Genomic DNA, 57,671 nt, shown 5'->3' with positions numbered 1-57,671 from the left:
TCTGAGATAACTCTGAAGAGTTATCTTCTCTGGCAAGTCAGTTTTTAGTTATTTTTAGAATATAGAAGGGTATTTTGATGCGTTATTGTCGTGCATAATTTGATACACGGTTTCAATAATATCATCAACAGATGGCTTACTAAAATAATCTCCATCTGATCCGTAAGGCGGACGGTGAGCTTTAGCTGTAAGTGTTCTTGGTTGACCATCTAAGTGGTAATAACCATTTTGTTCTTCCAGTACTTGCTGCAAAATAAACGCAGCGCCTCCACCCGGAACGTCTTCATCAACCACCAATAGTTTATTTGTTTTCTTTAAAGATTCTGCACAAATCTGTTTAGTATCAAAAGGCAGTAATGTTTGAGGATCTATTATTTCAACTGAAATCCCTAATTGGGCTAATTCTTCTGCTGCTTCTTCAACAACCCTTAAAGTAGCTCCGTAAGATACAATTGTAACATCATTTCCAGTTCTTACGATCTCTGCCTCTCCCAAAGGAACAGTGTATTCGCCAACATTTTCGGGTAGTTTTTCTTTTAATCTGTAACCATTAAGGCATTCAATAACCAGAGCAGGTTCATCAGATCTGAATAAGGTATTGTAAATGCCTGCTGCTTGTGTCATATTACGTGGCACACAAATATGTAAGCCTCTTAATGAACCCAAAATCATTGCCATTGGAGAGCCGGAATGCCATACACCTTCTAATCTGTGTCCACGGGTTCTGATAATAACCGGTGCTTTCTGACCGGCTTTAGTTCTATATGATAAACTGGCCAGATCATCACTTAAAATATTAAGTGCATATAATAAATAATCAAGATACTGAATTTCTGCAATGGGCTTTAACCCACGCAAAGCCAAGCCAATACCCTGACCAATAATTGTCATCTCTCTAATGCCTGTATCGGTAATTCTTAAATTGCCATACTTAGCCTGTAAGCCTGCAAAACCTTGATTTACGTCGCCAATTGCGCCCAAATCTTCGCCAAAGGCAACTAAACGCTCATCACGTGCAAAATTAGCATCAAAGCAAGCATTCAATAGCTCACGGCCGTCAACCATTTTACTTTCCTCAGTATACTTTGCCCTTACCTTGTTAACCAATAATGGGCTTTCTATTCCATCAGTAAATAGTTTGGAATTGTACCTGTCTTCATTTAACGAGGCCTGGCTATTGTACCAATTTATCAGCTCATCTCTTTCTGGAGAAGGATTATTTATACTAAAGCGCAACGCTTTTCTGGCAGAAGACACAACTTCTTTACGTAATGCATCAGGTGTACCAGCTAACAATGCTGCAATTTTTGTGATTATAGGATTGCCATTTGCAATTCTATTGATCATATCAATTACCTGTTCCTTCTCAACTTTAATAGTGGCAAGGAATTCATTCCAGGCTTCCCTCTGCGTTTCGCGCACCAGCTTTTTTGCAGTTGCTTCCAGTTCCGATATTTCTTCCTCTGAAATAATAGCCGATTCAAGCATCCATTTACGCATCTGCGGAATACAATCATATTCTCGCTCCCACTCTAAACGGTCTTTACCTTTATAACGTTCATGAGAACCTGAAGTAGAGTGCCCTTGTGGCTGGGTAACCTCTGTAACGTGTATCAAAACAGGAACATGTTCAGTTCTGCATACATCTATGGCACGCTGATAAGTTTCGCACAACGCAGGATAATCCCATCCCCTTACCTTAAATATTTCGTAACCATTAGTATCTTCATCACGTTGAAATCCTTTCAGAACTTCTGATATATCTTCTTTAGTAGTTTGAAACTCAGCAGGAACTGAAATCCCGTAGGCATCATCCCAGATAGAAATCGCCATTGGAATTTGCAATACCCCGGCAGCATTAATTGCTTCAAAAAACACCCCTTCAGAAGTAGATGCGTTGCCTATAGTACCAAAAGCAACTTCATTTCCATTCACAGAAAAGTTTTTAAGGTAGCTTAACTCTGGATTTTGTCTGTATAATTTAGAAGCATAAGCCAAGCCTACTAAACGAGCCATTTGTCCGCCAGTAGGAGCAATATCAGATGAAGAGTTTTTTATCTCTGTCAGGTCTTTCCAGCTACCATCATCATTAAGTGAACGTGTAGCAAAGTGACAATTCATTTGTCGGCCTGCAGATGCCGGATCAGCCTCAACACTTGGATTTGCGTATAATTGTGCAAAAAACTCCTTTAGCGTACAAATTCCGGTTGCAAAGGCAAAAGTCTGATCTCTATAGTAGCCAGAACGCCAATCGCCATTTTTAAACGCTTTGGCCATAGCTATCTGAGGAATCTCTTTACCATCACCAAAAATACCAAACTTCGCCTTGCCCGTTAATACTTCTTTACGTCCTAATAAACTAGCCTGTCTGCTTTCGTAGGCTATTTTATAGTCGTTAATAACAATCGTTTTGAAATCATCAAAACTTAACTCTGAAGCATCAATTGGGTTCGTTGTAAGTTTACTATTTGGCGTCATAAGCAAATCAGTTATGGGGCAAAGATACATAAATTCTAAAGTATGACTTAACAGTGTGAGTTAATTTATATATTGGAATACTTTTTGAATTATCGTTTAAAACATTAAATTTGTTTTAAAACCCACATAAGATGAAAAAGTTATTATTACTATTTACATTAATTTTAGGAATAAGTGTTGCATCAAATGCTCAATCTAAACCTGCTGAGTTTAAATTTGACAAAGAGACTTATGACTTTGGAAAAATCCCCTTGAACAAACCTGCATCTGTAGATTTTAAATTCACTAATATTGGAGATCAACCATTAATTCTTAGCAAAGTAGAAACAACTTGTGGCTGTACAGTACCTGAATACACTAAAACTCCAATTAAAAAAGGAGAAACAGGAACTATTAAAGTTACTTACAATCCTACTGCAGCACTTCCATTTAGCAAAAGCATTACCATTACTTCTAATGCTAAAACCACTACCAAAGTTCTTTACATTAAAGGCGAAACTGTAGCTGGAAGCACAAAATAGAATCATACAAAGATATTTCTAAGAAAAGACCTCGTTAATCAACGAGGTTTTTTACTTTTGTACCATGCCAAGGATTTCAGAGAAAGGGGTACAAATGCCCGCTTCGCCAATTAGAAAACTAACCCCATTTGCTGATCAAGCAAAAAGAGACGGAAAAAAGGTGTACCATTTAAATATTGGACAACCTGATATAGCAACTCCTGAGGTGATGTTAAATGCGATCAAAAACATAACTTTTAATGTTTGGGCCTACACACCATCTGAAGGTACATTGAGCTATAGAACAAAACTGGCTGAATACTACAATAAACTTGGGTATAACATTACGCCTGAAGATATTCTGGTAACAGTAGGCGGGTCTGAGGCTATTACCATTGCCATGCAAACCTGTATTAACGAAGGCGACGAAATTATTGTTCCTGAGCCTTTTTATGCCAACTATAATGGTTTTGCATGTATGAGCAATATAGTTGTAAAACCAATATTATCTCATATTGAAAACGGATTTGCGTTACCTCCAATTGCTGATTTTGAAAAATTAATAACCTCCAAAACAAGGGGAATTATTATTTGCAATCCTAATAACCCTACAGGTTATTTATACTCTAGAGAGGAACTTGAGGCACTTAAAGAACTTTGTTTAAAATATGACCTATTCTTGTTTTCTGATGAGGCTTACAGAGAGTTTTGCTATGATGGCAGAGAATTTATCTCTCCCTTATACCTGGATGGTCTGGATGAAAATGTAGTTGTAATTGATACGGTTTCTAAGCGCTACAGTGCTTGCGGTGCAAGGCTTGGCTGTATTATCACCAAAAATAAAGAAGTAATTCAATCGGCATTAAAATTTGCCCAGGCCAGGTTAAGTCCGGGTATGGTTGAACAAATTGCCGGGACTGCGGCTGTTGATACTCCTGATAGTTATTTTAAAGAAGTAAACAAAGAGTATACCTTACGGAGAAATACACTGGTAAATAGATTAAATGCAATTGAAGGTGTTTTTTGTCCTAATCCGGGTGGTGCTTTTTATGTGGTTGCTAAATTACCAATAGATGATGCTGATAAATTTTGCCAATGGATACTGGAAAGCTTCACGCATAATAATGCAACCATTATGATGGCCCCTGCTACCGGTTTTTATTCAACAGAGGGTTCTGGAAAAAATGAAGTAAGAATGGCTTATGTTCTAAATACTACAGACCTTAACATGGCGATGGATTGTCTTGATATTGCATTAAAACAATATCCCGGCAGAACTATAGCGTAAATTTTGTATCTTTGTTTATGATTTATGGTTGAAAGGAGTAGTTAACCTTATACCATTATCGCATATAATGGGCTCGTTCTGGATTTGACAGGGTGGCGCTGAGTATGTAAGCATGCAGTGCGTTGTACGGAGAGCACTTAAAAGATAACGTTCAAACTATAATTGGCGAAAATAACTACGCCTTAGCTGCCTAATTTAGAATTAGATAAGCTTTTGTTCCTCTAGCTGCTGCATCGTTAGGTTAGAATCCGGAGCATCGAAATAACGAAGCTGGCATTTGTAAGGTACGCTACATTTGCGAGATAAAGTACCTAAGGTGAAAGGTTAGGTCGGTTTCCAGCCCGCCATATCCCTACAATTAATTGGAAAATAAGCATGAAGAAAGCATAATTTATCACACAACTGGACAAGGGTTCGACTCCCTTCGGGTCCACAAAAAACCTCTATTTCATTGATTTACAATCAGTTACGTATTTGAAATAGAGGTTCTTTTATTATTAGCTTATTTTCTAAAGCACTGATAATCAATTAAATAAGAGTTCAACTCCCCTCTCACATATGATCGTTTTCCCCGCCTAAAACACAATCAACTGATTATCAACTCAATAACCCTCATCCAGTGAATCCTTATCTTCATAAAGCTCCTTTAGAATTATATCTGTGATCATTTTTGCAATTAAATTCAATACAGCTTCGTTTTTCATTTTTTCGGAATCGCTGGAAACCTTGTCTATTTGAAGGTTAATATCATTTATTTGAAGATCAATATCAACAGTTGACTCAATTCTTCTTGCTTTTCTCTTTTTCATAATTCTAGATTTATTTAGAAGTTATGAAAAAAAGGAAAAGCATCACCTCAGAAAAACATTCACATATGATCTCAATGTATATATTATCAAAATTGGGGAAAACCACTGGAATTCCAACCTAGTCCAAAAATCAGTGTTTAAACAATATCTAAATAGGTTTTAAAACACGACTCCCCCGAATGACGCACCTCATTTGTAGTATGTTTTGGTTGCAATTACTATAGGTGTATATTATCTTTTATCTCAAAAACATAATACCTACTTAACACTAATTTAAACTCAGATATTCATTTGGGGTCATACTTGTTTTTGTTTCGCTGATAGGTTTACTACTGCAATACTAGTCAATTGATTCCAGGGCAAGGCGACCGCCAGACAGGCCATTAGATTTCGTATTTTTGTTCTTTCCATTTAAACGAATACCCAACCTTAATTAATACTACCTTTAAAAAGTATCAAAACTTGTTTATGTTCACATCAGATCATATTTTATTTATAAAATTGCCTTTGCAGAATAACATTTCTGTCAATCAAAATTGAAGTCCAAATAAAGTACTACAAGCAACTTACTAACAAAGTTAAAATCTAGATTTATTCAACCTGCTGCCTTATTATTACCTAATAGATTTTAAAACAAGTTACCGGTAAAATAAAATAATCCTGAGAGACAACATCAACCTTCCGTTCCAATAGTGCAGCTAAATGTCATACTGTTAATGATGTTATAAGCGGCAAATAATTGTAAATTTACATTTTAGTTAAAAATTTAAGCCTTTAGATTGCTTTTATCAAATTGATTTTTTCGATACCTAGATATCCCAAATGGAATACCTTCCTCCCCCCTAGCCTACCTCACCGGGTGATAGCGGCTAGCCTTCCTCTCGGTTTTTATTCCATTGGATTTGATAAATTAAGATAGGCATTAACTGAGGTGTAGTTAGCAATATTGTTTCTTTAACGTAACTTTAACCTTGCCATGTTAAGCCATTACCTGTCCCGTGGTAACCAATAGGACAGGTAACATTAACCAGAACAACAATGAACGAAGAGCACAAAAAACAACAGTTATCGTAGAAGCTTTTCCCGCTGAAAACGGGGATAGCCTGCTTGTAAGTTTTCAGGACTGTCATCTTCTAATCGACACTGGCTATGAAGAAACTTTCAACAAACATCTGACACCACGATTCGCCGAACTAAAGCGGGCAGGGCAAAAGCTTTCCAGGCTGATCATCACCCATGTGGATCAGGACCACATCCATGGTGCAATACCAATGATCAAAGCAAATGGGAATACGGATCAAAATCAAATTATCGGAATAGACCAGGTCTGGCACAACAGTTATAGGCATTTACACAAAGGGGAAGATCCAACAGACATCAGTTCCGAAGGGAAGCAACTGCTGTCCCGTCTTAACACCTCGGGTAGCTCGGTCGGAGGAACTGTCAGTTTCAAGCAAGGATCTTCCCTAGCAGCAGAACTACTTTCCGGGAAATACAAGTGGAATTGCGATTTCGACCAGGGTCCAGTAGTTGCACCTTACGAACCTGTTTCCATTTCTGAGGATGTTACCATCACACTGCTGTCACCGACAGCAGAAAAACTGGAGAAACTGGAAAAATTTTGGAAGAAAGAATTAAAAAGAATAGGCTTCAAGCTTTACAAATCCATTAATTACCTTCGAAGTTAAAGATACTTCCACTATAAGCAATTTGCAATGTGTACGAATGTAAATAGGGTCTGCTGATAAATCGAATTGGCTTTGATAATCAAAGCGTTAATTTCCGGCAGAGATTTTGGTCAATCAAATCTATTGTTATAGAGAAAACTGAGGGCACTGATCTTAACTTTACGTCCTATGGTAAGCAATTCCTGATTCGCAATAAGGTATTTAACAGCCAGTCAGAGGTATATCCGTTAAACGGATCCTATTGGGAAACACCCCTCCTCTTAAGACTGATGCATTCATTAGAAGAGTTACTGAATCATAAGGAATATCTGTATCAAGAGGAATGGCTCTCGCTACATATATTGGGAATAGCAACTATTAGCAACAATAATCGATTGCAATACCTTAGCAGAGTCGTCATTTAAAAGATTTTTAGATGATTGTTGGCAGGAAATGAAAGGAAAAATAACAGCCATTTGTAGGCTTAAGTTTGACAATGCATGACATAAATTATCTTTTTTGTCATAAGATACTTTCAATATTTCTTTAAAAAATTGACTATAAATGATTAAAAATTGCAACGACATCCCCCTATTTATCCAAATAAGTTTATTAGAAATTGGAATGGCCATATCAAAATCTGTAACGTTTCCAGAGATACAGTCCAAACCATGTAGATAGCCCTCAACTACACATTCGAATAAATTCCGTGCATTATAAGTATCTGAAAATTGATGGTTTTCATTGCAAATAATGATTACTTCATCGTCATTTGAGATTGCATCTTCTATTGCAAGCCTAATTTCTAACCAATAATTAAGATAACCATTTCTACGCTTTACTCCTATTTTTTTTATGAGGAACTCATCGCGACCGTCAAATTGAGAAGAGATTTTAGCGTGGCACTCTGCTTCTTCAGAAAAAAAAACGTACGTGGGGAGACTAAAGCCCACTTGGTGTGGCCCTAGGTTATCTACTTGCGAGACTTTCTCTTTGTAGTGTCGGTTGATCTTATTAAAGAAAATGACTTTATCAGAACTTCTTTTAAACAACAGCTTAACTCTTCCCTCAACATTATTTGCTGACGTAATGTCTGAATATCCAAAATCTTTCTGAATAGAAATAAACGGGTGAATAAAAAAGATTTTTTTGAAGATATCAGAAAGTTTGAAATCAGAGGAATCAAATTCAGTAAATTTCACATCAATAATTTGCTTAAAGGCTGACTTGAAAATTATCATAAATTGAGTACCTGTAAATTTTTCAGCCCAATATAAATTATCGGTAGCTTTTAAAATGGAAGAAAACCAACTTACTCCTCCAAGCACAATATCTGCATCAATTTCTGCCGCCTGTCGAATACTATGTGAAAGAGTTTGAAATGAATAACTGTTTGTAAACTGATGATCATCTTCACAAACCAAAATATAGTCGCCTTTTTTGGGAATAGCATCACTGATAATTTCTACAAGTGTTTTCCATAGTCCTACGGCACCTACTTTGTCTCTGATCGCTTTTACCAGAAGAAGATTAAACTCCTCTTTTCCTGAAAACTCGTGATATATGTGTTGCTTGCGTTCCTTGCGTTTTTCAAGGTTAATTACATAAGTACTAATCATTTCAAAGCTCTATTCTGTACTAACACTCCATTGTGGGGGGGGAGGGCATGTATCCTGTGTGCAAGTACCACAACCACTCGCCATAGTGGGCGAGCCTGGAGACCCGAGATAGAATCCGAAATCATCTCCTCCAAAAAAGTTTTTCATTTCATCAATTGATAGATTTTCTATATCCTGTTTTTTCAATTGACCAAAGTATTTGCTTAATTTAAGTTTTTTCATTGGTTCTTTTTAGCGTTAAGTTATATTGCAATATATTATTTTTTTTAAAAAAACATAATTAACGATTAAGTCATGGAAAAGTCATTAATAATTATTGCCACCACATACTATACCAACAAACTTAAATATTAGTCAGATCCGTATTGAAACGGGATTGGACCGCGGTACCATCCGGAAGTACCGCTCACTCTCAGAGAAGGGTTTTCATGACTGGATATCCCGACCAAGAAATCTGCCCAAGAAATTAGGCATCTACTATAGTTTTGTAAAAGAGCACCTTGAGCTGCAGCCCTACCTTTCGTCAGTGCAAATCGAAGATCGGTTAATGGAGCGTTTTACCGATCTTCCAGAGGTTCATAGTAAGACCATTTATAATTTTGTAAAAACATCCGGCTAGAGCATGGATTGGTCAAATACAAGGATAAAGATGCCAGGGATTATGAAAAGCTACCGGAAACACCTTATGGTGAGCAAGCGCAGGTAGACTTTGGTCAGGCATTCTTGCAAACGGATACAACTTATCAAATGAAAGTATATTTCTTTGCCATGGTTCTGAGCGGCTCCCGACAGAAGTTTGTTTACTTCCAAAACCATGCATTTACCACCGCTACTGCCATTTATGCTCACGAACTGGCTTTTGAGTACTTTCAGGGTATCCCCAAAAAGATCGTTTATGATCAGGATCGTGTTTTTATCCAGGAAGAAAACCTTGGGGATGTATTGCTTACTGATGGTTTCCGTAGTTTCTGTGACAGAAATCCTTTTGAGCCAATCTTTTGCAGAAAGGCCGATCCTGAGTCTAAAGGGAAAATAGAAAATGTGGTTAAATATGTAAAACACAATTTCCTGCGGGGAAGATTATATAAATCTATCCCAGTACTACAAAAAGAGGCGATGGAATGGTTAAAACGTCGTGGTAACGGAAAAGTGCATGGTAGCACCGGAAAAATCCCTCACCAGGAATGGATCATAGAACAAAAACATCTTCACCAAAACAGCACAGTTCCAGCGCTTCCCAAAGCTATGCTACCAGAGTACTTTGTTCGAAAAGACAACTGTATCACCTATCGTGGCAACTATTATAGTCTCCCTCCCGGAACCTATAATGGACAAGGCACTAAGGTGTTTTTGGAAGTAAAAGGTAGTCGTATGTACATCTACAACATTACAAATCAGATTTTGGCACAACATCTCATCTCACAGCAAAAGGGTTGTTTAATACGTATGGAAGGTCATACAAGAGCGAATACAACAGTGTTAATTATAGAATCTCTTTAGGGGTACCATGTTACAAAGAACTAGCTGTGCGATCAAGCCACAGTCACTGGCATCGTCATTCAGGATGTCCAGATCACGAAACAAGCGATTGTACAGGCAGTTCTTTGTAATGTATTTCAGCCCATCTATACCTTTCCCTTAATTTCAGAATCTGCTTTTCTGCAGAACCAAGCTCTGAACCAACGTTCTTCTGGATGGCCTTTAAAGCCTCTGGTCATGATGGTATTACCCAGGTTTTCTGACACCAGAAACAGCCTGTTCTGGTCATATACAATTTCAGCTGGGGTATCCCCGAAGAGCTTCAAAAGCTTCCTTATGTACCTGAATTACTGTTTCGGTGGTAAAGGAGCGTCAGTAAGTAAAACGTACTTATACCTTGAACCCGCAAGTATGAATGCTTTAAGAATAATACAAGGCTATTGAAACTTTATTATGGCGATTTTGACCTTGAGGGAATTTACCGATTACGGACAGTGTCTTTAAGTATAGAACATATCTTATATCAATTAATGACAATCTAAAACAGATTATTTTGAAAAATATTCAGCTCATCCAAATACATTAAAAATACTAGATTTAGACTTGTCACTACGGTTCAGAAAACTCTGGGAGAGAAAATTTGAGGAAGAGCAGATAAACTTATATTAGATTGCCTTGATAACCATATCTGTAAAACCAAATAAATATAGTTTTACAGAATAACAAGATACTTTTAATGCCATGATCCTAAAAAATAATGAACAGCATAAGCATCATCAATTTTCTCCTGTATGCTATCATCAATATCATCATTGATTGCTCGACGAGACTCATTAACAGTAAGAGGGTAAATAAAATTCGACGACAGAAGCTTAATCTCTTCTTTTCGCTCATAATTATTATAAATATCTGTTAATGCAAAAGGTCCGGCAGTAGATAGGATATTCTTTATATACGATTCTTCATTTTTCCAGGTATAAGATGGGAGTATACTACAGATCGTTTTAAAAAAATCATTTTCGGGTTTGGTTGCCATAAATGCATTACAAATGATTTTATTTTTGCGAAATTGTTCACAATGTTCCCTAGGTTCCAAACCAAACACGCTATCACAATCCGATATCAAAGGCTCAATATTTTTCAAACATTCAAAATCCATATCAATAAACACTCCCCCGATCTTATATAAGATAAAATACCTTACTGCATCTACACGTTGAATATTTTTTTCATATGAATCATACTGAAGTAGAAAATCAGGAAAAAATCTTTTAATGAATTCCCGATTCATTTCATCAGTCCATAAAATATAGTGCCAATCAGGGTGATTTTCTTTCCAAGTTTCAGTTAATAAATTTAAATGTGTTGGGGGGAGTTATCCTTATATGTCTGATGAATGATTCTCGGAATAATACACTTATCCAAATCCAAAATCGTATTGATTTGACCAAGCACACAAGAAGATGTTAATACTTTTCGGGGATGATGGAATCCTTTGAACCGAAAATCAAAAGGGATGATTGGGTTCCATATCACAGACCTACTACAAACTGGATTAGGAACTGGATCATACCCAAGGAATGTTGCGACACTGGCAAAACGCAATTCACTGTTCAACCCACGGTAATCTGGCTTTATTATCTCTTCACCAATAGCTTTCATTGCTTTTTCCGATACCAAAATACCACAAAAAGGAACTATCCCAGTAGCATACAATCTTGCTCTATCAGGTAATTTTTGCTTAGTACTAAACCAGTACCAAGAATCTCTTTCAGGATATTTAACTGAAGGAGCAACCACATCCATATTCCAAGTATTTGAAAAATACTCCTCTACACTAATATCACACCAGCAATCCCATTCAATTAATAAAAATCTTTTTGATTCGACACTTTTGGTTTTATCATTGTACCAATTAAAAATAGAGAGATCAGAACTTAACCAGGCTTCGTTGCTGTCTTCAAATTGGTTAATAATAACTAGAATTTCAACACCGGGATTATATTGTTCAAATGTCCTTTTATTTTCCTCAAAACATTTAATCTTTTCAGGATTACTTTCTTTGTGCCATACTATTAGGATGGTTAATTCTTTTATCATTTAAATTGCAATTGGATTTTTCAAATTTTCATCAGTTTATATCGTCAATATTGACCAACATGATGATACCTCTTTTTTAACTTTCACTAATTTTGAATTCAGACTACTACATAATTCTCATAAAATGTTTTTTTTCAAATATTTGCTTGCCTATAAAATTAAAAATCACGTATCCTTTCTTAAAATACAAGCTATTATTTTTTTCATTACTACAGCCACACATTAACTCCCTTTTATTAAAGAATAAAACAATTGATAGAAAGTATCCTGTATTTTATCAAATGTTATTAAACCTCTCTCTTCATAAGCTTTTAAACTTGTAAATAAATCAGTGCAACATGGAGTCTGATTCTGAAACTGGGGAAGGCCTAAAAGAAATTCAATAGCTTCTTTCTGGATTTTAATAGTTTGCGCTCTCATTTCAGAATGGAATAATGCTGTAGTCTGTGTAGATGAAATTCTATAGTCAAGTAGCGGTTCCCCTATTATATAGAACCTAGCTCCGAGTTTCGCCGCTTCAAACCAAAGCCTAAAATCTTCAGCATACTTAAAATCTATGTATCTTAAATTATTTGTCATGAAAAATTCCTTCCGTAACATCACCGTTGGGTGTGCTATGAAATTTTGAACTATCATTTTCATTATAGGTGCAAGAATTCTTCCCTCGTAACCTTTTTTTATTTTTGGTTCGAAATCATCCCCAATAAATCTATAACCTGTACCACAAATATCTATCTGAGGAATTGAAACCATGGTGTTAAATTGAATCAATAACCTATCTTTATACATAATATCATCACCGTCCATTCTTGCTATAAATTTGGCTTTTGATATAGAAAGTCCCTTATTCAAATTATTAATCAACCCTTTTGTTTCATTGTAAACCGTGATTCTACGGTCCTTAAAACTATGTATTAAATTTAAAGTATCATCGGTTGACTTATCATTGAATATTAACAATTCAAAATTTTCTAAACTTTGACATAGTATGCTTTCTAAAGATTTAACGATGAATTTTTCACAATTCTTTACAGGCATTATAATTGACACTTTAGGCAATTTATCTTTACTCATTGAAATAATTTTTAATTTAAAAACTGCTAATTATTTATAAGGAATTGCAATTATCATATAATTTTAATATCATTATCTTCAAAATAGTACTATAAAATAAACTTGAGCAATTATGCTTTCCTATATTTAGATTATTTAAACTTTCCAACAATTCAACGGCTGAAATTCTTCCATTTTCAAATAATAGCTTATCTAGCTTATAAGCCTCTTCTGAATACTTTAGGTATTCAAGACTTTGCTGATAGTCTTTATAATTTGCAATAGCATCATTATAGGCGGAATAAATTAATTTTTCTAAATCTCTTGACCGAATAGAATTTCTCAGCTCTAATTCATGTAGGTTTATCTTGGCCTGTTTCACATTGACATCTAGAGACTTTTGGTTAAATACCGGTACACTTAAAGAAAAGAGAACACTTCTGCTCAAATTAGTATTTAGAATTTGGTCAAAATAACCTGCACTATTTGTATACATATTTTTGTAATTGCTCGAATAATTTGAGCCTACATTAAAATTAACATTTAAAGAAGGCATCCTCATTGCGCTGGCCGCTTTTAATTTATATTCTAGGGATTTAACTTCTAAAACACTGGATCTTTGTAGAGGATGATTAATCTGAACATCTTTCACAATCCTCTCAGGTAAGATATCCAACAAATAATTAAAATGATCATTAGTATTATTCATAGAATCAATAATATCAAACTCACTTTTTCCATTAAGATTAAGTAACTGTTTTAACTCCAATTTAGTCTGGCTAAGATTAAGTCGACTTCGATATAGTCCACTACTATCTTTAGCCAATTGGGATTTTAATTTTAAAGAATTAATTCTGCTAGCTCTACCATAAACAATCAAAGAGTCGGCCTTTAATATTTGCTTATGAATCAACAAAATAGCTTCATTTGATAATTTCACCTGCTTTTTAGCTTCCAGTAAGCTAAGATAAGCCACAATTAAGTTCAACTTCAAATTAATTTTTGAATTTTCAACTTCATAAGACACTGACTGATAGTGGTATTTGACTGATTTTATCGAATTTCTCACGTTAAACCAGTTAAACAACATTAAGTTACTTTGTAATCCATAACTTTGATAAGTTATTCCCTTATTAGTAAATTCATTTGTAGTGGGGTCAACTGATCTTCCTATTGACAGCCCTAGATTAGATGATATAGAGAGGGATGGAATCTTTTTGGCATGTTGAAGTTCACTTTGTAATTTAGTAGAACTTTCTTGGATCCTAGATTGTTCTAACTCCAAATTATGAGACAAAGCATAGTTTATACAACTATCAAGCGTCCAATTAGTTTGACAAGTAGCTTGTAGAGAAATTAGAAAGCACGCCAGAAAAACAAACTTATATAGTATTTTCAATTTTGAAAAATTTAAAACGTAAATATTTTAAGAGCAGCAGCAAGAATCTCATCTTCTCCCATAATTTCTCTATTGATGATTCTTTTCACTGTAACATCAGGACATATCCCTATCGATTGTGTCTCTCCATTATCAGGATACAAAACTCTTACACCTGAAAACATAAAATTAAAATACTGCTCTCCTAGCATTTGAATAGTAGCAACATCACCATCTGCCCCTGCAGTCGGCCTTCCTATAAAAGTTATTTTTTCCCTTCTAGCCTTTAACATCATTGCTAACATTTCTCCACGACTTTGAGTCTCTTCGGAAACCAGAACAATTACATTACCTTTAAAATAAAGAGAGTCTGAAAAAGATTTATTCAGGACTTCTCTTAATAACCCCGGATAACTTGTAGTTGGCATAAATTTTAACAATTCAACGCTATCTTTCAAAAAGTAAGATACAAATTCAATAAAATCCCACGATGGATACTTTCTGCAATCGATGATCACCTTATTTACATCTTGTAAAAAAGCTATTGTATTTTTTTTATCCTTTACACTCCAGCTATGAACATCTAAATACAAGGTATTTTTATCTATGGATTTAAATCCAACTGCTTTGTCCTTTTTCCCTTCACCCAGTTCCTTATTAAAAAAATCGAGATAATTTGGTTTTGATTTTTTATTAATTTCAAGTCTTGTATTATTTACTTTTGAATTGTGAAGGTATTCGATAAACAATGTATCACCATATTGTGGGCTAACCCCTAAAAGGTTTCCCTTTTCTATGTAATAATCTTTCATTTCAATCCTTGAATGACCAACATACTCTCTAAGCTGATCCAAATAGCTTTCTACCTTTCTTTTATTGATCGAGACAATCATATCTCCAACTTTAATCCCTGTCTCGATAGAGAATGTTTCATCAATCTTTTTTACAAATACAGAGTCCTTACTTTGTATTCCAAAAGAGATTGGAAGAATGATAAGATTTTTGCCATAAACATAACTTGCAAAAGAATACGAATCAGTTGGTAAGGCAGCATGACCATCCTCAATCAAAGCATTTAACGATAATAGTGCGTTCCCATATTTCAAAGAATTTGTGGCTCCAATAAACCTAGGAATCAATGATTTTAAAGAACCCTCCCAATTGGCTTTAATCAAATATTTATAGGGATAATAATATTCAATTATATTCCAATATCTAAAAAGAGACAACAGTCTAAATTTCATTTCGGGTAAAAAGTTCTTATTGTATGCATTTTCTTTAAACTGAGGTACAGGATTATCTGAACTGTCAGTACTAACAACAAACTTATTATTAAAAGGAACGAAATGATCTTTGAAACCAATTAGAATGTCCTTACTTCTTTCAGAAAGAAATTTTGATTTGATTATCCAATTACAATCGAGATTAATGCGTTCATTGTTATTAGATTCTTGCAATAGATCAAATTTTCTATCTTTTTTAACTTCGGTTGCTTGAGCTATACTCAAAAGATATTCAATAGATTCCTCAAAAGACTTTTGAGAATTTTTGTTCAATAAAAAATCAAGCTGTCTAATTAACACTGCATCCCAATCTATATTATTCCGGCTGATTTCAGGCGAGTAATACTTTAGAAACCCCCAAACTTTGGAAAAAATTTCAAGTCTATCAATTTCCTCCTCATTGTGAAACAATCGTTTTAAGTAGGTCTTTCTCCACTCTTTTCCAAACTCGCCCTTAGTTATCTCTAATTTTAGGTTTGAAATTAGAATTTCATTACGACCTTTAATCTGAACTCCAACCCTAATGGAATCAATTTTCCTATCAAATGGTATAAAGAAATTAATTTTCCCATTTTCATCAATGATCTTGCTTAAATCATAGCTTATTAAAAATATCGAATTTTTATTCTTATTAATGGCGTTAACAAAGATTAAAGCACTACTTGAGTCTTCTACACTGAAGTTATCTAGACTTCCTGTTACAACTATCGCTCCACTATCAACTTCACCTATTGTTAATTGATTAATTAGAGTAGTAACTCCAGAATCATTTCTTAACACCAATTTCTCGATAGTCGGGTCGGTTATATTTTTAATTTTTATACTTGCATTTTTTTTATCACCGGACACAACCCTCCAACCCGAATGCTTAAAATTATATTTTTGGCAAGTACCCAATTCAGAACTAAGCATGATCAGAAGAAAAATAATTACCCTCATAATTTAATTTTATTTTGAGCTATCACTGATCTATAATAAGAATCTAATAGGTAATAAATAATAAACTCTTCAAACCTTTGATTAACGGAAAAAAGTCGATTTACAAACATGTGAACATGGCTCTCAAGAAAACTATCAATACTCTTGGTATCGTCAATTTTCACATCATGAACTATACTAGTTAATTTTCTAAAATATAAATCCAAATTTAAATTTTCCACCTGAGATAATTTTTTATTCAGAAAGTTCAGATTACCTCTTACAGACCTATATTGGTTTTGTAGAGCAGCTTTCAAACCTTTATCAAGGTTGTAATTAAATTCAACAGAAAATCTCTTAAATGACCTATTATAGAATTCCGATTTTTCAGATAAACTATAATCAAATATATCCAAAGTTCGATCAATTATCATTAGAGCTACATTTTGTAAATTCAAACCACTATTTAGAACTGCTTTTTTCTCAACAAGAAAAACCACAAGTTCACTGTTGATATGGAACAGGTCCTCGCTCATCACAATGCTATTGTCACCATATCTTTCTATTTCCCTTTCATATGTATCAGTAACGATATTAGTAATAAAATTATCTTTGATCATTGGTTGTAATTGACCAAAAAGATCCTTAATAAGTTCATCGATATCTTTAGATACGAGAAATCTAAACCGTAAATGTGGAAAAGGATCCCCATATCTAATAAAAAACCATGAAGTAATATTTTTATTAACTTTATTCCTTTTGAGAACTGAGCTAAGCTTAATTAATACCTTATTGAGATTTTTTTGTTTTGCATATATTTTAATATAAAACCAATCGTCACCCAGAAAAAATTTTCGTTTATTTTTAATAGGCTTGATCCAATCTGTAATGAAAGGCTGAAGGACCCTTTTCTTATTCGATACACTAAAAGGAATAATAACTTCGTTTGAGTAGATATTTAAATCTCCATCATTAAAAGACTGCTTAACTTCATTGTTACTTGTGATAAATTCAAAAAGTCTAACAGATTTATTTTTACCCACTTCTTTTTCTAGTATATCAATACAGATTCCTGTAGAAAGATCTAATGTTAGAAAATTATCATACTGTTTTAAAACCACAATCATTGGTAAATCAATTTTCTTTTGAATAACGCGAAGCTCTTCAAGAAAGGTAGTTTTATTTAACTTTACTGCTTTTTGTAATTCCAGACAATCAATGCTCCACTGAGCTGGCGACAGGATACAGTTATTAAATGTAACTCTGGGCAAAAAAGCCTGATCAGCTAAACTTACTCCCCAATTCCAAAATTGTACAGAGTCTAAATTTTGATATTGAACATCGCACAAAAAATGGTATATATCCAAACTTCCGCTTGAATAATTGTGTGCAGAAGATAATTTTGGAATTATACGTTTTTTCAATTTTTTGGAAAACAAAACAATTTCATTACCCACCAATTTAACATAAAGATCATCTATTGTTATTTTCTTTTCGGAAGGAACACCAGAAAGAGACAAAAACTCTATTTCATAGTCAGTTATTATTGGACGAGAAAGAATATTCCCTATTCGTGCTTGAGGCAGATGGGCAATCTCCGCCGTAATACAACCCGTTTCTTTTTCCTTTTCTATTAAATCTAGTACATTATCATACAATTTATCATCCGAGTGACAAAATCTCCCAAGTAGACTTGTGGTTGACAAAGAGAAGCCATTTATTGAAAAATATTTTTCGTTCAGATCATTATGGGTGATATTTGCCATTACACTAAACGATGAGGGAAGTCCTCGAGTATGAGATTTGTAAGGCTTAAGATCTTCTTCTTGGATGATTATTTCTTTATTACCTGATTTCAAGAACTCCAGAAACTTCTTTAAAGCAAGTTTCTCCAGGTTGCTTATTCTAGATTCTTGAGTAGAATAGAAATCCGATAAACTTTTAGCATTCCTATACCCCATTCCTGTTTCATTATCAAAAAGCTCAACAAGCTTAACCGACTGATTATCATATCGTTCTAAAAATGCCTTTTTGAATTTTTTTAAGGTATGATTTTCATTAATGGTATTATTAATTGAATGAATTTTCTTTATTGAATTGAATAAATGATCAATTGATTTGCGCTCAATCGATAAAGTACTTGATACCTTGGAAGTATCCATCTGAAATAACTTACTTTCATTTACAGCTCCATCCTTACATAAAGTCTTAAAAAGTTCTACAATTCTCTTATAAGTATCTACATTATTATCGCCATTCTCTATCGAACTAATTAGATGAGATATGCTCTCTAATGCTTGGAAAATAGGAATAACAGATGGTTCATATTTAGAAATATCGGCAAGTTTTCTATGAATGATATTAAAAAATTCGTCACCCGTCACATTCGGTTCAATACAACTATACAAAACATTATTATCAATTAAAGAATCTACATATCCCTTAATTTCATCTCTCGTAAAATCATATAAACCACATAATTCGTTAACAATTTTAAAATAAGATTTGCCATTATTTGAAATGCGTAGGATATCCTTTAAGATTGCATCACTAGTTATTTTACTTAAGTGAAAAGTACGGTCTCCTTTTACGTTATACTTATATTCTATATATTTTAGTTTACCATTAATCTTATAAATGGCAGAATTAGGAAAATACTCTAAATTCTTCCTAATTTCCGGAATATTCTTTAAGTGATTAGATAGGCTACATAAAGAATCCATATCTAATCTTAAATTTTTAATAATTTTATTCGCAGGAATAATGAAATTATCACTGTCTGACACCAGTCCTACCATACAGTTTGCAAATAAACCAAACGGAGTACATCTAGTACTTGCTCTTGAAATATATTTGAAAATAGATTTTGTTAAACGGTTTATTTCAACAGAATTTAAATTTAAAGGATTTTCCTTATGCTTTTTAATTTCATCATAAAGAGTTGGAGATGCCAGATAAATAGCCTCTAGTAAATCATCGTTTAGGTATTGCCAGATTGCATCAGTTTCGCTTTCGTTCCTAAGTTTTTTGAACAAAGAATAAAAGTTCGATAGTGGTAACATGGGAGTTCTCAGCACAAAAAAATTGGAGTCCCATTTTATATTTTCCATAAATCAGTACTTTAAGTATTTAATTACATTAATAGACAGTTGTCCCATTCTGATCTTTCACTAGAAATACGGGATAAAAAACTCAACCCAACGCCACTTATTCCTTCTAAAAGGGAGAAGCTATCTAAATATCCATTAACGCTGTGCCATCTTGTTTTCCCAGTTAAAAGTTTGGATGAGGGTTTGATTAAGTCCATTGCTACATCTACCCAATAATCTGAAGCGATTAATAATTTATCACTTTTTGTTTCTAAATAATACTTATGAAAAATATAAGCCAATCCAGCAGCTCCATGACAAAGTGCCCCATCTTTCACTTGTGCCTCTTTAACATTAGTTCGGAGACTTGCACTTTCAAATATCTCTACGGCATGATTAACAAATAGGGAATTATTTATTGAAACTCCAGCTTGCCATAAACTTATACCGACACCCAGATCTCCATAACACCAACCAAGTCTTGTACACTCCTCAGTCTTAGTATCAATATTCGTTGAATAAGAATACATTGATTCCTTAACCTTAACATTTTTCGCTCGGATGATAGTATTTGCACAATTCTCAATAGTTTCTTTTAAGTAAGCAAAATCTTCGGACAAAGTGTAAATCTTTGAGAATATTACCAACAAGGCAGGAGTGCCATGGGAAAGTCCTAAGTTTAAGACTCTATTCTGTTTTTTCTCGGTTTCAAAATCAAAAGCTTCCCAAAAAAAGACTTCATTCTCATTCACAGCAACATTTAACAGTGAATTAACCATTTCCTTAATATACGTTATAACCTTTTCGTTCATCTTTTTAGAAGCCATATAGAATAAAGCACCTCCTGCTCCGTGTAAAAAATCATAATTTCCTTTATTTAAAGATTGATTAAAAAAATTCACTGCTATGTCATCCAGATCGCTCATTTCGTCATCAAAATCAGTAACCCCCTCCTTATTTAAATACATTGTAATCCATCCTGTGCCTATTATTCCTGAACAAAAAGAAACCGAGGATGGTTTATCGTATGAATATTTCATCTCGCCTTCCAAAACGATTTTTAAAGCTTCATTTAATAATTTCTTCGCCTCTTCATCTCCGAAACATTTATAATAATGATAAAGAAAAAGACAACACCCGGATGAATTAAGCAAAGCTCCGCTATCCTTGTTGATATATTTCAAACTATTCGTAATAACCTTATAAATATGATGGATACTGTCGGTTATCATCTCCCTTTTATTATCTATATTTTTCATATTTTATTGTATGCTCTTTTATATACTGAAATTGTATTTTTTGACATCGAAACAGAGTTTAGTTTTTCAGCTAATAACTTACTTGCATTAATGCTTATCAAACTCCTTAATTCTACATTATTAAATAATTCCTCCATGCAGGCTGTTAATGATATAGTATCGATTGAGTTAGAATTGCCAGGTGACCCTAAAACATAATCGGCCTTAAGGACGTGTTTTCTATTTTCAAAAAGTTCGAATCCGTCAATATCACTAACAATAACAGGCAATCCATTATTCATCATTTCAAGTACTGAAAAGCTCGACTGCTCAGAATATGAAGGCAATACACCTACATCAGAAAGACTAAAAACAAGCGATAACTGAGCCCCAGTTAAGAAACCTGTAAACACAATATTTCCCATATTTTCAAAAGTAAAGCTCAAAGCAGAATAGACATCACCCCCACCAACTACAACTAATTTTATATTGCTCTTACCCTTGGCAAACACGATAAAAGATTGTATGAGTTCATAAAGTCCCTTGCTCTTTTCAATTCTACCAACAAATAAAAAAATAAAATCTTTTTTTGAAAATCCAAATCTCTTTTTCAAATCACTTTTCTTATTTAAAGCAGGTTCTAAAGCCTTAACACCATTATAAATTAAAGTGACCTTTCTACTATCAAATGAATAATTGTTAATGATTGCCGACTTGGTATAATTCGATAAACAAATTACCTCATCCACTAAAGAGAAAAATTTCTTTTCACCTTCCAGTAAAATTGAGTTGAAATCATTAGGATTTATTTGTGGATTAATAACTTGAACATGTTGAGTGGCAACAACATTAAACCCTAACCTCTTGGCAACTTTACATAATTCAACTTCTCCTGAAATATTTAAGTGAATAATTCCGTCCTCACAGCCGGATAAAAACTTAATGAGTGTAATGCAAATATTTGCTGAATATGCAGATATTCTAGGTTGATTAATATTTAAATTTTCGGTCTTTAAATTGTTTGCAGATAGAACAATTTCAATATTCGTATAAGCGTTTTCTTCATCAATCTTTAAGATTTTCGCGCTCCCTTTATCTGCATATTTTATGCTGACACAAAATAGATTAACCGAGTCAGACTTTGCTAATTCAGCAAGTAAATTATTCCTATATGAACCAATTCCGTAAATGTTACTGATCCCCTTTGAGTCTACGAAAATGACGTTTATTTTTTTGGGAGTACTATTTATATTCTTCATAAACAACTGTTGTTAATATGTTCAAGATTACTTCACCAACTTTGAATCTATGAAATTCATTTTTTGATACCGCCAGAATACCCAAACGAAAATCATCAAAAGCCTCAGTGTAATTCATTAGATCATCTTGATCAACATTTGTCTCATTATTGAGAGCAAAGTATAAGAATTTGATCAAATATGCATTTTCGGAATGACTCAATTTTTCCATATTCATCAACCTTTCAATCTTAATCATTATTTCGTTATCAAAGAGCAACTGATCAGTGGCATAACCTCTCATAAACCATAAAGAACAAAGCAAAAGAATTTTAGATTCTGTATTTTCTTCAATAAGAAATAGACTTTCTATTTCACTCAATGCTCTCTCGAAGTGATTTGACGCTTTATCTTTATAAACTTTCCTGTAAAAGAAAAGACTAATCGAAAACAAAACAATGTTTATTAATTCTGCTTTCCGAGGATAAAAATTTTCAAGTGTTTTAGAAACCCGTTCATAAAAAATTTTATTTGGGGTACCTGAATAAATACCAATATAAAGAGTCAGATATAATGTTGATAATGAAATATCACATTCTAATAGATCTTCAAAATCCTCATTTAAAGCTTGATAAAGCGCCTTTATATCAATACAAAATCCCTCCTCTTCTGAGGAACATATGATATATATTACCATCAAAATCAACCCCTCTTTTTTTTTTGTAGTAGTAAGCTTAGCCTCGGAATATGCTTCCTTAAGGGATTCAAGAAGTAAATCAAGACTTAAATTCGAAAATAAGTTACTGTCGATTACTTTCGATACCATAAACAGATAGTGGCATCCTTGTATTTTATTGGGAATATCCTTATATATATAATTGTTGGTAAGAAGATTTAAGGTTTGATCGATCAAAAACTCCTTAGATTCATTTTTAAGCGTTTTATTCATTATTTTTTAGTTTTAAAGAGACCATCAAAGAGCCTTTGCCCTAATGTTATGTCTTTAGTTATAAAAATCACTTCACTCTTGAGATTTTCTCGATAAGGAATAGTATGCTTTAGATTAGTTTTAAGTCCACCTGGCAAATCTACCTTACTTAAAAAACCGCTATCTAATGCAATGTTGGATATATAGTTAAGCTTTCCGTTTAGCATCCCAAATTCCTTGTATGGATAAGAATTGAAGCGAACTTCCACAGGATTATTTTCCTTTAATCTCCCAATAGCTTCCTGACTTAAAAAAATCCTTAGGTAAAACCTAGAATTAACAGGCATAACGTATCCAATAATTTTACTAGGAGAAATGACTTGATTTTCATGAAGAAAAGATGAAAACGCGATAGATCCACTTTCATTCGAGGAGATTGAATATTTATCAATCCAAGCTATTAATGCCCTTTTTAGAGAATGTATGGCTTGACGAAATTGAACCTTATTTTGTAAAACATCATGTTTCATTTGCATGACCTCGCTTCTTTTTTGACTAACTAAAGATTCGTTATTAATTATTGCAAGAGATACATCAAAATAACTCCTCTCTTTACTAATCAGCTGACTTTCCGACCTTGTCAAATCAAGCTTAGTTACTAACGCCTCTTTATTAAGAATCTCATCTACATTATATGTCTCTTTTTCAATATCCAGTTCCCTCTGAGATAGAGTTTGTTGCTTCTCCAAAATAGCATTTTTACTTAATGCAATTTTAATATCCTTATCTACATAGTTGATCTTACTTTCATAAAATCCATTTAAATAGAAATCATCATATTTTTGAAGCTCAGAGATGAATTCTGAATAATTTTGCTGTAATTCCCCCCAGTTAAAATTTCCAATTTTTTTTATAAAAAAATCTTTTTTTTCTACTCCTTTATCTTTCAAAAGATCATCATCGAGTTTATCAATATTTTTAAGCAAGACTAGTACTTCGTTATAATTGATTTCGGTTTCCAACCAACCAATTATATCTCCCTTTTTTACTACTTCATTATTTTGTACCAATAATTTTTTTAATATTCCATCGGTCTTTGACTTTAATTCTACTGGTGCATGTTCAGCACTAAGATAGCCAACCTGAACAACCTTATCGGGATATCTAATGAAGCAAGTCATAGAAACCAAAAAAATAAAAATTGCCACAATAATCTGAATACCATTACGCTCTAAAAAATTTGGTTTGTGAGCAATAAATGTTGTCGCTTCCTCGGATCTTTCAAATCTCCTTTTATCATCTTCCCAATTTTCAAACATAAAAGCTATATAATTAATACACAATTTGTTTTCTAACAAGACTCCAATATTCTCCCTTAAGCTCAATGAGTTCATTATGATTTCCTCTTTCCATCACCTGGCCTCCCTTCATTAATAATATTTGATCAGCATCCTTGATTGTACTAAGTCGATGCGCTATAACAATCACCGTTTTATTGACTATATGTTTTTTTAGGTTATTCAAAATGATTGTTTCATTATTTACATCCAAAGCATTTGTTGCCTCATCGAAAAAAAGAAATTTGGGCTTCTTATATAATGCTCTTGCTATCAAAATTCTCTGCTTTTGCCCCTGACTAATCCCTACTCCCTCAGAACCAATGATTGTCTCCAAACCATTAGGTAGTGAACCAATGAATTCATAGATATTCGCAAGATTACAACATTCTATAATCCAATCTTTATTGGGAGTTTCATCTCCTAGTGCGATGTTATTTCCAATCGTGTCATTGAAGATATAACCATCATGAATTACAAAACCAGAAATGCTTCTCCAATAAGAAGGACTGATCTTTTTGAAATCACTATCACCAATATTAATCGTGCCTTTAAAATCATCGTATGATTTCATAAGTATTTTCAACAATGTCGTTTTTCCTCCACCACTTTCACCCACAATAGCAGTCATCTTCCCTATTGGAATATCAAGATTAACCCCTTCAATTACAGCAGATTCCGCACCTGGATAGGTATAACTAACAGAACTGAGCTTCATTTGATTTGGATTTTCAGGCAAATGGTTTACAAAAATTCTGTTCTTCGCTTCTTCTTCCTCAACTTCATGAATATCATTCAACCGCTCAAGGCTTATTTTAGCGTCCTGACTACTCTGCACCAACCCAATAAAAGAACTAATTGGTCCACTTAATTGGCCTATTATATATTGGACAGAAACCATAGTCCCAAAAGAGATTTGACCATCAATAACGAGTTTGGCTACGATCAAAGAAAGGGTAATATCTTTTATTTGACTGATCAACAATCCCCCTGCAGATTGTACCTGGTTGTAGTTCATCATTTTAAAGCCAAACTGAAAAAGTGTTGTCTGTAAGCCTTCCCACCTCCACCTTTTAATGTGTTCAGCATTATTAAGTTTGATCTCTTGCATTCCCTGAATGAGTTCAATCGTGTTACTTTGATTTTTCGCACCAAGTTCAAATCCCTGATGATTTAATTTCCTTCTGACTCCCATAAAAGCTCTTATCCAAAGAAAATAAAAGAAATTTCCTACTAAAAAAATAATAAAGAGTTGGATATTAAATGACACCAAAATAATAGAATACAATACGAAATTAATTATTGAGGTTAAAATATTGATTGCTGTATTGGTCATGAAACTTTGAATCACACCGTGATCTCCCAATCGCTTCATAGTATCACCAGTGTGATATCTATCAAAATAAGAAATAGGCAATCTTGATAATTTAATCCAGAAATCAGATAAAATGGACAAATTAAGAATATTAGCCATCCTCAATGAAATTCGACTTCGAATAAAACCAACAACGGTAGAACTAATCATCAAAACAATTTGAGCAATAGTAACAAGCTCAATAAATCCAAAATTTCGACCTTCAATCCCAATATCAATGGTACTCTTCATGATAAAGGGGGTGACCATTTGGATCATTAGGGTAAAAATAAATGCAGCAAAAATTGCAATAATCTGTGGCTTAACTTGATTCAAATAAGTAAGAAAGAAGCCAAATGTGAGTGTGTATTTCCCCCCGTCACCTTCTTGTTCATAGAATTTCGGTGAAACTTCCACAAGAAGTGCATTGCCTCTTTTATTGTTTGAAGTTAACCATCCTTGCAAAAACTCCTCCTTATTATAGGTGACAATTCCAATAGCCGGATCGGCCACTTTCACATATCCGAATTTTGAAATTTTTAACAAAATTACAAAATGATTATTTTTCCAATGTAAAATTACTGGATAGTCAATATACAATAAGGATTCAGGACTTAATTGAACCCCCCTTGGTCGCAAACCAATCTTTTCGGACAACTTACTAAGCTCAAACATTGTAGTGCCCTGTTTGCTATATCCAGACAATCTTCTTAACGTTTCCAGAGAATAATTTCGACCGTAGTATTGTGCAATCATTTTAATACATGCAGGACCACAGTCCATTACATTCAACTGCTTAATAAATTTAAAACTCATCCTGGTACTTCATTTTCTTTCAATTGTAATTCCTAAGGATCAAAAATTTCTAAAAAAATTTGGGTTGATTATAATCAACCCAAATGAACATTACTTTACCTTAACAATCTTTACAAGTCGGATCTCCATAGGTATTTGGACATGTAGCTGTACATTGAGTCTTGGTGCAATTGAAATCAGTGTGACATCTATCCACCGCACTTATATAACATGTTGCATTCCCTAACCCAGATGCCGGATCGCAGTCAGCACCACCATAAACGCTTTGACAACCGCCAGTACATCCATCTGTACAATTGGCAGCGCCATAAGTAACATCAGTGCACGTTTCTGTACATTTTGTCACTGTTGGAGCAACACCTCCAACGAGCCTCTGTTGCTCTTCCTTTGTAAGATCTGCAACATCCTCCTTAGTAAACCTAAGAATCTTTAAACTTTTCTTCATATTTTATATTTTAAGTTATTTTCTCAACATAATATTAATTATTGTATAAAAACAAAAAATAACGAAATACAAACCTCTAGTTTACAAATTGTAATTTCTATCTTATAATATTCATAAAATAAAGCTATAAAATATCGAACTGAAATTCTTTTAATCCAAAATCGACTCATTATTAATAAACTACATAGTAGCCAAAAAATCAATAAGAATAATTAATTGAATTTATTTATGAGCAGAATATGATAACCTTGAAATAAGGTCTAATAACCTTTCATTTTCTGATTTTAACCAATGAATATTTTCTTTCATATGTTGGATCAAAAGACAATAACCAGAATCCGATTTTTCTTGGTCCAAAACAAAATTAAATAACCTAGTTTCATTAAAACTAACTATGAAAGCCACTGAAACACCCAGAATATCAGCGATCTGATTCAAACGTTTCACACTTATATCAACTTCATTTCTTTCAATTTTCCCATAACTAGTTAATGAAATATCTAGTTTCTGGGCGATATAGGCTTGTTTTATTTCTCTTACTTCCCGTATTTTTCTAATGTTATTTCCTACGTGCATTTTATTTAAATTTTTTGAGCGATGATCAAGGATTCTTTCCACAAAAAAATCTTGAAAAAAATTATAATAGACTTAAAAGAACTTGCTATAACTAAAATTAGAAATAACAGCTAATGAATAAAGCTAATAGAAATTAGTTAAATAAAAAATAGTTTGACTTATATTCTCTTTTATTCACTGCAAATTAAAACAACACTCTGTCACCTAACCTAATTTTCATTACGCAATCGTTTGACATCACTCATAAGTCATAAAAGCCAATTAAATTACTTAAATAAACTTTTCACCAACTTATAGCGCAATAAAATACTAATTACAAAACAATAAATAAACTCAAACGCATGCTATATCTACATCTAACAACATAATATCCACCTACAGATAAAGACAAAAAACTCTCAAATAATATATAATAAAATTAGCGCAATCGATTTAAATAGACATATAGAAGCAAAAAATAGCATGATCCATCTAAATCGCTTAGAAAAAACCAAACTAAAATATCGCTAAAGTAAATAAATCTAAAAATTGAATATCTATCTTTCATTGTCCGATTAGAAATATGTTTACCTCCAGAAGCTTTATTGTTGGACCAGTCTAAGCAAGCAGCAGAAATGTCTAGCACTTGGGAAAACAATAAGATCAGTGCCGATCTCCGAGAGAATCGTTATTAATGCCCCCCTCTCAGCTAGTATGATATTTTTTGCATATCTAATTTTCCATCGTTCTTGCTCGTCCCCTTTTTTTTACCCTTATGCTCAGGTCTTGCTTCCCAATCCTGTTTTTTGTTTTCTTCGATTTCCCCGTTCAATAATTTCTTGATCAAATTCATCAATTTTAAGATGGAAATATTAGTAGAGCTCATAACTCTGCTCAAACAAATATTCATTCCACCAGACACCTGTAAGAGTTTCTGCAATTTCTTCTTTGCTTTTATTAACCTTGCTATTTACCAAGTTTAATAAAACCCTCTGATCAAGTTTCTCCAGCCAAGATTGCATCTATTGTAGTTCTGCCCGATTGATCCGTAACGTCACCTAGCGTAAGGTCTAAACGGATATTGGTAAACCGTGGTGTTTTTTTTTGCATTTATATATAACCGGCAACATCCTCGAGCAGGCTGATTCGTGTGTGTAGCAACCGAATTCCTTAGCATCCCTTGTCTGTTGTCCGATGGATACAAAGTACGATCTACTTATCCACACACAATGCCTGTGGCTTTGGCATTCGCTACAGGTATAACCTCCTGTTTTTTGATTCATTTGTCTTCATGTCTGATAAGTTTATTTACAGTGCACAACAGGTATAGATTGTTACTTAAACTATTATATACGGGATATCCATACAGATTCACCAAACATTGGTCCTACCGTTCTTGAAAATAAGAACTTCTCCACCCAGCCAGCATTTACCTCGAACAGTAAGTGTCATTTAAGAGTTCAGTCTTGGATGAATGCTGTAAGAATAATACAAAGTTATTGAAATTTTGTTATGGCGATATCGACATTGAGGAATTTTATCGATTACAGCACTTAGATCTAAGACAAATCGAAGAGTATAAATAATCAAAATAATGCTTTATTATTTCAACAATATAAAACACTAAAGATAAGTTAAATCATTAACATACAGAGACCAAAAACAGTGAATAGGATAATTTTATTAGAAAACACTAATTAAAATTTTAGGAAAAAAATGAGTTAGTTTGCATTATGTTTATAATTAATTTAGAACAACAATGAGCTTATGAAAATTGCCTATCTCATTTTGGCTCATCAAAATATTAGCCAATTAGCTTTGTTAATAGATTTACTAACTTATGAAAATCATAACTACTGTTTTTTGCATTTAGATGCGCGTGTATATAGTCCATCTGCTATAAAACAATTAAAGAAAGAAACTAAAAGCAAAAATTGGCATTCGATTACGGGAAGAAGCTATATCAACTGGGGAGGCTTTAGTATGGTAGAAGCCACTTTAAACCTTCTAATTGATGCTTTAAATTTTAAAACTAAAGAATTCGACTATGTCTCTTTGCATAGTGGGATGGATCTACCTATTAAGAACAATCAGCAAATTGAAAAATATCTAATAACTAACCACGGCAAACAGTTTATAGATTACTTTGAACTTCCAAATTATAAAAATTGGGGCGGAAATGGGGGCTTAGATAGGGTAAACTATTACTGGCTTATTGATGAATTGGGGGTAATTGAAGCTCAGAAGATCGTAGATGCTCAAAAAGCGATTAAAATGGAAAAACCGCAATCAGGTTTTAGTGCTAAAATATATGGTGGTTCGCAGTGGTGGACCATTACCTCGGATTGTGCAAAGTATATCATTAATTTCTTAAACGACACACCAAGGTTCTACCATTTTTTTAAATATGCCTATATAGCCGACGAACTTTTTTTTCAGACTATCATATTAAATTCGCCACACAAACACCAGGTTGAGAACAATAACCTAAGAGTAATTGACTGGAAATCAGGCCCAAACTACCCTAAGATATTTAATATAAACGATATCGAAAATTTAGAATTTACAACATCATTATTTGCGCGTAAATTCGATGTTCGTTATGACGAACAGATTATAGTCTATTTAAAAAATAAAATTCATGCATCCTCCTATCCAAATTAGGTTACTAGATATGAGAAAAATTTGTAAGGATCAAATTTATAAATAATCGTTATAACTTATCCATTCAAAATAAAGACCTCTAGTACATTGCTGGATTGCACTGTGGGAAAGTGGTACTCATAAATAAGTTCGTATTATTATCAGTACAAAAAACAAACTACTGATAAATAGAAAATTACACACAATGTCTGACTAGACTTAATTGGTATCTTAATTTTAGGATAAGGTCAATAGAACTATCATAGAATTACAACAATAAAGTAGACATTGGTTTAAGCTGCAATATTTTGTTTATTTAAGTTACTTCCAAATTCCTCTGTGGACAAATACCTTCAGCTTAGAATATTGTCTTTTCCTTTTATACAAGGTTTCAATGTATTCGAAAACGATATATGCTACTTGCTCCTTACAAATAAACAGATTAAAATCAAATAGTTATAAAACGAGACTATTGTTCATAGAAAATAGAAGACCTTATACATTTCAGTAAATTCAGCAGAAATAGTCGTTAGACACTTTCATGAATAGCTGCCGTAGGCTAATTGCCTATAAAACAAAAGACCAAAGTTAAAATAGCAATAGTTAATCTATATCGATAATATCTCCAGGTTTGCAATCTAAAACTCTACATACTGCTTCCAGTGTATCAAATCTAACACCTTTTGCCCTTCCAGTTTTTAAAATGGAAAGGTTAACTATGGTTAAACCAACTTTCTCAGAAAGTTCTGTTAAAGACATTTTGCGTTTAGCGAGCATTATATCTAAATTGATGACTATAGGCATGTGAGTTAAATAAAGGATTCATTTTCCTGCCTCGTATTTACACCTGCTTTAAAGGCTAAAGCAAAAGCTAAGAGCGTTAGTCCTACTAGGGTTTCTGATCCGATTAAACCTGCCCCATTTTGCAGTACATAGCCGGAATCATTGAGATGTAATTTCACAATACAGTTGATGAACAATTCCTGTGTTATCCACCTTATAATAGGAAGTAATATTAATGTAATAGCCCCGAATAGAATCATAGTAGCATTTTTCTTTGTAAACACCTCATCCTTATTAAAGGAGCTAAATAGTTTTTTAATGTAGTAAATTATAAGGCCAATGAGTAGCCAATAAATTAACTGCGAAATTTGGAACAAAACGGCTGGAAATGAAAATAATTCACTTGGGGACTTAAATCTCAAATGAACTAAAGATTGATTAGTTGGTTGAACTACTAGTCTGTCATTGAACCATTCACCTAAAGTTTGATTAAGCACCTGATCTTTGTTTTTAGCTATAACATCATATACTTGATAACCTCTGGTGCTATTACTCATTTTAGGAGCTCCAGGAGAAAACAATTTCAAGAATATAAAAATCGCATAAAGTACCAATATTATAGTGGCTAAAGAATTAAGGAATTTGATGATTTTGCTGTCGGATAGTTTCATGTTCATTAGAATTAATTCAAAATAAATATAAAAATTATTTAAAACAAAACAACTAAAAATTATTGTATTATTTTAAATAATTAAATTATAACAATAATACAGTTAACAGGATGTCCTGAAATTATTTGTCGTTTAATCAGCTAAATTAGCTCATGTTTAACATCAGATAAATAGCAAATGAAACCCGAAACTTACAGTTTTATTATGCAGGTATTTGATCTGGCCAGGTTAATCCCGGAAGGAAGGGTCACCACTTATGGTACCATTGCCCGTGCCCTCGGCTCTGCAAAATCAGCAAGACTTGTAGGTAAAGCCATGAACCATTCACATGGCACTATCTATAAAGTACCTGCCCACCGGGTGGTAAATGGCAGCGGTCTGTTGACCGGCAAATTTCATCTTACTGATCCCGATCAGATGCAGAGCCTGCTAGAAGCAGAAGGCATAACCGTTAAAGACAACCAGGTTCAGTATTTCAAAAAGGTATTCTGCCCCCCTTAACTGAACTATAAAAACATTATATCTTTCAAAATCCGGGCAGTGGCGGAGCAATGGTTACTTCATCAGGGGGAATGAAACGAATGGGTGTAAAATTTTTATTCAGTTCATTATTGAAACGGCCTACTGCATGTCAAAGTTATATCTGTCTCATTTCTATTGCATATCCAATTTCATCAACCAACTCTTGTGCGACCAGATCGCCAGTTGGCCATACTGGTTCCGTGTCGATACCAATATCAGCAAAGATATTGCAAACTTTACTTTCCTCTCTATAAATGTCGAAACTACCATCTTCCAGGGAAATAACCAGCAGCTGCCCACCCTTATTTCCAAAACGGGACAGAAGTCATCGTAAGCGGTGATGACTTGATGCTGTCTCCATTAATACCGACATCGGTCTAAAACGTAATCCAACTTGTAAAATAAGATACTTAATTTTTATACTTGTTATTGAAGAATTCGCACAATCCAGGCTCCTGCATGATAACATGGGGTGCACCAACAACCGCAAATACTTTTTTTCCTTTTGCAACTTCAGTGAGCAACATCGTTAACATGTACCTATCCCTGATGACAGATGATTCTGTTGACATCTGTTGTATTCTTGTTGTAAGAGAACCCTCTAATGACTTGGGCGCAACCATATCCAGTACCACATGGTGCCAGTTTCCCACTTGTGATATTAATTTATGTACCTCTACGGAGAACTGAATTATATCTTCAGGAATCCCCTTAAATCCGGCGAGTTTTGCTTTTTTTATTCCGACAACCACGATACTGTCAAGCTCTACATCAGATTTACCCATTCTTTTAGCCTGTTCTGTCTGTGTTAATATGCCATGGATAAATATCTCACTATCTGTGAATTTTTTACGAAGTTCATCTATGACCGCAAATGGAGATGGTTCAATTGTTTTATCTGGTATAGCGTTTTCCCTAGCAAGGTAACGGACAAATCCTGCTTCTCCTTTTTCCCTGACAATTGTTTCTAAGAGTTTTGGAAGTTCATTTTTCCTATTAGGGTTCCCTCCCTCCCAAAAAACAATATCTGGCCTGAAACCTGTGAATTGCTTTTCAATATCCGTTAACATTTGGATCGTTGGGATTATAGATATGAGAAGAACCATAATAGAAAAGTTTTCCTCCCGACTTATGATGGAATTTCATGATAAAAGGTCGTTTATTCACCTTGGTCAGGTTTGTTTCTCCAAGAAGTAGGTTGATATAAAAATGGTCAATCATTAAAAAAGATGATTTTATGGCTTGTTTAAACCCAGTACATTTGCAATATAACCGCTTGCTTTTACCCCTTCATTTACAGAAATGTTAGTGGAGGCAATATTGGCTTCTCCACCTGCTGCGCCTATGTTTCCACCCGCAGATACACCTGCTGAAATACCCCAGTCTGTTACCTCTACTCCACCATTTGGCCCGGCACCAATGGTGATGTACTCCATCACAGATGCGCCTGCTGAAACTGCTATTACATTTTGATTACCAATATGCCCTTCTACTCCTATGCCTGCGCCAATGGTTGCTTCTTTAAACGTGCCGTTCTCATTAAAGTTAAGGCTCATATCTCCCACAAAACTTTCGCCACCGGATATGCTCATGGAGTTACAGTTGAACCCGATCTTTGCAGGGCCCAGCCCCAGCGTTCCTTTAAAGTTGGCACAATAATCTTCTTCCCATTGCTTTGGCCTGGATGGCTTCTTATCTTCTTTACATCAGTAATATATTTTGCCTGTGCATCCAGAAGAAAGCGGTTGCTGTTATCGTTCAATTGAACCGGCATCCAGTTAGCATAATCCCTAAAAAAAATACGGCTCACCAGTTCGCTTTTTTGAGCAAACTGGTTGGTGAGCTTTGCCAGATCAGAAAGATATTGCTGACTTTCTTTATTATATTCTTCGCAACGGGCTTTTTTCATGCGTTCCATTTCTTCCTCTTCTTCTCCCTTACCTTCGCCATCTTCTAATTTATTCAACAACGCATTATATTTTTTGGTGATCGCACTTGTCTTTTTATTGTAAGCGGTGGTTAATGCTATTTTATCCTGGGTAAAAATCTGCTCAAGGTCGCCTTTCATTTTTAAGTACCAAGACGCACTTTCATTTACAATACTGGCAGCTTTCACCATCATCATTGCTGTTCCTTTGTTCTGGTTGATTGTTATTGGTTGCTGAAGCTTTGTTTAGGTGTACAAAAGCGGCCACTTTATTTGCGTTCGTGTTCAAACTGTCTTTTGTAATGCTTTTACTTGCAAACAAAGCAGCATTGTTCATATCGCCAAGGTTATAATAAGCTGTGGCCATATTAGATAGTATATCCGGATTGTCGTTGATTTTACCATTCACATATTGTAAAACAGGAATTGCTTTTTCAGCATAACCATATGCATTCAGAAACGACGCCAGGTTGTTGGCCGTATTCATATCATTGTAGTCTGCCTGGATGGCTTTGCAGAATAAAATGCTGTTGTTGGCTTGTTGCCCAGCCATGCGCCAATAGCTTCTGCAGCAATTGCTTTTGGTGCCGTTATTTTTTTTGTTTTTAGGTAACTGTCTATCTTGGTTACATTATCTGCATTCAATTTGGTGGACACCGTATTTTTTAGGTTATCAATTAATTTTTTAAATGCATCATTGCTCAACACTGCATTGGATATAGCATCTAATAAGGCTGAACGTACAGGCGCTTTGAATGTGGGTAAGATTGCCACCGCTTTCTTTATTGCGGCCTTCCGACTGTGAGGCAACAGGTGCCGTGCTTTTAAATCCTGCAGGGTAATTAATCGGTGGCAATTGATCAATTTTTTCCAATGGCTTGAAGGTGTAGTCTGATGTTTCAAAAGTCGCAGCATCCGGTATTGTTCCTTTATCTTTTATCACTCCAGCAAATGTTGGCTCTTTGGTATATTATTTTGAACAGCACTATTGCTTTTGATAAAAATATTGCCAAGCAGTATATTTGGTTCGCTGCAATACCAGCCAATACGTTTATACAATTGGTCAGGGGGCCTGGCATTATCATTTCTGATTACTTCCTTGCCGTTTACCGAAATAGCAACCGAAGTACCACTTACCGCTACGCTTACATGTGCGATGTCTTTTTCTTTAAAAGCAGTAAGTCTTACATCCTGGTTCATTTCCTTATATTGGCCTTTCCTGAATTTACATTCTGTTGTGGTTTCGCCGCTCATAGCAATGCTAAAGTCCATTCCTTTATCAATAGCGCTCGCCATATTCATGGGTTGAGGGTATTTATCTTTAGGGTCATAAGCATCCAACCTGAAATAATGCAACACTCTTTTGTTGATAATACCAGGGCCAAAATATATATCATAATTTACCGTATAGTTTGGTGTGAGCGGCTTTTCCAGATCGGGATAGAAAGTAAATTTTGCAGGGATCGAAACCCATTTTCCGCTTTGCCCACTTACGCTTGTTAAAGAAGCATTGGCAAAACCATATCCTGCTGTATGCCATTTTTTAGATGCTATTTCACCGGCAGGATAGCCTTCAAAATCTTCATACAAGATGGTGTGGGGATCTTTATTTTTTGCTGATGCAGTTGCAGAAACAGCAGTAGGTGTTAAAGCAATATTGCCCGTAGCTCTTGCTGGAATTTTTACAGGAGCATAAACCATAGTTTTTCTTGCATCAGGTTGCACCAGCCATTTGGCCACAAAATCAAAATTAAAATTATTCAATAAAGAATATACCATGTGCGATATACCTGTGCCAAACCTAGTATCGAATTTTGCAGGATTTCCTTGTAGTGTTACATTTGTTGGTGTCAGGTTAACATATAACCAAAGTGGATCATCTTTTTTTGACTGGTCAATGGTTTGCAGAGTTGTAGTAACAAGAATGTTATACTCTGAAAATGTTTTACTGATGGATTTCCCGTTGATGATCGCTTCGGGATTAAGAAGGTAATGTTCATTACCATCGTTGATGGCATTATCATAGTTATAATTTGCATTTAATTTGACCACTTCATTGTAATAAGGTGCCAGTCTTTCCAATGCTTTTTTTACAGGCTCTGCCGAGTAAGGATTTTTTTGCATAATGCCAGGATAAGCTGCCATTTGCTGCTGAATATAGGCCACGGCATCTTTTACCAGCACTGGTTTAAAGGGCCAGTTGCCATTTTTAGGAACCACCACGCCAATTTTAAAAACCTGTTGACCATTGTCGTGATAATGGTCAAAATAAGTGCGATAGTTATAGACATTAGGCTGGATCTTTTTATCTATTCCTTCTTTGGCTAATTGAGCTTCATCATCTCCAGTCGTAAATTGCGCCTGCTCTGCAAAAAAATACATACCACCAGGATTAAAGCCTTTAATATACACACCCGGAAAATCATTAAACCCTGCCACTAATCTTTGGCCTTGTTCGCAACAACGCAGATCAATTTTTCCATGAGCAAACGTTGCCGCATACCCTAAGAAATTTACGCCATAACTATGTATCGGGCCATTGCCTGTCACGTACCAACGTTCATCATTTTTTGCAATGGTACGCATCACCATCCCACGAGGCAAGTAGGATTGTTGTATCCAGTTGATCAACATATCCGAAGCCTGCTGCTGCCCCACTGAATAACCGTATCCATACTGGCTTTTAAGGGGTTTGTAAATAGTTTTAGAATTTATTGGATTGCTTATGTATTGCCAGCCAATTACCGAATCCCTGCTCAGTTCCTGGTCACTCTGCGCTTTGCAAGGCACAAAATATAGCGTAAAGAAAAGGACGAAGATGGTTTGTATTTTTCTCATTGTTAAAATCAGTCTTTGTTATCAAAAAAATACCTGGGTTTTAAACTGCTCTCCCTTATTCAAATTGGCATTGTAATCAAATCTTATGAAAATGAAGAACCGCTTCTATTTTGTTTTTATCATAATTACAGTCATACAAACTCATATAACTTTCCCATGGCCTGTCACCGTATCTGCGGGAATAGAACCGTATAAAATATTTACTTTCACTTCCCGATGATGATTTCCTTACCAATACATTTCCAGTAAAGCTATACACGCTTTGACTTTTAAATTGTTTGGTTTTTATCAGGTTATTATAATAATCATAACCTGAAGTAGTTGAAGATTGTATCGTAACATAAGATTTCCCGTCTGCTGTGTAGATGGTGGCTGAATTCAAACTATTACCATAGGTGCCGCTGCCTGATGCCCAGGTGCCTATCAGTTGTTGTTTATAATTTATACTTTTTTCGCCCACTCCTTTTATTCTCAGGTTAAATAATAAAAAGTGTAAAGCCATTTCTACCTCACTACCTAAAATGTTATCCGTAGAATTAATAATGGCTACTTTATCGCCAGCTTGTACAAGCAATACAGTTGCTTTGATCACATCATACCCACCTCTTTTCTTTATGCTATTGGACATCATATAATAATTCAATCCCTGGCAGGTCATCCCTTTTTCGCACTCAGCTTCTGTAAATACTGTGATACCTGGAATCCGTGTTTCCCAGCCATCAAACACCTCGAAAAAAATATGCGACATATCATTTTCTAAATTACCCGATGATTTTATCATACCCATAAACTCAATAATTCTTTTTCCTGTAGTGGTGTTTTTCTCTAACATTAAACTATTTCCACCTGCATTTAAACTCCAGGTGGGCGGAACAGTAATGGAATACAGATTTTTATTTCCTGAACCGGTAGTAGCAGTTATGGGAGAAACTGCGTTTGTGCTGTTGTTCTGTGCAGTTGCCGTTTCGTTCAGGTCGAGGCTTTTTATAAAATCCAGTATCTGGTTTTGATATTTATCGGTATTGGTCATGATTACCACGTTTGCCATTTTGCCGTTGCCTGTAGCGGTTATCAACGTTACTAATCCTTTATTGGCGCCATCGGCATAGCTGGCTTGTCCCGACAAAACGCTCCATCCTTTTTCAGTAGCAGGATCTTGCAGGGTTGGTTCTCCAGAAACAGACAAGGTACCTTTTACCAGTTTTTCCCAGCTGGTAGTAAAGTTTTCGTTTGCCGGTGCCTCCGTCGCTGCCGAACGTAAAATAATAGCAGCTGCATAACTTCCTTTACCATCGTTTTTGGTGGACAGTTGAATGCCATTTGCCATTTCTGTTTTATCCCAACCGTTGGGCATGGTATAGTTTAATACATCAAAAGTCTGCCTTTGGGCAAAAGTCGATGTAACCAAAATAATATTCATCGTAAAAAGAATTATCTTTTTCATATACAAAATTTATGTGTTAAAAATAGGCGGCTACAATAGCCCCAGCAATCATTAAAAAAGATGATTTTTTTTGTAACTACAAGATGGCCAGATCAATGACATCAGCTACAGCCACTTTCAACTTTTAATTGGCCGCCTTATTTATCTCACAACAATAGCATTGCCTGATGAATTAAGTGTGGTATTTCCCAAATTGACAGCCACTCCATTTTTCCAGTATTTGGCTACACTGTATGCTCCGTTGTTTTCCCATCCCGATACATATACATCATTGCCAAAAACCGCGATACCTGTAGCGCCCGATGATGCTGTTGATAATTTTACCTCGATCCCATTCTTCCAGTATTTGGCAAAAGTTGGCCCACCACCATAATAATTCTCCTGTTCATATCCTGCCACATATACATCGTTTCCCTTTACGAAAACAGCGGTTGCCACGCCTACCGAAGCCGTACCTGCGGTTAGTGTTGCAACAGTTCCGTTTTTCCAGATGGTAGCCATGGCCAAGCCTGTTGATGCATTGTTTTGGTTGCCTGCCACATATTTATCGCTTCCGATTGCGAAAACAGCATTGGCAAAGCAATGCTTATCGTTATTGGGTATGGTATTAGCTGGTATTGTCCCGTTTGTAAATTCCCATGGCGAAAATCTTCCTTGTGAGTTGCGATAGCTTCCAACGGCATAAACATTGTTGTTATTTATATAAATTCCTGTACAAGAGCCATTACCGGTAACGACCTGTGATACAATGGGATCATTAACACTTATGGTTGTACCTGTCCCGTTTTTCCAGTATCGGGAAAGATCAAATCCGTTGATGATTTCCCAGCCGCCAACATGCACATCGTTGCCGTTTACAGAAATGCTATTGGCAGCGGATTCGTTGATGCCAAGCGTTGTTTTAGTACCGTTTTTCCAATAATTGGCCAATTGTAAATTATTAATCCTTTCCCTTCCAGCTACATATACATCATTACCATTTATAAATATGGAATTCAATCCCGACTCTTCGATACTCAACGTAACAGCACTACCGTTTTTCCAGTAAGTAGCCAAAGGTCGGCTGTTATTATTCTGAGAGCCCGCTACAAATACATCAGGTACATAAGTAATATTACCGCCGGTTGTAGTTTGGGCACCTGTTTTTATTTTTACTTCACCGCTAACAGCTCCTACAGCAGGAACAATTATCTTCAGCTGTGTAGCCGTGGCCGATTGTACTATGGCTGCTACCTCATTAATAGTAACCGTATTATTGAGGACTACAGTAGAAAAATTGCTGCCAGTAATACTAAGCGTGTCGCCATAGTGTAACGTGGTGGCAGATAAAGAAGCTACTTTAAGTGTAGTATCTTTTGGTGTTGGATCAGTAATGGGAGTGCCATTCTCTTTTTTGCAAGAAGACAATGCAAATAGGAACAGCACAAATGCTATACCCGATGCTGTTGCAAATGTGTTATATTTTATTGTTTTCATATAGATTTAGTTTTTTAATTGAAAAAATAGTATGATATAAAAGTAGATTAGCCTAAAGACTGTAGCAATCATTAAAAAAGATGATTTTATAAATGAAATATGATACAAGCACTTTAAATCTCTCTATTGTTTATAATACTTCTCCTTAATCTCCGGTATCAATACTGATAATTTTTTGATCCTCGTCTCATCCGAAGGATGTGTAGATAAAAATTCTGGTACTTTGCTTTTGTTACCCGCATTCATCCGTTGCCAAAAGGGAATCGCCTCATCAGGATCATAACCAGCCATGGCGGCAAATATCAAACCCAGTTTATCGGCTTCGCTTTCCTGCATACGACTGTTAGGCAATGAAAGTGCAAGGTTAGATCCTACCATGTACAAGCCTACAAACAAAGCCTGTGTTTCCTTCTTTTTTTCTTTTAGCGCATCCTGCAATACCATTCCGCCCAAGCTAACTAGTAAGCCTTGGCTCATGCGTTCATTACCATGGTGGGCAATGGCATGCGCAATTTCATGCCCCATTACTATGGCTAATGCATTTTCGTTCTGTGTATAGGGTAACAGTCCTGTATATACCACTACTTTACCACCTGGCATACACCATGCATTTACAGTTGCTGCATCAATGGTATGATAATCCCATTTAAAATTTTTCAGGTCATTACTCATCCCATTTTGTTGCATATAGGTTTCTACAGCCTGTTGAATTTTTGTACCCACCCGTGTTACCTCCTGCTCCCTTTCATCAGCGTTTGTAAGTGTGGTACTATTTTTTATTATGGTATCATATGCGGTAAATGCCAAAGTGGTGAGCATGGCATCGGGTACCAGGGTGAGCTGCTTGCGACCAGTAATGGGTACGGTTTTGCAAGCAAAAAAAACTGTTACAAGTCCTACTAAAATCAAGGATAAGACCCTTTTCATTTTCGGTTATTTAATCCCTTTTAGTAAATCCTGTGCCTTATTGCCAAATATGGGCAATGGTTTTTGTTCGCCATTAATGGCGTTGATAAGCGCAATAACCCAAAGCACCAGAAAACCTAGCGTGATAAGGTTAAAACCTATAGAGATTATCCATCCCACATAAGGAACGAATACAAATAGCATTTGGATAATAAAAATAACAAATGCACAAAGCATCAGGAATAAGGATTGCCTGATATGAAATATAGCTAACTGGGCTTTATTTTTACTTAATTGAATGTAAGCTATAACCCATCCAATAATAGTAAGATAACTAATGATAGCAATAGTTTTCTTATCCATTTCGTGTGTTTGTTCTGTATTCATAGTATAAATATTTTAGATATTGAAATTTAATAGTGTAAAACTAGAATTGCAGAAGAGGCACATCAATCATTAAAAAAGATGATTTTCACAGTTACACGCCTAAAAAATCGTTAAAAAAGAGGATGGGAAATATGATTTCGCACTATTTAATTTGCAGGCAGAAAAATGTAAATTAGGGTATGAAGAAATTAGTGCTGGTATTTTTAATTGGTTTAATAGGTTTTGCCACTCTTGCACAAACGGCCATAAATAAAGACAGTTTACTAAGATTACTGCCTAAAGCAAAAGAAGACTCTGCTAAAGTTTTATTGTATTTAGAGGTAGGCAATGTCTATGAACTAAACAATCCACAAATGGCTGCAAAATATTATCGTCTTGCTGGCCAATTGAGCAAAAAACTAAATTATAAAAGGGGTATTGTTAAATATATCTCCAACTATACGGCTTTATTGGATCAAAAAGCCCAGTTTGATAGTTCATTACTATTAAATAAACAAGCCATTGAATTAGCAAAATCTTTAGATGATAAACTGGCATTGGCTAAATGCTATGCCAATACAGGAAACGTGTATCAATATTTAAATGATGGAGAAAATGCTTTGCAGTATTACGAAACTGCTAAAAAATATTTTGAAGAAATTGGAAACAAACAATTGGTAGCCCGTATTTGCGATGTTATGCAAAATTGCTATCGAAAATTGAACCAAATTGAAAAGGCATTGCAATTAGGAAGAGAAGCTGTAAGTATTTTACGAAAGGAAGATGACGCAATTGCTTTGGGTATGGCATTAACCAACCTGGGCAATAACTATGAAACAGCACATTCTGACAGTGCTTTTGCCTGTTATAACGAAGCCTTGGCTATTTTTAAAAAACAAAATCATAGCCGGGGTGTAGAATCTAATCTTTTAAATATAGGCAATATTTATTTGCACCGCTACAATGCTGATGGTATGAAACCATATTATGAAAAAGGATTGGCATTAGCTCAACAACTTGAAGACCCCGAAGGCGAAACCATTGCCAATAGAGGAATGGCGCACTATTTTTTGTATAAAAAGAATTTTGTAGAAGCTATAAAATCAATCAACAAAGCATTATTCATTAGTGATAGCCTTGATTTGAAATACGAACACCAAAAAAATTTAAAATCACTTTCTGCAATATTGTACGCAACCAATAATATTATAGGTGCCGAAAAAGCATTAGATAGTGCGGGATTTATTGAAGATCAATTGAATGGCGATGAAGTAACCTTAAAGACTTTAGCAATTTCTAAAAAATTTGAAACAGAAAAAAAAGAAGCCCAAATAAAATTACAGGCAGCAGAAATTCGACAAAAAAGCCTTCTTAATTATTTTTTAATAGCCGGAGCCGTCGCTTTTTTAGCAATTTCCTTACTCACCTATCGCAACTACAAGCACCGCCAAAAATTGCAACAGGCAAAGATTGATGAATTAGAAACCGAAAAGCAGCTCACTGCAACCGAAGCCGTACTGAAAGGCGAAGAACAGGAACGTACCCGCTTGGCCAAAGACCTGCACGACGGATTGGGCGGGATGCTGAGTGGCATCAAATTTTCGTTAAATACAGTGAAAGAAAATCTAATCATGACCCCCGACAACGCTCACGCTTTTGAGCGCAGCATTGACATGCTGGATAGCTCTATTAAAGAAATGCGACGTGTAGCACATAATATGATGCCCGAAATACTGGTCAAATACGGGCTGGACACTGCGCTAAAAGAATTTTGTACGGAGATAGATCGCAGTGGCGTAGTACATGTCAACTATCAGTCTGTGGGCATGCAACAAGCCGAAATAGCGCAAATAACCTCGGTTACCATTTACCGTATTGTACAAGAATTGCTGAACAATACGATTAAACATGCCAATGCCAAAAATGTAGTGGTGCAACTACATCAATCGGCCCAGGAAAAACTACTGGCCGTTACGGTAGAAGATGATGGCAATGGCTTTGATGCTGATCTATTGAAACAATCTGGTGGAATGGGCTGGCCAAATATTCAAAACCGCGTTGAGTTTTTAAAGGGTCGCATAGACCTGCAATCGAGCGAAGGTAAAGGCACTTCGGTAATGATAGAAATTAATATTCAAGAACAGGTGATGAAAACAGGTATTTTCGTAGTAGATGATCACTACATGGTGATAGAAGGCATTCGTTCTTTGTTGCAAAACGAAAAAGCGATCGATTGGATAGGACATGCTACCAATGCAGAATCCTGCTTAGGTTTTCTCACTGCATGAACCCGATGCTACAAGACTGGCCTTGCTTTAGCTTTAATTTTGAATAGCCACCAAGGTAATCTACTATAAAAGCACCTTCCAGATTATAATAGAGCAAAAAAGTTGGTAGATTGGGTAACCCAATTTGATTGACCCCATTCGGCGAATTTCAGAATCGAACACGTCAACATTGGTAGTGTAAGTGAGAGTTTCGGCAAAACTGGTTCTCCCCCCTCATTCTGGTGGAAATTGCCCCTTTTTATTTCTCAGGCCACATTTTTCAATACTAATTGATCTATCCGTTTTGAAATTTCGGGGCTAAATAACAGCCTCTAGGCTATGATTTTTACTACTGACATATTTAGTCCACTTCGAAGTCTGAATCGTTTATAGGGGCTTATTTGAAATGTTCTTGAAAAGCCTAAGGAGATGGACTATTCAGTGTACCTGGTCTAGTGAAAAAATCCTACAGTACCTTTCCAATGTTGAGCCATTTGTTAATGGCGGATTTTATTTATCATCATATTATTTCAATACCGTATCATAAATCTGATTCAACAGGTCTTGTCTCATTTTTGAGTTCCTTTGGTCTATTAGTATAATGATACCCCAATTTTTAGCTCTATTGTAGCATATAATTGAAGATTGACCCATAGAATCTCCTGTTTTTAAATAAATTGTATTTTTCTCATCTGTTACAATGTTCGTCCCTAATCCCATTTCTCTTTTTTCATCTTTATAGAAGACTTTTTCTGTCATTATAGCAGCTTTACCTATCCTTGTTTCTTTGTTTAAAACTGCTTTTAAAAAGGTCACCATATCAGAAGCATTAGACTTTACCAATCCTGCAGATGCTGTAATATTCCATTCAAAGAACTCCTGAATACCTCCATTGGGGTTGTGGCCAATCGTCCTGTTTTTTACATTGAAATCTTTGGTTAATGTATTGGTCATCTGTAATGGCTTTATCATTTTGTATCTGATGATTTCATCATAACTTTTGCCATAAACTTTTTCTAGGATCTGCCCAAGTAAAGTATAACCAATGGTAGAGTAACGGTATTTACCGTAATCCTTTAGCTCGCTACAATTGTTGATGATAGAGGTAAGTGTTTTTTCGGTTACACTACTTACAGGTTGCTGAGGATTTAGTTCAATTAACTTTCCAAAATCTATATCAGGTAAGCCAGATTGGTGAGATGCCAGGTCCGAAATTTTTATTTTGTTTTTAAGATTCTCATGTAAGATATATGCTTTAGGAAGAAAGTCATCTATATAATCATCTATTCTTAATTTATGATCAATAACCGCTTGTGCAATTAAATTTGACGTTAAAATTTTAGTGATAGATGCAATTTCGAATATTGAATTCTTATTAATTTTCATTTGACTTTCGGCATTCAAATTACCATATGTGGTATAATATTCCTTATTATTTTGAACAAAGCCGACGCTGATTCCTATGTTAGGATTTCTTTGATGACTATCATTTATTATTGAATCAATCTTTTTGGTGATATCTTGTCCAAAAGAAAAGCTACTTATAAATAGCAGCACTACTAAGATTTTTAACGAAGTTTTCATTGTATCGATTTTATGGTAAAAATTATTTCGATACAAACATGGGGAAGAAACTGACGCTATGCGACCGAATGAAAATACTCGAACGCATTTGTTTCAAAAAACAAGTACGAATCTTTCAAAAAAAGAGTACGAGTAATTACAAATTACTGAATTACAGATTTTTGCGATAATAAGTTGGTGTATTACCTGTATGTTTTTTAAAAGCAGTATTAAAAGAAGATTTTGAATTAAAACCAACTTCATACAGAATTTCTAAAATAGTTACCTTGCTATTTGCAACATCTTTCAAAATATCCATAGCACGTGCTATCCGATAGCTATTAACGAAATCATAAAAATGCTGCTCTAACTGATGGTTAATTAAAAGAGATAAGTCCCGAACGGGAACTTTAATATCCTTTGCAACATCTTGAATTGTTAAAGAAGGATTAAGAAATGGTTTTTCTTCAACCATGTATTGCTGCAATTTAACCAGTTCTTCAGTATATTCTTTTTCTTTTATACCTGTTTGCTCACTATTCTTTTTTTCTGAAACAATCTCAGAAACAAGTTTTAATTTTGAATCAATATTTCTAAATAAGCCGGGATTATTTAATGCTTTATACAAATACCAACAAATAATAAACAGGTTAAAAAATAGGAGCCCAATTTTAATCCATTCTGAGATGTAAGGATAATCAGAAAATTTGAAAATGTTTTTTAAAAGCGCTATCAGATATAATATTGTCAATGCAATGGTAAACTGAAATAACCAGTTATAGGAACTAACATTTCTTCCTGCATAATTTTCAAGATATAGTTTTTTTGATTTTCTTAATACACTAAAAACAGCAATAATATATATAACGATTTGAACATGGATCAAAATATGGCTAAACTGCAGTTCAATCATGTTTTTACGATTTATGATAAAACTAATTTTCGATGCAGTATCTACGGCGTAAAACCTTGGTATTAAAATCAAATTACTAACTAAAAATGGCAGCAGATGCAGGATGCATTTGGGTTTAAGTTTAAAATCAGAGTAACAAACGGATAATACATAAAGATAAAAAACAGGAATTTGAAGGAAAGCGAATGTATTTCTAAGCATTCTCAGGTTTGATGGTCCGTCAACCATCGTATTAAACAAAGGTTCACAAATATCCACTGCTATTATCAACAAAAAAACAGCAAACAGCACATTACTTATTTTATTTTTTGTTTTAACTGTAACCAGAAAAAAGGCAAGAAACAGCGAAATGAACAACGAGACTGTAGTTACACTAATTAATAAATTAATTTTATCCATTCCTTATTCTTCTTTTTTTATTTTCAGGCCTTTTATCGAACTCTTAACCAATCCTCATAATGCATTTCAAATTTGATCTCTCCGTTAGCATAACTGCCTACAGGAGTCCAGCCTTGAAGATTATAGAATCGTTCTGCGCGAGTATTTGGAGAAGTACCCAGTACTACTTTTTCGGTCGTCTGTTCAAAATACCAATCAATCATTAACCTGTGTAACTCCTTGCCAATCCCTTTTTCTTCAAATTCCGGATCAACAAATAGCGCCCAAACACTTCTTTCTTTGAGGTCTATAATAGAAAAACCAACCACTTGCCCGTCCACTTCACAGACCCAGCCCTTTCCTTTCTCAGAAATATAAAATGCTACATCTTTATCTGGAACAAGATTGGGATCACTAAGTGTATTTTCTTTCACCAAGTGCCTTACCACTTGCATCTGTTTTATATCTGAAAGTCTCGCAGTTCTAAAAATCATAATAGGAAGAGTACAAATCCCAACCATTAATAAAGGCTGCCTTTAAAGTAGCCTTTATTACTGGTTTCTAATTCAATGGAATATTAAGTTTGGTGCTAACAATCTTAACTTCATTATCACTCATAGCATAGAGGTAGAGCTTATACCCTGAAGGATTTTCAGGAACATTTAATGTCATACTATTCCCCTCCCCTAGTTCTGTTACTTCAATAGGGGTACCATAGCCATCAATTTTTACCAGATTCCACTTAAACCTTAATTTTGCATCAGGCTTAGCTAAATGCCATTCGTTTGAAGTAAACACGAGGGCATTGTAGGTTACAAAGGTATTAGCAAATATTGTTACCGATGGCAACAATACCTTTATCATTGGTATTTTCGCCGGCAATTGGGCACCTGTCCATTGATTAGCTATCTGATAAAATTCAAACTTGTTTTTTCCTGAGTAATCCTTAAGACCATCAAATGTTACAAATTGATTGGTCATTTCATCTTGCCAATTGCTTATAAATAGACCAGCCTTATTGTCCTTATGCTTTAAAAACCCTGAGGTACTGATTCTGCTAAAGAAATAAGGCTCTTTAAAGTTCTTAATTTCTGCCATAGAAGTAGTATCTGAATATTGATCGGCAACCAAACCGAAGTAATCAATCCCAGGAATCCTGCTGTGGAGCATTGCTATATTACTTTTCAAACTATTGTTTACATATAGATCTACAGTAACTGGTCTGCTTGGATCTATTTTTTTAATCTCATTTATTAATTTACGCAACCAGTTGATGTATGCTTCACGAGGAGAAAACAAGTCGGGCATGTAATAATCCTGATCAAGTTTACGGAGTGGTGTATTGGCAATATTCCACAAAATAATATCTTTTCTACCCTTCAATTTAGCAACTGTATTTAACACTTTATCAGCAAAAGCATTTAAAGCTTTTATATCAGTTATAAAGTTACTATTATCTGGAAGCCAATAACTATAAGCTATTTTAAGTCCGTTATCACTAGCCGCATTTAATACATTTCGATCATATACACTTGGCCCAAAATATTTTATAGTATTAAAGCCAATACGTTTCATTTCCGAAAAATCTGCAACAATTTCTTTCTTTTTTAATGCATGATAATTTGTAGACCAGTTTTGTCCTTTGGCATAATTAATTCCCTTTATTTCAGCTAAAACCTCGGCATTTCTAACATTTACTGCATTTGAAGTACTGTCAACAGAAGTTTCCGTTACTATTGGCTGTTTTATCCAGCTGCGCTTTTTGTTATATTTTTTTACTGCCAGTCCTACTTTACTAAAGTCCTTAATTTTCCAATCCAAAGGTTTACCAAAAGCTGTATCAATCGTGTTTCTATCCAAATTGCTATTAAAGAACACAACAGCTTTAATTTCGGGAAACTTATTTCTAATACTTTTAAAAGCGCCTTGAAACCATTGGTCTTGTTTACCTTCGCCCGGTAATGATCCCATTTCCGCAAGCATAACAGGTAATCCAGTTTTAAAAACTGGATTTTTATGGAATGGTTGATAAAGCTGCTCCATACTATACCAGCTGTTACTGCCATTTTTGGTGCCATAGTTTAAATTAGTAACACCTATCCAATCAACATACTCCCTTCCTGGGAAATATGTCGAAACAGCATCTGGTTTCCACGGATTCCAAACCCATATTGCATTATAAACCCCATTATTAGCAAAGTAGTCATGAACATACTTCCAGCCTTCTTTAAACTCACCCGATGTATTCCCTCCTTTAGCAGACCACGGATATTGCGGATTGTCTGCTTCGTGGGCAAATCGAATAAAAACAGGGCGCTTAAGCGACTTTATTTGCTTAGAAAAAGTATTTAAATAATGATCATAGTCACCCTTAACAATACGTGAGAATACTTTTTCTTCCTTTTTACCTTCTTCAACATTTTTCACCTTATCAAACAAACTCTGCCATGGCTCCCAACTAATCATCGGAATAGCGTTTGACTTATAAATCGAATCAATAAGTCCACCAGGCAGGCTTGATTCAGCATGATCTCCCCAGGGGATATAAAGAGAAACTATTCCAAAACGTAATTTACTCTGATTTTCATATTGTTTAACAAGGTTTAAGTCTGTTAGCCCATTGCTGCTTTCAGGAGCAAATATCCCTGAAATCAATATATCTTTATTGTAATTATACGGAGGTGATTTTACATCATTGCTGGAATGGGTATTTACAAAATAGACTGCCCCACAAACAATAAGTGTAGTTATCATTAAGGCGGTACTTCTAACACCGCTATATATTTTTCTTCGAAGTTTCCAGAAGCGTGCTTTAAATTCCGAAACATAACTCATTACGGAATTCAGTACCGGCACTTTCCTCTTTAACTTCCTGAATTGACTTTGCCTGCTTGCCACTATTGTAAATGACAATATAACACAATTAAGCCCCGCAAATCCCGCCATTATTAAATTGTAAGGGTTCCAGTCCTTATACAATCCAAATATTATCGAGAAGAGAGAAATTGCAATTACAGCCAAATTCGGAACATTTAAACCCCAATTATTCTCGTCTCTTCCATCCTTTGGTGTCGGATTATATGGAACCTTTTTGCGTAAAATAGTATAGAATAAACCTATAATAAATATCCACCATGTTCCAATCATTAGCAACCCTCCAACAACATGGAACCCACGCTCCTCTTCTTCCATTACCCATCTTTGCACAAAATGCCTTATCAGGATTATCGACATCACCAATGGGAAACTTATTGTTATGAAATTGAAGAAAACGATATTTATCGGGCTGGTATTAAAAATCAAAGAGAATATTGGGATTAAAAAATTAATAAGGAAAATAACCCCCGATAAATAGTGCATTGGTATAATACCATAATGCAGCTTTTGCTGCCAGGTAAACTTCTTAAATAATTGCGGATAAGAAGTTACCAATAGTTCAAAAACACCCCTTGACCACTTTAATTGCTGACTATAATATGCAGATAAGGTACTTGGCACCAAGCCTCTTGCTAATACTGCGGGTACATACACTGATTTCCAGCCTTTTGCATGTAATTGCATTGCAGTGTGCATATCCTCTGCCAATCCGGCCGCATGCCCACCAATAGAATCCAATGCCGAACGTCTAAAAGTACAATTAGCTCCAATAGCAAGCACAGTCCCATACTTATTCATGGTCATCATTATCGGGCCATAAAATTGAAATGTCTGCTGGGCAGCTCCTTTAGCTATTAAACTTTGATCGTAGTTTTTATAAGATTGTACTATTTGCACAAATCCAACCTCAGGGTTATTAAAATGACTAACTATCGGATCCAAAAAATCAGGGAAAGGCACATGATCAGGATCCAATACCACACAAAGCTCAGCAGATGACTGCTGTAATGCATTATTGATATTCCCTGCCTTTGCGTTGATTTTTTTTATTCTGGTAACATGAATTACACCAAGTTCCTCACACAGCTTTCTTAAATAAGGATCATCAGCTTCATCACATAAAAAGGTATTATGAGGATATTTTATTGCTTTTATAGCGATTAACGTTTCGTTAATCATCTCATAGGGCTCCCCTGCACAAAAAGTAGTAAATATATCTACAGTATATTTCTTTTCCTCTTTAGGCGTTTCTGGTACAGTAATGTAAAAGTAATGTATCCATTCATGTACTATTTTGAGGCACATGAAAATTAGCGTTGCCATCAGCATCCAATACAATGGAATGCTTTCTGCATCCGTTAACAACAGTTCTCTAAGAAACAAAAACATGCAGAGCAACCCAATGAAAATCATTAGGCGCAAAGTGAAAGTCTGTTTTCTCGTCGGGTTAATTACTGGCTCTACTATCTTCATCTGTTTTTAATACGTAGAATGGTGTATTACATGTTGCCACATAACCTTTATCATCATATATTGTTGCAAATATCCTGTATGGACCATCCTTTAGAGGGGTATTAAAAATAACCTTCAAATCCTTAGTTTCTTCAATAAGTCCCTTTATAAGTAAAGGTTTTTTGATGTTATTTATATTATTGATTTTATACCAATCTTCAGGATAAATCTCCCATACAATTCTTTTAATCTTTGCATTGCTATTTAACATAAATACCTCTGCAGTACTTTTCTCGTTTGACCTTAAAAAGATATCATCCTTTGCTCCCTTACTATCAAGAAGCATATAATTTATTTGAGGAGCTGGACTTACCAGCGGTTTCCCTTTCCAAATCGCTTCGGCAGCATCTACTACTTCCGTTTTGTTTCCGGCCTCATCAAAAATACTAAACCAGGTATGTGTAGTTTCTTGTTTCTGCCCCCAGTAAAAAATAAATGAACCTAGCAATCTGTGATCATTTACAGGCATTTTATCTTTGTATCTTGCGTAATACTGCTCAGCCTTTTTTGTGCTTGTTTGCTCAATTTTTGCACCCCAGGCCGTTTCTGCAGTCCCATCCCATGGCCCATCAATTCCCCACTCTGTTAATAGATAAGGTCCCTTCCAAAACCATGAGAAATCTTTTAACTCCTGACTAAGAGATTCGATTTTTCCAAAAATATTGAAAGATATAATATCTACATTGGTACGCATTTTTAAGTTAAAGATAGTTTTACGCTGAAAGTTAATCATCGTAGTGGTAACAGGATGATCAGGATCATCGCGATGAATCATATCAACAATATTGTTAAATGCGCTATAGAATTTATTAAATGATGGCTTATGCGGAAAAACAAGCTCATTCCCAACACACCACATCAACACCGATGGGTTGTTTTTAACTCTATTCACTAACTTTTGTATAGCTTTAAACTGGCTGGCAACCTGTGCATCGTCATTATAAAAGTACATATGCTTGCTTTCCGGAATTGGCAAGCCAATTATCACAGCAACATTTGCCTCGTTTGCCTTTTTTAATACAGAATCAATATGAGTTGTATCCCATGTTTTGATCGTATTCCCCCCAAGCTCAGCCAATAGGTCTAAATGTTCAGAACCAGCTGCCCCCTTAATTTCAAAGGGTTTACCATTTCTAAATAACCTAAAATTCCCATCTTTCTGCTCGATAAAAACTTTACCAGATCGTTTAGATTGGTTGTCTGAGCAAGCATACAACGTACTTAAAAAGAGAAAAAAGAAGAAATATTTTCTTAAAGTTAAGAGCATCCCAAATATTATAACAGGCTAAATATAATAAATCCGCACAAACACTTAAAACTTTATTATCTTAAAGTAAAACATTATTTCAGTTCCGAATTGAATTTCCTTAGTGATTTCTCGCTTATACTCCAATCAGGTGCCTTTATATGACCCCATGCTTTTGGATTGTCGTATAAATTAAAATAACATGCACCAAAAATCTGCTTATTTTCATTAATTGTTTCAGCCGCATCAATTAACCATTTATCCTGGTATTTCTCTGATCCCTTTACACCGAACTCGGTTATAAATATTGGCTTATTGAAAAACCTCATTCTATAGCTTTTACGAGAAAATATAGCACTAAATGATTCCTGCATATTTTCATCAGTAATATTTTTATCAGGCAAGCCATATATTGCAATACTAATGTAATCAACCACATCATTACCAGGATACCAGTCTGCAGAACCTCTATCTCCTGCCGGCCCCCACACCCTTTTAATATTTTTAGGTTTCTCTTTCAGAAAGTTCATAAAATACCGGTAGGTATTTATATATACAACCGGATCCTGACTTTGCCATGAATAACGATGAATAGGTATTTCCATCTCATGCGCCCAACGTAAATAGACAGTTTGCTCAACACCAGAAATTACACTATAGAGTTTAGAAATCTCTTTATCATATTTCCCATTTAATGTATTCTGCAATACATTCGAATCAGCAATATTACTGGCATCTTTCCAGGGCTCCATGGTTAAAATAACATCATGCTTTCTGGCTATAACCTCATTAAATTTCTTTAAAAATTCGCCTCTTTGTATTTCGCCCCAGTCCACAAACAGGTGTTCAACATTTATATATGGTTCATGTATTAACCTTTTCATAGGGTCAAATACACCTAGTTCTAGATGTTTTCTAACATGATTGTTGATGAAAGGTTCCTTTGAATTTTCCTTCGAGTATACGGTGCTTTTATACAAGTTTCTTTCTACCTCAATCTTTTTAAGGAGAGAATCTGTTCTCTTAATGGTTCCCATCCCATCTGCCGACAATATCAAAACCGGTTTATCCATAAATCGGAGTCTGTGAAGCTTCAGTCTTAAATTATCAAAGTCAGATGAAGCCGAAGGATAAGCCTTTGATACATTTTCGCCACCACTTCCCATCACAACACTAATTAGATCTACATTATCCTTTCCCGGCCAGAATTCCGAATCACCCGGATAACCTGTAGGCGACCAAACAATTTTAGCCTTATTTGAAAGTTTTTTTAAGTATCCTGCAAAATGGTTAAATGCTTCAATATACTTTACAGGAGATTGATACTGCCACGGGTATTGAACTACCGGAACTTCCATTTCGGGGTTCCATCGTACAAAAACATTTCCTTTACTTTGATTAGCTAAATTTGCTAATGTTTTAATCTCCTCGTCGTATTTACCTTTCAAAACCTCATCAAGAACTGAGGCATTTTCGGTATTAAAACTTGGCCATGTTTCAATAGTGATCAGAATATTCTTATTTTCTGTTATTGCTTTTTGAAGAGCCTGCTTGTTAGAACTTAAGGAAAAGGATTTCCACTTTACCGAAACATGCTTAATGTTATTTATAACATCGGCCGGAACTTCTTTATTTTCATCATATACCCCAACTAATCTCTCATACGATCTATCTCTGAATTCATTAACAACCATAGTTCTGATTGTGGGTTTAAAATACAGAAAACTGCCAAAAAGTATAACCAATAATATTATAGCAGTAAAAAAGAAGATGCGTTTTTTTTGTTTCATTTTATTAAGCTGTATATCTAATCTAAATCTGAAGATGTAAATATAACCCTTAAAAATTAATGCCATAATAGCAGTAGAAATCTAAATTGATTTTTAGTATATTAGTTTATCAAACCACTTAAAATGACCTACAAAAAAACCATCACTTTATCTGTATTATTAAGTACAGTTGTTATGCTTAGTGCATTTATGCCCCAGGCCGACGAAAAACCAACAAATCTTAAGGTCCTCCCAAAAAATATAAGTCACGATCAACTTAAGGAAGTTATGGAGGGCTTTAAAACAGCTTTAGGCGTAAAATGCAACTTCTGCCATGCTGCAAGAAAAGACGACCCTAAAAAGCTTGATTTTGCCAGCGATGAAAAACACGAAAAGGAAATTGCCAGAAATATGATGCGCATGACAATGAAAATTAATAAAAAATATTTTCATCCAATTGGCAGCACAGATAAAGATGGAAAAGCCCTTATCGCCATTTCCTGCATTACTTGTCATAACGGAAAAGAACATCCGCAAACCAAGTAAAATAAATCAGTATTGATTAAAGAAGGATTTAAATTTCCTTCACAGCAACAGATTCTATCCAACCAATGTTTCCATTAGGCAATTCAACTTTAATCCAGTTGTCATCATTTTGCTTAATGGTAACTTTGGTTCCTTCATGGATAACAAACAAAGTCTTTCCTTTCTCATCAGGTCCACTTTTTACATTCACCGTGCCGTTAAATACAATAGCCTGAGTGCTATTATGCAGGTAGCTATTCTGTAAATTACCTATAAATACCGATAGCAATCCCAAAACAATTAAACATATCCCGGCATAAAATGCAGGCTTCTTAATTGTCATCAATTCAGCAAAAAGATATACAATCAGCAAGGTAAAGCCTAACAATAAAAGCACAACCGCAAATACAGATAAGGCTTGGACTGAAAAAAATAAGACAAATGATTTCCACCATTTTGCCAAAAAAAATTCCGGAACTGCGTCTATTTTATCTGCAATTTTTAAATTGGCGAGCTGAAGATTCAAACTGATTTCCTGATCGCCGGGTGTAAGTTTGTATGCTTTTTCGTAATAAAGAATAGCAGGTGCCATTTCCCCCATCTTATAATAGGCATTGCCAAGGTTAAAATATACATCAGCAGATTTGTACCCATCCTTCAATACTTCCTCATAAGATTGGGCTGCTTCTTTATATTGTGCCTTTGCATACTGACCGTTACCCTTTGCAAATAAAGTCTCTGGATTCTCCTTTGCACATAAAAATAACGGTGATATCACCAACAGTATAAAACTATAAAAAAAGTGTTTCAAACGATTATGCATTGTTTTCTATATCATTAATGATAGCCTTGGCTTTATCAAATACCTCTTGTTCAGATATACCGGTAATAGGTGCATATCTGGCCATTTCACACAAGTCAAGTGTTTCTGTCAATTGATCAATCAATGATTCATTAACAGCTCTTGCCTTAAGTTGACCTCTTATATTGTCTTTATTTAAATCCGCAGCCGAGATATTCAATTTATCACTTAAATAGCCATAAAGTCCTCTGTAAACATCCTCATAGAAAACTTTTTTATCACCACTAAGTAGCTGTTTCTGGGCATTGGCTAAATGTTTGGCAGCAACTTTATTTGCATTTCTACCCTTTACTTTTACAATGTCCCTATTATTTTCTCTATACCACTTCCTGTATCCAAATGCGGCTAAGAATAAAACAGGCCCTGTACAAAGAAGCGCATAGTATAAAGCCGATCCATAAAAACCCTCTCCATCCCTGGTCAATCCGGAGTTTCCAGTTCTAATGTAAGCAATATCCTTTGCCAGCATTTTAACATCTTGTTGCCCCCCTGCGGCATAGGCAGTAACATTCGATCCGGGGTCACCTTTAGCTACCTTAACAGCAAATGACCCTGTTGAAAGTGACACATATTTTCCTGTAGAAGGGTTAAAGTAAGAGAACTTTAACGGCTCAATAGTATAATTCCCTTCATGCCTTGGAATAAGCAGGTAGCTATATTCTCTGCTACCCGAAACCCCGGTCATGCTTTCATTGATATTATCATTTACCTTAGGGTCATACTTCTCAATATCGGCAGGCAGAGTTAACTCCGGTGCTTTCAACAGCTTTAAATTACCCGATCCTGTAATTTTAAGGGCATAGTTTAATGCCTCATTTGCCTTAACTGAAGTTTTATCCAAGTTAGCACCAATAGAGAAATTTCCAACAGCACCATTAAAACCCTCAGGTTTTCCGGCTTCCGGCAAAGGTTTCACGTTAATGGTAATTGGCGAACTTTTAATCTTATACTTCGTATCCTTATAAGATCCACCAAAAAACTGTTCAATAGGATCATTTGAAGGTGCAGCCTGCCTAACCACAAAAGTCATTGCCAGCGGATCAAGTGTAAGCTTACCAAAGCGCTCCGGAAACAGAATAATCTGTTTAAGGGTGGCAACATGATACTTTACACCATTATAGCTTTCAACCTCCCACTGTACATTGGGGTTATTGTTTTTTATCTCCTGACTCCAAAAACCATTAAAATCCGGCAATTTATCAAGTGCATTATCTACCAGATCAATATTGGTATACAGCTTGTAAGAAACTGAGAATTGTTCGCCTATATAAACATTGGTTTTATTAGCTACGGCCCTCAAAAATAAACGCTTTGAAATATCTGTACTATTCCCATCTGCAACCTGATCTCTTTGTGGTTGGGCTGCATTTCCCTGAGGTACCGCTCTTCCTTTTACTACTTTTACTTTAACAGCATTTGATTTGATCTGCTTACCATTAACTCCCACTACTGCAGGTCCAATAACAAATTCACCTTCTTTAACCGCAACCAGATCATAACTAACAGACATACTGGATGTTGTACTTCCATTAATAGAGGAATAACTTGATGACTGATTTGGTCCACCTACAACCTGAAAACCATTAAGCGCCGGCGGATTAAATGATTCTATATTTCCATTAACCGAAAAACTAATTTCAAATACCTCTCCTGTTCCTACCACGTTCTTACTTACTGTTGCAGTAACTTTTACATCCTGTGCACCTGGCTTTATTCCATTTGCAAATATGGTGCTTGTCCACAGCAGCAATAGCGACAATATATAGTAGTGTTTCATTTTCATTTTAGCGCAAAAATACTCAGTCTACCAATCTTTAACAATACGGCCTTTTACGCCTTTTGCTTTTTTGTTTTTCAGTTTATCCTGAGTGTTCTTTTCTTCATTCTTTAAGGCCTCAAGCATCCTTTCAGCATCTTCCTTCGATAATTTATCAGGTTGTGGCTGTTGTCCATCTTTCTGGTCCTTTTTGTCCTGATCCTGCTTGTCTTTATCCTTGTTCTGCTGATCTTTATTTTGCTGATCCTTGTTATCTTTATTTTGATCTTTGTCCTGGTCTTTTTTGTCCTTGTCCTTCTTATCCTGATCCTTTTTATTTTTGTCTTTATTTTTATCCTTATTCTTCTGTTGCTGTTGTTGTTTCAGCTTTTCCTGAGCATAAGCAAGATTGTATCTTGTCTCATCATCTTTAGGATTATTTATTAATGATTTTTTATAAGCTTCAATACTCTCTTCCAGCTTTTTAGATTCTAACAATGAATTACCCAGGTTATGGTAAGCTTTGGCCTTTACAGCCTTGTTATCTGAAGATGATGCAATATCTGTAAACTTCTGCGCAGCATTATCAAATTTCTTCTGCTTATACAAAGCATCACCAAGATTAAAATTTCCCTCTACAGAAGCTTTAGATTTATCAACCGATTCCCTGTAACTTGCCTCAGCCTCTGCATATTTCTTTTCCTGATACAATTGGTTCCCTTTATGAATATACTTCTTCTCCTTCTGTGCAAAAAGCAAAGAACCTTGTAATAATATAACTATGACGATGATAAACTGCTTCATTATTTTCTTACTTCAAACAAATTCAACTCACTTAATTTCAGGTTCTTCTTA

The 57,671-nt window shown here is 34.9% G+C and carries 49 protein-coding genes and 1 other RNA gene (1 of these 50 cut by a window edge); 10 read left to right on the top strand and 40 right to left on the bottom strand.

Annotation, left to right across the window (positions count from 1 at the left end):
• Window positions 1-54: 54 nt before the first annotated feature.
• Window positions 55-2,478 (bottom strand): thiamine pyrophosphate-dependent enzyme, encoded by a 2,424-nt coding sequence (locus CPT03_RS02335; protein ID WP_099437336.1) that lies wholly within the window; start codon window positions 2,476-2,478, stop codon window positions 55-57.
• 131 nt (window positions 2,479-2,609) lie between these two features.
• Between CPT03_RS02335 and CPT03_RS02330 the strand changes: the two genes are divergently transcribed.
• The 3 genes from CPT03_RS02330 (at window position 2,610) to ssrA (ending at window position 4,702) form a co-directional block, all read left to right on the top strand.
• Complete coding sequence (locus CPT03_RS02330; protein WP_068891054.1) at window positions 2,610-2,999, top strand: DUF1573 domain-containing protein; 390 nt, start codon at window positions 2,610-2,612, stop codon at window positions 2,997-2,999.
• 64 nt (window positions 3,000-3,063) lie between these two features.
• A complete protein-coding gene (locus CPT03_RS02325) occupies window positions 3,064-4,266 on the top strand; it encodes a pyridoxal phosphate-dependent aminotransferase (RefSeq protein WP_099437335.1) in 1,203 nt (400 codons plus the stop codon).
• Window positions 4,267-4,335: 69 nt separating this feature from the next.
• Window positions 4,336-4,702: a transfer-messenger RNA gene (gene ssrA / locus CPT03_RS02320) on the top strand.
• 166 nt (window positions 4,703-4,868) lie between these two features.
• Here ssrA and CPT03_RS02315 read toward each other — a convergent pair.
• Window positions 4,869-5,075 carry a hypothetical protein gene (locus tag CPT03_RS02315; protein ID WP_099437334.1) on the bottom strand — a complete coding sequence of 69 codons (207 nt, stop codon included), beginning with the start codon at window positions 5,073-5,075 and terminating at the stop codon, window positions 4,869-4,871.
• 998 nt (window positions 5,076-6,073) lie between these two features.
• Between CPT03_RS02315 and CPT03_RS02310 the strand changes: the two genes are divergently transcribed.
• A complete protein-coding gene (locus tag CPT03_RS02310) occupies window positions 6,074-6,763 on the top strand; it encodes an MBL fold metallo-hydrolase (protein ID WP_157766328.1) in 690 nt (229 codons plus the stop codon).
• A 332-nt stretch (window positions 6,764-7,095) separates the two neighbouring features.
• On the opposite strand, the gene CPT03_RS02305 is transcribed toward CPT03_RS02310, so the two are convergent.
• Both CPT03_RS02305 and CPT03_RS02300 read right to left on the bottom strand, forming a co-directional pair.
• Window positions 7,096-8,361 carry a hypothetical protein gene (locus CPT03_RS02305; protein ID WP_099437332.1) on the bottom strand — a complete coding sequence of 422 codons (1,266 nt, stop codon included), beginning with the start codon at window positions 8,359-8,361 and terminating at the stop codon, window positions 7,096-7,098.
• Window positions 8,362-8,370: 9 nt separating this feature from the next.
• Complete coding sequence (locus tag CPT03_RS02300) at window positions 8,371-8,583, bottom strand: hypothetical protein (RefSeq protein ID WP_099437331.1); 213 nt, start codon at window positions 8,581-8,583, stop codon at window positions 8,371-8,373.
• Between the two features lie 94 nt (window positions 8,584-8,677).
• On the opposite strand from CPT03_RS02300, the gene CPT03_RS22735 reads away from it, so the two are divergent.
• Both CPT03_RS22735 and CPT03_RS02295 read left to right on the top strand, forming a co-directional pair.
• A complete protein-coding gene (locus CPT03_RS22735) occupies window positions 8,678-8,980 on the top strand; it encodes a hypothetical protein (RefSeq protein ID WP_157766327.1) in 303 nt (100 codons plus the stop codon).
• An 8-nt stretch (window positions 8,981-8,988) separates the two neighbouring features.
• The gene (locus CPT03_RS02295; RefSeq protein WP_157766326.1) at window positions 8,989-9,861 is read left to right on the top strand and encodes a DDE-type integrase/transposase/recombinase; all 873 of its coding nucleotides are present in this window, start codon (window positions 8,989-8,991) and stop codon (window positions 9,859-9,861) included.
• A gap of 125 nt (window positions 9,862-9,986) precedes the next feature.
• On the opposite strand, the gene CPT03_RS02290 is transcribed toward CPT03_RS02295, so the two are convergent.
• The 14 genes from CPT03_RS02290 to CPT03_RS22730 all read right to left on the bottom strand — a co-directional run bounded on the left by CPT03_RS02290 (window position 9,987) and on the right by CPT03_RS22730 (window position 28,425).
• Window positions 9,987-10,166: a hypothetical protein gene (locus CPT03_RS02290; protein WP_099437329.1), complete on the bottom strand. Its 180-nt coding sequence runs from the start codon at window positions 10,164-10,166 to the stop codon at window positions 9,987-9,989.
• A 407-nt stretch (window positions 10,167-10,573) separates the two neighbouring features.
• A complete protein-coding gene (locus CPT03_RS02285; RefSeq protein WP_245870029.1) occupies window positions 10,574-11,149 on the bottom strand; it encodes a glycosyltransferase family 32 protein in 576 nt (191 codons plus the stop codon).
• Window positions 11,150-11,196: 47 nt separating this feature from the next.
• On the bottom strand, window positions 11,197-11,940 hold the full coding sequence (locus tag CPT03_RS02280; protein WP_099437327.1) for a hypothetical protein: 744 nt from the start codon (window positions 11,938-11,940) through the stop codon (window positions 11,197-11,199).
• Window positions 11,941-12,162: 222 nt separating this feature from the next.
• A complete protein-coding gene (locus CPT03_RS02275) occupies window positions 12,163-13,014 on the bottom strand; it encodes a glycosyltransferase family 2 protein (RefSeq protein WP_099437326.1) in 852 nt (283 codons plus the stop codon).
• Window positions 13,015-13,048: 34 nt separating this feature from the next.
• Window positions 13,049-14,392, bottom strand: a complete 1,344-nt coding sequence (locus CPT03_RS02270) for a TolC family protein (protein WP_099437325.1) — start codon at window positions 14,390-14,392, stop codon at window positions 13,049-13,051.
• Between the two features lie 11 nt (window positions 14,393-14,403).
• A complete protein-coding gene (locus CPT03_RS02265) occupies window positions 14,404-16,593 on the bottom strand; it encodes a S41 family peptidase (protein WP_099437324.1) in 2,190 nt (729 codons plus the stop codon).
• The gene (locus tag CPT03_RS02260; protein ID WP_099437323.1) at window positions 16,590-19,682 is read right to left on the bottom strand and encodes a lantibiotic dehydratase; all 3,093 of its coding nucleotides are present in this window, start codon (window positions 19,680-19,682) and stop codon (window positions 16,590-16,592) included. The genes CPT03_RS02265 and CPT03_RS02260 overlap by 4 nt, the downstream gene beginning before the upstream one ends.
• 23 nt (window positions 19,683-19,705) lie before the next feature.
• Window positions 19,706-20,920: a lanthionine synthetase LanC family protein gene (locus CPT03_RS02255; protein WP_099437322.1), complete on the bottom strand. Its 1,215-nt coding sequence runs from the start codon at window positions 20,918-20,920 to the stop codon at window positions 19,706-19,708.
• On the bottom strand, window positions 20,917-22,158 hold the full coding sequence (locus tag CPT03_RS02250) for a glycosyltransferase (protein WP_099437321.1): 1,242 nt from the start codon (window positions 22,156-22,158) through the stop codon (window positions 20,917-20,919). Before CPT03_RS02250 ends, CPT03_RS02255 begins: the two co-directional genes overlap by 4 nt.
• Window positions 22,142-23,086 carry a hypothetical protein gene (locus CPT03_RS02245; protein ID WP_099437320.1) on the bottom strand — a complete coding sequence of 315 codons (945 nt, stop codon included), beginning with the start codon at window positions 23,084-23,086 and terminating at the stop codon, window positions 22,142-22,144. Before CPT03_RS02245 ends, CPT03_RS02250 begins: the two co-directional genes overlap by 17 nt.
• Entirely contained in the window at window positions 23,086-24,384 is a 1,299-nt protein-coding gene (locus tag CPT03_RS02240) for an HlyD family efflux transporter periplasmic adaptor subunit (RefSeq protein ID WP_172954125.1), read from the bottom strand. Before CPT03_RS02240 ends, CPT03_RS02245 begins: the two co-directional genes overlap by 1 nt.
• Before the next feature lie 13 nt (window positions 24,385-24,397).
• Window positions 24,398-26,572 carry a peptidase domain-containing ABC transporter gene (locus CPT03_RS02235; protein WP_099437318.1) on the bottom strand — a complete coding sequence of 725 codons (2,175 nt, stop codon included), beginning with the start codon at window positions 26,570-26,572 and terminating at the stop codon, window positions 24,398-24,400.
• 667 nt (window positions 26,573-27,239) lie between these two features.
• Entirely contained in the window at window positions 27,240-27,635 is a 396-nt protein-coding gene (locus CPT03_RS02225) for a helix-turn-helix domain-containing protein (protein ID WP_099437316.1), read from the bottom strand.
• A gap of 646 nt (window positions 27,636-28,281) precedes the next feature.
• Complete coding sequence (locus tag CPT03_RS22730) at window positions 28,282-28,425, bottom strand: hypothetical protein (RefSeq protein ID WP_157766325.1); 144 nt, start codon at window positions 28,423-28,425, stop codon at window positions 28,282-28,284.
• 914 nt (window positions 28,426-29,339) lie between these two features.
• Here CPT03_RS22730 and CPT03_RS02220 point away from each other — a divergent pair.
• Entirely contained in the window at window positions 29,340-30,236 is an 897-nt protein-coding gene (locus CPT03_RS02220; protein ID WP_099437315.1) for a beta-1,6-N-acetylglucosaminyltransferase, read from the top strand.
• 582 nt (window positions 30,237-30,818) lie between these two features.
• Here the strand turns inward: CPT03_RS02220 and CPT03_RS02215 are convergent.
• Both CPT03_RS02215 and CPT03_RS02210 read right to left on the bottom strand, forming a co-directional pair.
• Window positions 30,819-31,019: a helix-turn-helix domain-containing protein gene (locus CPT03_RS02215; RefSeq protein ID WP_099437314.1), complete on the bottom strand. Its 201-nt coding sequence runs from the start codon at window positions 31,017-31,019 to the stop codon at window positions 30,819-30,821.
• 5 nt (window positions 31,020-31,024) lie between these two features.
• Window positions 31,025-31,669, bottom strand: a complete 645-nt coding sequence (locus CPT03_RS02210) for a DUF2975 domain-containing protein (protein WP_157766324.1) — start codon at window positions 31,667-31,669, stop codon at window positions 31,025-31,027.
• Window positions 31,670-31,846: 177 nt separating this feature from the next.
• Here CPT03_RS02210 and CPT03_RS02205 point away from each other — a divergent pair, with 177 nt between their 5' ends.
• Window positions 31,847-32,170 (top strand): MGMT family protein, encoded by a 324-nt coding sequence (locus CPT03_RS02205; protein ID WP_099437312.1) that lies wholly within the window; start codon window positions 31,847-31,849, stop codon window positions 32,168-32,170.
• Between the two features lie 431 nt (window positions 32,171-32,601).
• On the opposite strand, the gene CPT03_RS02200 is transcribed toward CPT03_RS02205, so the two are convergent.
• From CPT03_RS02200 to CPT03_RS02150, 10 genes are all read right to left on the bottom strand, one after another.
• The gene (locus CPT03_RS02200) at window positions 32,602-33,297 is read right to left on the bottom strand and encodes a hypothetical protein (protein WP_099437311.1); all 696 of its coding nucleotides are present in this window, start codon (window positions 33,295-33,297) and stop codon (window positions 32,602-32,604) included.
• A gap of 129 nt (window positions 33,298-33,426) precedes the next feature.
• Complete coding sequence (locus CPT03_RS02195) at window positions 33,427-33,783, bottom strand: hypothetical protein (RefSeq protein ID WP_099437310.1); 357 nt, start codon at window positions 33,781-33,783, stop codon at window positions 33,427-33,429.
• Window positions 33,780-34,316 (bottom strand): hypothetical protein, encoded by a 537-nt coding sequence (locus CPT03_RS02190; protein ID WP_157766322.1) that lies wholly within the window; start codon window positions 34,314-34,316, stop codon window positions 33,780-33,782. The genes CPT03_RS02195 and CPT03_RS02190 overlap by 4 nt, the downstream gene beginning before the upstream one ends.
• Window positions 34,282-34,605 (bottom strand): hypothetical protein, encoded by a 324-nt coding sequence (locus tag CPT03_RS02185; protein ID WP_099437308.1) that lies wholly within the window; start codon window positions 34,603-34,605, stop codon window positions 34,282-34,284. Before CPT03_RS02185 ends, CPT03_RS02190 begins: the two co-directional genes overlap by 35 nt.
• Window positions 34,602-35,033, bottom strand: a complete 432-nt coding sequence (locus CPT03_RS22725; protein WP_157766321.1) for a hypothetical protein — start codon at window positions 35,031-35,033, stop codon at window positions 34,602-34,604. The genes CPT03_RS02185 and CPT03_RS22725 overlap by 4 nt, the downstream gene beginning before the upstream one ends.
• Before the next feature lie 24 nt (window positions 35,034-35,057).
• Window positions 35,058-36,956, bottom strand: a complete 1,899-nt coding sequence (locus tag CPT03_RS02170) for a hypothetical protein (protein WP_099437305.1) — start codon at window positions 36,954-36,956, stop codon at window positions 35,058-35,060.
• 76 nt (window positions 36,957-37,032) lie between these two features.
• Complete coding sequence (locus CPT03_RS02165) at window positions 37,033-38,400, bottom strand: hypothetical protein (RefSeq protein WP_157766320.1); 1,368 nt, start codon at window positions 38,398-38,400, stop codon at window positions 37,033-37,035.
• 141 nt (window positions 38,401-38,541) lie between these two features.
• The gene (locus CPT03_RS02160; RefSeq protein WP_099437303.1) at window positions 38,542-39,876 is read right to left on the bottom strand and encodes an IPT/TIG domain-containing protein; all 1,335 of its coding nucleotides are present in this window, start codon (window positions 39,874-39,876) and stop codon (window positions 38,542-38,544) included.
• 123 nt (window positions 39,877-39,999) lie between these two features.
• Window positions 40,000-40,803: a M48 family metallopeptidase gene (locus CPT03_RS02155; protein WP_099437302.1), complete on the bottom strand. Its 804-nt coding sequence runs from the start codon at window positions 40,801-40,803 to the stop codon at window positions 40,000-40,002.
• 6 nt (window positions 40,804-40,809) lie between these two features.
• Complete coding sequence (locus tag CPT03_RS02150; RefSeq protein ID WP_099437301.1) at window positions 40,810-41,169, bottom strand: DUF4870 domain-containing protein; 360 nt, start codon at window positions 41,167-41,169, stop codon at window positions 40,810-40,812.
• A 179-nt stretch (window positions 41,170-41,348) separates the two neighbouring features.
• Between CPT03_RS02150 and CPT03_RS02145 the strand changes: the two genes are divergently transcribed.
• The gene (locus tag CPT03_RS02145) at window positions 41,349-43,436 is read left to right on the top strand and encodes a tetratricopeptide repeat protein (RefSeq protein WP_099437300.1); all 2,088 of its coding nucleotides are present in this window, start codon (window positions 41,349-41,351) and stop codon (window positions 43,434-43,436) included.
• 504 nt (window positions 43,437-43,940) lie between these two features.
• Here CPT03_RS02145 and CPT03_RS02140 read toward each other — a convergent pair.
• The 6 genes from CPT03_RS02140 to CPT03_RS02115 form a co-directional block, all read right to left on the bottom strand.
• A complete protein-coding gene (locus CPT03_RS02140; RefSeq protein WP_099437299.1) occupies window positions 43,941-44,999 on the bottom strand; it encodes a serine hydrolase domain-containing protein in 1,059 nt (352 codons plus the stop codon).
• 151 nt (window positions 45,000-45,150) lie between these two features.
• Entirely contained in the window at window positions 45,151-46,290 is a 1,140-nt protein-coding gene (locus CPT03_RS02135) for a helix-turn-helix domain-containing protein (protein WP_099437298.1), read from the bottom strand.
• A gap of 32 nt (window positions 46,291-46,322) precedes the next feature.
• On the bottom strand, window positions 46,323-46,724 hold the full coding sequence (locus tag CPT03_RS02130; RefSeq protein WP_245869951.1) for a GNAT family N-acetyltransferase: 402 nt from the start codon (window positions 46,722-46,724) through the stop codon (window positions 46,323-46,325).
• A gap of 106 nt (window positions 46,725-46,830) precedes the next feature.
• Window positions 46,831-50,619: a glycosyltransferase family 2 protein gene (locus tag CPT03_RS02125; protein WP_099437297.1), complete on the bottom strand. Its 3,789-nt coding sequence runs from the start codon at window positions 50,617-50,619 to the stop codon at window positions 46,831-46,833.
• Window positions 50,594-51,925, bottom strand: coding sequence for a glycoside hydrolase family 2 TIM barrel-domain containing protein (locus tag CPT03_RS02120; RefSeq protein ID WP_157766319.1), 1,332 nt, complete (start codon window positions 51,923-51,925; stop codon window positions 50,594-50,596). The genes CPT03_RS02125 and CPT03_RS02120 overlap by 26 nt, the downstream gene beginning before the upstream one ends.
• Window positions 51,926-51,999: 74 nt before the next feature.
• Window positions 52,000-53,694 carry a glycoside hydrolase family 26 protein gene (locus tag CPT03_RS02115; RefSeq protein ID WP_157766318.1) on the bottom strand — a complete coding sequence of 565 codons (1,695 nt, stop codon included), beginning with the start codon at window positions 53,692-53,694 and terminating at the stop codon, window positions 52,000-52,002.
• A 123-nt stretch (window positions 53,695-53,817) separates the two neighbouring features.
• Here CPT03_RS02115 and CPT03_RS02110 point away from each other — a divergent pair, with 123 nt between their 5' ends.
• Window positions 53,818-54,219 carry a c-type cytochrome gene (locus tag CPT03_RS02110; RefSeq protein WP_099437295.1) on the top strand — a complete coding sequence of 134 codons (402 nt, stop codon included), beginning with the start codon at window positions 53,818-53,820 and terminating at the stop codon, window positions 54,217-54,219.
• A gap of 28 nt (window positions 54,220-54,247) precedes the next feature.
• Here CPT03_RS02110 and CPT03_RS02105 read toward each other — a convergent pair whose 3' ends face one another.
• The 4 genes in view from CPT03_RS02105 to CPT03_RS02090 are tightly spaced (at most 37 nt apart) and all read right to left on the bottom strand, a layout consistent with a single transcriptional unit that may run on beyond the window.
• Window positions 54,248-54,976 (bottom strand): tetratricopeptide repeat protein, encoded by a 729-nt coding sequence (locus tag CPT03_RS02105; protein ID WP_245869950.1) that lies wholly within the window; start codon window positions 54,974-54,976, stop codon window positions 54,248-54,250.
• 37 nt (window positions 54,977-55,013) lie between these two features.
• Window positions 55,014-56,837 carry a BatD family protein gene (locus tag CPT03_RS02100; RefSeq protein WP_245869949.1) on the bottom strand — a complete coding sequence of 608 codons (1,824 nt, stop codon included), beginning with the start codon at window positions 56,835-56,837 and terminating at the stop codon, window positions 55,014-55,016.
• A 27-nt stretch (window positions 56,838-56,864) separates the two neighbouring features.
• Window positions 56,865-57,620, bottom strand: coding sequence for a tetratricopeptide repeat protein (locus CPT03_RS02095; RefSeq protein ID WP_099437292.1), 756 nt, complete (start codon window positions 57,618-57,620; stop codon window positions 56,865-56,867).
• A protein-coding gene (locus CPT03_RS02090) for a vWA domain-containing protein (RefSeq protein ID WP_099437291.1) crosses the window boundary here: on the bottom strand, window positions 57,620-57,671 show its final stretch. It continues 986 nt past the right edge of the window; the window shows 52 of its 1,038 coding nt (coding positions 987-1,038); its start codon lies beyond the right edge, outside the window — the gene reads right to left on this strand; its stop codon occupies window positions 57,620-57,622. Before CPT03_RS02090 ends, CPT03_RS02095 begins: the two co-directional genes overlap by 1 nt.

Source organism: Pedobacter ginsengisoli (assembly GCF_002736205.1).
Lineage (GTDB): Bacteria > Bacteroidota > Bacteroidia > Sphingobacteriales > Sphingobacteriaceae > Pedobacter > Pedobacter ginsengisoli_A.
The sequence above is the reverse complement of the archived record's forward strand: the minus strand, read 5'-3'. Positions and strand labels throughout refer to the sequence as shown.

Excerpts from the sequence above, each read along its gene's own strand:
- CPT03_RS02195 (WP_099437310.1), bottom strand. The coding sequence starts at position 33,783 with ATGAGCATATCCGGTGGCGAAAGTTTTGTGGGAGATATGAGCCTTAAC.
- CPT03_RS02135 (WP_099437298.1), bottom strand. The coding sequence starts at position 46,290 with ATGGATAAAATTAATTTATTAATTAGTGTAACTACAGTCTCGTTGTTC.
- CPT03_RS02125 (WP_099437297.1), bottom strand. The coding sequence starts at position 50,619 with ATGAAGATAGTAGAGCCAGTAATTAACCCGACGAGAAAACAGACTTTC.
- CPT03_RS02315 (WP_099437334.1), bottom strand. The coding sequence starts at position 5,075 with ATGAAAAAGAGAAAAGCAAGAAGAATTGAGTCAACTGTTGATATTGAT.
- CPT03_RS02235 (WP_099437318.1), bottom strand. The coding sequence starts at position 26,572 with ATGAGTTTTAAATTTATTAAGCAGTTGAATGTAATGGACTGTGGTCCT.
- CPT03_RS02160 (WP_099437303.1), bottom strand. The coding sequence starts at position 39,876 with ATGAAAACAATAAAATATAACACATTTGCAACAGCATCGGGTATAGCA.
- CPT03_RS02275 (WP_099437326.1), bottom strand. The coding sequence starts at position 13,014 with ATGAGTAAAGATAAATTGCCTAAAGTGTCAATTATAATGCCTGTAAAG.
- CPT03_RS02190 (WP_157766322.1), bottom strand. The coding sequence starts at position 34,316 with ATGATGATGGTGAAAGCTGCCAGTATTGTAAATGAAAGTGCGTCTTGG.
- CPT03_RS02260 (WP_099437323.1), bottom strand. The coding sequence starts at position 19,682 with ATGGAAAATATAAAATGGGACTCCAATTTTTTTGTGCTGAGAACTCCC.
- CPT03_RS02145 (WP_099437300.1), top strand. The coding sequence starts at position 41,349 with ATGAAGAAATTAGTGCTGGTATTTTTAATTGGTTTAATAGGTTTTGCC.
- CPT03_RS02170 (WP_099437305.1), bottom strand. The coding sequence starts at position 36,956 with ATGAGAAAAATACAAACCATCTTCGTCCTTTTCTTTACGCTATATTTT.
- CPT03_RS02250 (WP_099437321.1), bottom strand. The coding sequence starts at position 22,158 with ATGAAGAATATAAATAGTACTCCCAAAAAAATAAACGTCATTTTCGTA.
- CPT03_RS02120 (WP_157766319.1), bottom strand. The coding sequence starts at position 51,925 with ATGCTCTTAACTTTAAGAAAATATTTCTTCTTTTTTCTCTTTTTAAGT.
- CPT03_RS02130 (WP_245869951.1), bottom strand. The coding sequence starts at position 46,724 with ATGCAAGTGGTAAGGCACTTGGTGAAAGAAAATACACTTAGTGATCCC.
- CPT03_RS02245 (WP_099437320.1), bottom strand. The coding sequence starts at position 23,086 with ATGAATAAAACGCTTAAAAATGAATCTAAGGAGTTTTTGATCGATCAA.
- CPT03_RS02165 (WP_157766320.1), bottom strand. The coding sequence starts at position 38,400 with ATGAAAAAGATAATTCTTTTTACGATGAATATTATTTTGGTTACATCG.
- CPT03_RS02155 (WP_099437302.1), bottom strand. The coding sequence starts at position 40,803 with ATGAAAAGGGTCTTATCCTTGATTTTAGTAGGACTTGTAACAGTTTTT.
- CPT03_RS02115 (WP_157766318.1), bottom strand. The coding sequence starts at position 53,694 with ATGAAACAAAAAAAACGCATCTTCTTTTTTACTGCTATAATATTATTG.
- CPT03_RS02140 (WP_099437299.1), bottom strand. The coding sequence starts at position 44,999 with ATGAAAACTTCGTTAAAAATCTTAGTAGTGCTGCTATTTATAAGTAGC.
- CPT03_RS02110 (WP_099437295.1), top strand. The coding sequence starts at position 53,818 with ATGACCTACAAAAAAACCATCACTTTATCTGTATTATTAAGTACAGTT.
- CPT03_RS02280 (WP_099437327.1), bottom strand. The coding sequence starts at position 11,940 with ATGATAAAAGAATTAACCATCCTAATAGTATGGCACAAAGAAAGTAAT.
- CPT03_RS02095 (WP_099437292.1), bottom strand. The coding sequence starts at position 57,620 with ATGAAGCAGTTTATCATCGTCATAGTTATATTATTACAAGGTTCTTTG.
- CPT03_RS02325 (WP_099437335.1), top strand. The coding sequence starts at position 3,064 with ATGCCAAGGATTTCAGAGAAAGGGGTACAAATGCCCGCTTCGCCAATT.
- CPT03_RS02335 (WP_099437336.1), bottom strand. The coding sequence starts at position 2,478 with ATGACGCCAAATAGTAAACTTACAACGAACCCAATTGATGCTTCAGAG.
- CPT03_RS02205 (WP_099437312.1), top strand. The coding sequence starts at position 31,847 with ATGAAACCCGAAACTTACAGTTTTATTATGCAGGTATTTGATCTGGCC.
- CPT03_RS02300 (WP_099437331.1), bottom strand. The coding sequence starts at position 8,583 with ATGAAAAAACTTAAATTAAGCAAATACTTTGGTCAATTGAAAAAACAG.
- CPT03_RS02255 (WP_099437322.1), bottom strand. The coding sequence starts at position 20,920 with ATGAAAAATATAGATAATAAAAGGGAGATGATAACCGACAGTATCCAT.
- CPT03_RS22730 (WP_157766325.1), bottom strand. The coding sequence starts at position 28,425 with ATGAATTTGATCAAGAAATTATTGAACGGGGAAATCGAAGAAAACAAA.
- CPT03_RS02185 (WP_099437308.1), bottom strand. The coding sequence starts at position 34,605 with ATGAATACGGCCAACAACCTGGCGTCGTTTCTGAATGCATATGGTTAT.
- CPT03_RS02305 (WP_099437332.1), bottom strand. The coding sequence starts at position 8,361 with ATGATTAGTACTTATGTAATTAACCTTGAAAAACGCAAGGAACGCAAG.
- CPT03_RS02265 (WP_099437324.1), bottom strand. The coding sequence starts at position 16,593 with ATGAGGGTAATTATTTTTCTTCTGATCATGCTTAGTTCTGAATTGGGT.
- CPT03_RS02200 (WP_099437311.1), bottom strand. The coding sequence starts at position 33,297 with ATGGTTCTTCTCATATCTATAATCCCAACGATCCAAATGTTAACGGAT.
- CPT03_RS02150 (WP_099437301.1), bottom strand. The coding sequence starts at position 41,169 with ATGAATACAGAACAAACACACGAAATGGATAAGAAAACTATTGCTATC.
- CPT03_RS22725 (WP_157766321.1), bottom strand. The coding sequence starts at position 35,033 with ATGCTGCGACTTTTGAAACATCAGACTACACCTTCAAGCCATTGGAAA.
- CPT03_RS02220 (WP_099437315.1), top strand. The coding sequence starts at position 29,340 with ATGAAAATTGCCTATCTCATTTTGGCTCATCAAAATATTAGCCAATTA.
- CPT03_RS02330 (WP_068891054.1), top strand. The coding sequence starts at position 2,610 with ATGAAAAAGTTATTATTACTATTTACATTAATTTTAGGAATAAGTGTT.
- CPT03_RS02210 (WP_157766324.1), bottom strand. The coding sequence starts at position 31,669 with ATGAAACTATCCGACAGCAAAATCATCAAATTCCTTAATTCTTTAGCC.
- CPT03_RS02100 (WP_245869949.1), bottom strand. The coding sequence starts at position 56,837 with ATGAAACACTACTATATATTGTCGCTATTGCTGCTGTGGACAAGCACC.
- CPT03_RS02215 (WP_099437314.1), bottom strand. The coding sequence starts at position 31,019 with ATGCCTATAGTCATCAATTTAGATATAATGCTCGCTAAACGCAAAATG.
- CPT03_RS02240 (WP_172954125.1), bottom strand. The coding sequence starts at position 24,384 with ATGTTTGAAAATTGGGAAGATGATAAAAGGAGATTTGAAAGATCCGAG.